The organism is Chondromyces apiculatus DSM 436 (assembly GCF_000601485.1).
Lineage (GTDB): Bacteria > Myxococcota_A > Polyangia > Polyangiales > Polyangiaceae > Chondromyces > Chondromyces apiculatus.
In genome coordinates this window covers 173,015-230,685 of record NZ_ASRX01000002.1, presented here as the reverse complement: position 1 = coordinate 230,685, position 57,671 = coordinate 173,015, and the positions used below count along the sequence as shown (strand labels likewise).

Annotated in this window: 47 protein-coding genes, 1 tRNA gene and 1 pseudogene (2 of these 49 running past the window's edge); 19 read left to right on the top strand and 30 right to left on the bottom strand. The window is 71.0% G+C overall.

What is annotated here, in order from left to right; genetic code table 11:
* The 3 genes in view from CAP_RS43460 to CAP_RS01235 are tightly spaced (at most 39 nt apart) and all read left to right on the top strand, a layout consistent with a single transcriptional unit that may run on beyond the window.
* Positions 1-414 carry the 3' portion of a protein kinase domain-containing protein gene (locus tag CAP_RS43460; protein ID WP_156040385.1) on the top strand. The gene continues 1,080 nt to the left of window position 1, outside the view, so 414 of the gene's 1,494 nt are visible here — the last part of the coding sequence; its start codon lies beyond the left edge, outside the window; the stop codon is at positions 412-414.
* Positions 411-1,346, top strand: coding sequence for a PEGA domain-containing protein (locus CAP_RS01240; RefSeq protein ID WP_044235037.1), 936 nt, complete (start codon positions 411-413; stop codon positions 1,344-1,346). Before CAP_RS43460 ends, CAP_RS01240 begins: the two co-directional genes overlap by 4 nt.
* Positions 1,347-1,385: 39 nt before the next feature.
* Positions 1,386-3,089 carry a hypothetical protein gene (locus CAP_RS01235; protein WP_156040384.1) on the top strand — a complete coding sequence of 568 codons (1,704 nt, stop codon included), beginning with the start codon at positions 1,386-1,388 and terminating at the stop codon, positions 3,087-3,089.
* A gap of 41 nt (positions 3,090-3,130) precedes the next feature.
* Here CAP_RS01235 and CAP_RS01230 read toward each other — a convergent pair whose 3' ends face one another.
* Positions 3,131-4,090, bottom strand: coding sequence for an NAD-dependent epimerase/dehydratase family protein (locus CAP_RS01230; RefSeq protein WP_044235033.1), 960 nt, complete (start codon positions 4,088-4,090; stop codon positions 3,131-3,133).
* 65 nt (positions 4,091-4,155) lie between these two features.
* Between CAP_RS01230 and CAP_RS01225 the strand changes: the two genes are divergently transcribed.
* Positions 4,156-5,070 (top strand): LysR family transcriptional regulator, encoded by a 915-nt coding sequence (locus tag CAP_RS01225; protein ID WP_044235030.1) that lies wholly within the window; start codon positions 4,156-4,158, stop codon positions 5,068-5,070.
* Positions 5,071-5,094: 24 nt separating this feature from the next.
* Here the strand turns inward: CAP_RS01225 and CAP_RS01220 are convergent, their stop codons facing one another.
* The 6 genes and pseudogenes from CAP_RS01220 to CAP_RS01200 form a co-directional block, all read right to left on the bottom strand.
* Positions 5,095-5,769 (bottom strand): DUF3093 family protein, encoded by a 675-nt coding sequence (locus CAP_RS01220; RefSeq protein ID WP_197040938.1) that lies wholly within the window; start codon positions 5,767-5,769, stop codon positions 5,095-5,097.
* Between the two features lie 114 nt (positions 5,770-5,883).
* Complete coding sequence (locus CAP_RS01215; RefSeq protein ID WP_370865963.1) at positions 5,884-7,167, bottom strand: glycoside hydrolase family 113; 1,284 nt, start codon at positions 7,165-7,167, stop codon at positions 5,884-5,886.
* Positions 7,097-7,246, bottom strand: a pseudogene (locus CAP_RS55615) (hypothetical protein); the annotation flags it as partial. The pseudogene CAP_RS55615 and the gene CAP_RS01215, both read right to left, overlap by 71 nt.
* Before the next feature lie 44 nt (positions 7,247-7,290).
* The gene (locus CAP_RS43455) at positions 7,291-9,129 is read right to left on the bottom strand and encodes a serine/threonine-protein kinase (protein WP_052373925.1); all 1,839 of its coding nucleotides are present in this window, start codon (positions 9,127-9,129) and stop codon (positions 7,291-7,293) included.
* Positions 9,130-9,214: 85 nt separating this feature from the next.
* Positions 9,215-9,535: a hypothetical protein gene (locus CAP_RS01205; RefSeq protein ID WP_044235026.1), complete on the bottom strand. Its 321-nt coding sequence runs from the start codon at positions 9,533-9,535 to the stop codon at positions 9,215-9,217.
* Between the two features lie 34 nt (positions 9,536-9,569).
* On the bottom strand, positions 9,570-11,198 hold the full coding sequence (locus CAP_RS01200; protein ID WP_044235025.1) for a L,D-transpeptidase: 1,629 nt from the start codon (positions 11,196-11,198) through the stop codon (positions 9,570-9,572).
* Positions 11,199-11,400: 202 nt separating this feature from the next.
* On the opposite strand from CAP_RS01200, the gene CAP_RS01195 reads away from it, so the two are divergent.
* Positions 11,401-11,474, top strand: a tRNA-Arg gene (locus tag CAP_RS01195).
* Positions 11,475-11,552: 78 nt separating this feature from the next.
* On the opposite strand, the gene CAP_RS43450 is transcribed toward CAP_RS01195, so the two are convergent.
* The 15 genes from CAP_RS43450 to CAP_RS01100 all read right to left on the bottom strand — a co-directional run bounded on the left by CAP_RS43450 (position 11,553) and on the right by CAP_RS01100 (position 31,855).
* Positions 11,553-12,254, bottom strand: coding sequence for a peptidoglycan-binding domain-containing protein (locus CAP_RS43450; protein WP_052373924.1), 702 nt, complete (start codon positions 12,252-12,254; stop codon positions 11,553-11,555).
* Between the two features lie 114 nt (positions 12,255-12,368).
* The gene (locus CAP_RS43445) at positions 12,369-13,094 is read right to left on the bottom strand and encodes a VldE C-terminal domain-containing protein (RefSeq protein WP_052373923.1); all 726 of its coding nucleotides are present in this window, start codon (positions 13,092-13,094) and stop codon (positions 12,369-12,371) included.
* Positions 13,095-13,140: 46 nt separating this feature from the next.
* On the bottom strand, positions 13,141-13,872 hold the full coding sequence (locus CAP_RS51815; protein WP_052373922.1) for a VldE C-terminal domain-containing protein: 732 nt from the start codon (positions 13,870-13,872) through the stop codon (positions 13,141-13,143).
* Between the two features lie 32 nt (positions 13,873-13,904).
* Entirely contained in the window at positions 13,905-14,312 is a 408-nt protein-coding gene (locus tag CAP_RS01170; RefSeq protein WP_197040937.1) for a DcrB-related protein, read from the bottom strand.
* A 26-nt stretch (positions 14,313-14,338) separates the two neighbouring features.
* Positions 14,339-15,256 (bottom strand): ATP-binding protein, encoded by a 918-nt coding sequence (locus CAP_RS01165; protein ID WP_044235020.1) that lies wholly within the window; start codon positions 15,254-15,256, stop codon positions 14,339-14,341.
* Positions 15,257-15,260: 4 nt separating this feature from the next.
* Entirely contained in the window at positions 15,261-17,234 is a 1,974-nt protein-coding gene (locus CAP_RS01160) for a type VI secretion system Vgr family protein (RefSeq protein WP_052373921.1), read from the bottom strand.
* A 281-nt stretch (positions 17,235-17,515) separates the two neighbouring features.
* Positions 17,516-20,266, bottom strand: a complete 2,751-nt coding sequence (locus tag CAP_RS54810) for a DUF2169 family type VI secretion system accessory protein (RefSeq protein WP_052373920.1) — start codon at positions 20,264-20,266, stop codon at positions 17,516-17,518.
* A gap of 15 nt (positions 20,267-20,281) precedes the next feature.
* Positions 20,282-21,484 (bottom strand): fatty acid desaturase family protein, encoded by a 1,203-nt coding sequence (locus tag CAP_RS01135; RefSeq protein ID WP_044235009.1) that lies wholly within the window; start codon positions 21,482-21,484, stop codon positions 20,282-20,284.
* 247 nt (positions 21,485-21,731) lie between these two features.
* Positions 21,732-22,778 carry a hypothetical protein gene (locus tag CAP_RS01130; protein WP_156040382.1) on the bottom strand — a complete coding sequence of 349 codons (1,047 nt, stop codon included), beginning with the start codon at positions 22,776-22,778 and terminating at the stop codon, positions 21,732-21,734.
* A 122-nt stretch (positions 22,779-22,900) separates the two neighbouring features.
* The gene (locus CAP_RS01125; RefSeq protein ID WP_044235262.1) at positions 22,901-23,911 is read right to left on the bottom strand and encodes a dipeptidase; all 1,011 of its coding nucleotides are present in this window, start codon (positions 23,909-23,911) and stop codon (positions 22,901-22,903) included.
* 71 nt (positions 23,912-23,982) lie between these two features.
* Positions 23,983-24,678 carry a sensor histidine kinase gene (locus CAP_RS55610; protein WP_370865962.1) on the bottom strand — a complete coding sequence of 232 codons (696 nt, stop codon included), beginning with the start codon at positions 24,676-24,678 and terminating at the stop codon, positions 23,983-23,985.
* A 683-nt stretch (positions 24,679-25,361) separates the two neighbouring features.
* Entirely contained in the window at positions 25,362-26,054 is a 693-nt protein-coding gene (locus CAP_RS01115; RefSeq protein ID WP_081864431.1) for a response regulator transcription factor, read from the bottom strand.
* Between the two features lie 145 nt (positions 26,055-26,199).
* Positions 26,200-29,346 carry an efflux RND transporter permease subunit gene (locus CAP_RS01110; RefSeq protein ID WP_044235002.1) on the bottom strand — a complete coding sequence of 1,049 codons (3,147 nt, stop codon included), beginning with the start codon at positions 29,344-29,346 and terminating at the stop codon, positions 26,200-26,202.
* Complete coding sequence (locus tag CAP_RS01105) at positions 29,343-30,503, bottom strand: efflux RND transporter periplasmic adaptor subunit (RefSeq protein WP_197040936.1); 1,161 nt, start codon at positions 30,501-30,503, stop codon at positions 29,343-29,345. Before CAP_RS01105 ends, CAP_RS01110 begins: the two co-directional genes overlap by 4 nt.
* Before the next feature lie 74 nt (positions 30,504-30,577).
* Positions 30,578-31,855, bottom strand: coding sequence for a TolC family protein (locus tag CAP_RS01100; protein WP_052373919.1), 1,278 nt, complete (start codon positions 31,853-31,855; stop codon positions 30,578-30,580).
* A 197-nt stretch (positions 31,856-32,052) separates the two neighbouring features.
* On the opposite strand from CAP_RS01100, the gene serA reads away from it, so the two are divergent.
* Entirely contained in the window at positions 32,053-33,306 is a 1,254-nt protein-coding gene (gene serA, locus CAP_RS01095; RefSeq protein ID WP_044234998.1) for a phosphoglycerate dehydrogenase, read from the top strand.
* 45 nt (positions 33,307-33,351) lie between these two features.
* On the opposite strand, the gene CAP_RS01090 is transcribed toward serA, so the two are convergent.
* From CAP_RS01090 to CAP_RS01080, 3 genes are read right to left on the bottom strand one after another with little or no spacing between them, the layout of a single operon-like run.
* Complete coding sequence (locus CAP_RS01090; RefSeq protein WP_156040380.1) at positions 33,352-34,803, bottom strand: hypothetical protein; 1,452 nt, start codon at positions 34,801-34,803, stop codon at positions 33,352-33,354.
* Positions 34,800-36,119 carry a KGGVGR-motif variant AAA ATPase gene (locus tag CAP_RS01085; RefSeq protein ID WP_197040935.1) on the bottom strand — a complete coding sequence of 440 codons (1,320 nt, stop codon included), beginning with the start codon at positions 36,117-36,119 and terminating at the stop codon, positions 34,800-34,802. The genes CAP_RS01090 and CAP_RS01085 overlap by 4 nt, the downstream gene beginning before the upstream one ends.
* 14 nt (positions 36,120-36,133) lie before the next feature.
* The gene (locus CAP_RS01080; protein ID WP_156040378.1) at positions 36,134-36,679 is read right to left on the bottom strand and encodes a hypothetical protein; all 546 of its coding nucleotides are present in this window, start codon (positions 36,677-36,679) and stop codon (positions 36,134-36,136) included.
* Between the two features lie 125 nt (positions 36,680-36,804).
* On the opposite strand from CAP_RS01080, the gene CAP_RS01075 reads away from it, so the two are divergent.
* Complete coding sequence (locus CAP_RS01075; protein WP_044234993.1) at positions 36,805-38,244, top strand: FAD-binding oxidoreductase; 1,440 nt, start codon at positions 36,805-36,807, stop codon at positions 38,242-38,244.
* Between the two features lie 30 nt (positions 38,245-38,274).
* On the opposite strand, the gene CAP_RS01070 is transcribed toward CAP_RS01075, so the two are convergent.
* On the bottom strand, positions 38,275-39,204 hold the full coding sequence (locus tag CAP_RS01070) for an AraC family transcriptional regulator (protein ID WP_052373917.1): 930 nt from the start codon (positions 39,202-39,204) through the stop codon (positions 38,275-38,277).
* A gap of 26 nt (positions 39,205-39,230) precedes the next feature.
* On the opposite strand from CAP_RS01070, the gene CAP_RS01065 reads away from it, so the two are divergent.
* Complete coding sequence (locus tag CAP_RS01065) at positions 39,231-39,617, top strand: VOC family protein (RefSeq protein WP_044234991.1); 387 nt, start codon at positions 39,231-39,233, stop codon at positions 39,615-39,617.
* 58 nt (positions 39,618-39,675) lie between these two features.
* On the opposite strand, the gene CAP_RS01060 is transcribed toward CAP_RS01065, so the two are convergent.
* The 3 genes from CAP_RS01060 to CAP_RS01050 all read right to left on the bottom strand — a co-directional run bounded on the left by CAP_RS01060 (position 39,676) and on the right by CAP_RS01050 (position 43,530).
* Positions 39,676-40,419 (bottom strand): pyridoxine 5'-phosphate synthase, encoded by a 744-nt coding sequence (locus CAP_RS01060; protein ID WP_044234989.1) that lies wholly within the window; start codon positions 40,417-40,419, stop codon positions 39,676-39,678.
* Between the two features lie 68 nt (positions 40,420-40,487).
* Positions 40,488-42,362, bottom strand: coding sequence for a bifunctional metallophosphatase/5'-nucleotidase (locus tag CAP_RS01055; RefSeq protein WP_052373916.1), 1,875 nt, complete (start codon positions 42,360-42,362; stop codon positions 40,488-40,490).
* A gap of 136 nt (positions 42,363-42,498) precedes the next feature.
* Complete coding sequence (locus tag CAP_RS01050; RefSeq protein WP_044234986.1) at positions 42,499-43,530, bottom strand: synaptic vesicle VAT-1 family membrane protein; 1,032 nt, start codon at positions 43,528-43,530, stop codon at positions 42,499-42,501.
* 107 nt (positions 43,531-43,637) lie between these two features.
* On the opposite strand from CAP_RS01050, the gene CAP_RS01045 reads away from it, so the two are divergent.
* The 6 genes from CAP_RS01045 to CAP_RS01020 all read left to right on the top strand — a co-directional run bounded on the left by CAP_RS01045 (position 43,638) and on the right by CAP_RS01020 (position 50,758).
* Positions 43,638-45,212 carry an ATP-binding protein gene (locus tag CAP_RS01045; RefSeq protein ID WP_044234984.1) on the top strand — a complete coding sequence of 525 codons (1,575 nt, stop codon included), beginning with the start codon at positions 43,638-43,640 and terminating at the stop codon, positions 45,210-45,212.
* 93 nt (positions 45,213-45,305) lie between these two features.
* The gene (locus CAP_RS01040) at positions 45,306-46,796 is read left to right on the top strand and encodes a hypothetical protein (RefSeq protein WP_044234983.1); all 1,491 of its coding nucleotides are present in this window, start codon (positions 45,306-45,308) and stop codon (positions 46,794-46,796) included.
* 93 nt (positions 46,797-46,889) lie between these two features.
* Complete coding sequence (locus CAP_RS47330; protein ID WP_052373915.1) at positions 46,890-47,843, top strand: DoxX family protein; 954 nt, start codon at positions 46,890-46,892, stop codon at positions 47,841-47,843.
* 181 nt (positions 47,844-48,024) lie between these two features.
* Positions 48,025-48,585 carry a hypothetical protein gene (locus CAP_RS01030; RefSeq protein ID WP_044234981.1) on the top strand — a complete coding sequence of 187 codons (561 nt, stop codon included), beginning with the start codon at positions 48,025-48,027 and terminating at the stop codon, positions 48,583-48,585.
* A 10-nt stretch (positions 48,586-48,595) separates the two neighbouring features.
* On the top strand, positions 48,596-49,141 hold the full coding sequence (locus CAP_RS01025) for a hypothetical protein (protein ID WP_156040377.1): 546 nt from the start codon (positions 48,596-48,598) through the stop codon (positions 49,139-49,141).
* A 594-nt stretch (positions 49,142-49,735) separates the two neighbouring features.
* Positions 49,736-50,758 carry a PAS domain-containing protein gene (locus CAP_RS01020; protein WP_044234977.1) on the top strand — a complete coding sequence of 341 codons (1,023 nt, stop codon included), beginning with the start codon at positions 49,736-49,738 and terminating at the stop codon, positions 50,756-50,758.
* Positions 50,759-50,879: 121 nt separating this feature from the next.
* Here the strand turns inward: CAP_RS01020 and CAP_RS01015 are convergent, their stop codons facing one another.
* On the bottom strand, positions 50,880-52,232 hold the full coding sequence (locus tag CAP_RS01015; protein ID WP_197040934.1) for an RCC1 domain-containing protein: 1,353 nt from the start codon (positions 52,230-52,232) through the stop codon (positions 50,880-50,882).
* A 161-nt stretch (positions 52,233-52,393) separates the two neighbouring features.
* Here CAP_RS01015 and CAP_RS01010 point away from each other — a divergent pair, with 161 nt between their 5' ends.
* The 5 genes in view from CAP_RS01010 to CAP_RS00990 are tightly spaced (at most 32 nt apart) and all read left to right on the top strand, a layout consistent with a single transcriptional unit that may run on beyond the window.
* Positions 52,394-52,849 carry a hypothetical protein gene (locus CAP_RS01010; protein ID WP_044234975.1) on the top strand — a complete coding sequence of 152 codons (456 nt, stop codon included), beginning with the start codon at positions 52,394-52,396 and terminating at the stop codon, positions 52,847-52,849.
* Positions 52,850-52,851: 2 nt separating this feature from the next.
* Positions 52,852-54,240: a hypothetical protein gene (locus CAP_RS01005; protein ID WP_052373913.1), complete on the top strand. Its 1,389-nt coding sequence runs from the start codon at positions 52,852-52,854 to the stop codon at positions 54,238-54,240.
* A 3-nt stretch (positions 54,241-54,243) separates the two neighbouring features.
* A complete protein-coding gene (locus tag CAP_RS01000) occupies positions 54,244-55,758 on the top strand; it encodes a VWA domain-containing protein (RefSeq protein ID WP_044234973.1) in 1,515 nt (504 codons plus the stop codon).
* A 32-nt stretch (positions 55,759-55,790) separates the two neighbouring features.
* Positions 55,791-56,936, top strand: coding sequence for an ATP-binding protein (locus CAP_RS00995; protein ID WP_044234971.1), 1,146 nt, complete (start codon positions 55,791-55,793; stop codon positions 56,934-56,936).
* 16 nt (positions 56,937-56,952) lie between these two features.
* A protein-coding gene (locus tag CAP_RS00990; RefSeq protein ID WP_052373912.1) for a DUF5682 family protein crosses the window boundary here: on the top strand, positions 56,953-57,671 show its beginning. It continues 2,437 nt past the right edge of the window; the window shows 719 of its 3,156 coding nt (coding positions 1-719); it begins with the start codon at positions 56,953-56,955; its stop codon lies beyond the right edge, outside the window.

The window sequence follows — 57,671 nt, the reverse complement described above, 5'->3', positions numbered from 1 at the left end:
GTCACGCCGCCGAGGTCCGGTCTCCGGCGGGGCGCGACCTCGCTGGCCATCCTCTTCGGAGCCGCCGCAGTCGTCGGCGCGGGGGCGGTGCTGCTGTTTGCCGGCGGCGAGCGGCGTGGCGAGCTGCCCGGCGACGCTGCGGGGAGCAGCGCGCGGGAGACGGTGACCACGGCGAGCACGGCGAGCGCTACACCACCTGCCCGAGCGCTCGGAGAGCCCACCGTAGCCACGCCACAGCCAGGGGGGCCTGCGACGTCGGGGAGCGGCGCCGCGCCTGCTGCACCGGCGCCCGGGCAGCTCCCCGACGGGGCGTCGAGCCAGCGCGCTGACCACCAGCGTCAGGAGGCCCCTCCCGCACCTCCACCTCGCCGCGCGGCGCCTTCCTCGCGCGGCGCGCAGCCGGACTTCCTGTGAGCGCGCGCGCCCGCCGGTTGCGCAGCATCGCCCTGACCGCTGCTCTGGTCGCGGGGGCGGCTCCCCTGGCGCACGCGGACACGGGCCCCGCCGCGGGCCCCGCCCGGAGCGCGGCGCAGCTCAAACAAGCCGGCGACGACCACATGCGCGGCAAGCGCTACGAGGACGCCCTCGGCGACTACGACGCGGCGTACGCGATCACGGCGGACCCGGTGCTCCTCTACAACCGCGGGCGCGCGCTCCAGTTCCTCGCGCGTCACCCCGAGGCGCTCGCCGCCCTGCGCCGCTTCGAGGCCGAGGCGCCGAGAGCGGTGCGCGCCCGCGTCCCTGGCCTCGCAGCGCTCGTCGCCGAGGTGCGCTCCAGGGTCGCGATGGTGCGCATCGACTGCGATGTCGCGGGGGCCCGGGTGCTGATCGCGAAGCGCCAGATCGGCGTCACCTCCCTCGGCGATCCCTTCCCGGTGAACGCTGGCAAGGTCTCGGTCGAGGTCCTCGCGGATGGCTACATGCCCTTCCAGCGCGAGGTGGAGCTGCGCGGCGACGAGGCGCTCAACGTCATCGAGGCCGACCTCACCCCGAAGAGCACCCAGGGGCGCCTGCTCGTCCGCAGCGACGTCGCGGGAGCCCGGGTCACCATCGACGGCCGCGCGGTGGGCGCCGCGCCGGCCGAAGCCTCCCTGCAGGCGGGCCGGCATGCGGTGGAGGTGGCGGCGGAGGGGCACGACACCGCGAGCACCCAGGTGGTGGTGGGCGCGGGCGAGCGCCGGGAGATCTCGGTGGACCCTGTGAAGAGGCCCCCGCTCTACGCGCGCTGGTGGTTCTGGACAGCCGTCGGCGTCGTCGCCGCTGGTACCGTGGTCACGTACGTGGTCACCACCACGGAGGGCCCTCCCCCCACGGGCTCCTTCTCACCCGGCGTCATCCGCTTCTGAAGATTGATGCGGACCCCCCTGCTCCCTACCCTGCCTCCGATGCCGGAGCGATCCCGCGAGGCGAAGCCAGATCGCCCTCTGACGGCCCCTGAGGTAGACCGCACGCGCCGCGCGCGCCGCGCCTTTCTCCAGCGCGCGTCGGCGGCAGCGTTGACGCCGCTGCTCGTCGCCGTGGTCGGTGCAGGATCGTGCGCCTCTCCCACCGCCATCCGGGTCGACATCTACACCGAGCTCGATTGCGCCATCGACGCCGAGGTCTCGCTCACGGTCTCCTCCGATCTGGCCGGGCTCCCGGAGCGTGCGCCGTCGGCCACGAGCCGCGGCTGCGTGTCGCCCGGGCGCGTGGGCGACGTGGTGATCGCGCCTGCCGAAGGCGACGACAAGCAGCTCGCCTATGCCGTCGCCACCCGGCAGGACGTGGCCCCCGTGGAGGAGTGCCTGCAGACGCCCATGCCCGCGGACTGCATCGTGTCGCGGCGGCAGCTCCGCTACTCGCCGAACGACGAGCTGAAGATGCGCATCGATCTGCGGCTCTCCTGCCTCGGCGTGGCGTGCCCCGCGGAGCAGACCTGCGTGAAGGGACGCTGCATCGACGCGGAGGTGAGCCCGGAGCAGTGCATGCAGGAGTGCGGCGAGGACACCCTGGAAGAGGGTCCCGGAGGCGATGGGCCGGACCCCGACGGAGGGACCACGGAGATCGAGGTCATCGACGCGGAGCTGATCGCGCGGCTGGCGAGCGACGCCCTGTCGGTGCCGCGGTTCGCTCCCCTGACCGACGGCTTCGCCGCCGCGTGGATCTCCCCGGACATGGCGAACCAGGCCGTGCGCGTGCAGAAGATCGATGCCCAGACTGGCCCCGTGGGCGCGCCCTCCCCGCCGCTCTCCTCCCGGCCGACCATCGCCAGGCACCTCCTCGGCTACGACGGCGTGAACCTCGGCTTGCTGGTCGCCGACGACGTCCTCTACTTCCACATCCTCGACACGCAGGGATCGGAGATCGCCGCGGGCATGGGGCAGGAGCCCGCGACGCTCGCCGGGCACGACATGCCCTGGAGCGGAAACCGGTACGCGGTGCTGGCGCAAATCGCCCAGTACATCCCCTCACACTCCGTCATGCTCCACGCGCTCGATGGGCAGAACACGGCGGCGGAGTACGCCCATTTTTGCCAGGACTGCGCCCCCATGGCCGTCGCCTGGAACGGCGCGCGCTTCGGAATCACCTGGCACAAAGAGAGCCAGGGCTCCTTCATCAGCGTCTCCGAGGCGGCCAACGGGACCGCCCCCGTGGTCGTCTGTGACGCGTGCGAAGGAGGACACGTGGCCGCGCTCCCCGGCGCCTTCGGCTTCGCGTACCAGGTGGGTACGCCAGCGCGCATCTACTACGCGCAGCTCGATGAGGCCGGCAACGTCGTGGCCGGCCCCCACCCCGTCTCGCCGGACGACGGGCAGGCCTACCGCCACGCGCGGACGATCACCACCGCCTCCGGGGTCCGGCTGGTCTTCTTCTCCCGACCCAGCGGCACCGTGAGCCCGCTGTTCGTGGCGCGCGTCGGCGCGGACGCGCAGGTCGTCACGCCGGTTGCGCGCATCGAGGGCGTCTTCGTCGCCGACGATCAGTACGAGGTCTCGGTGCACGAGGAGCGCGTCGCGGTCGGCTGGCGTGGGCGCGAAGACGCCCCCGACCCGAGCGCGCCGCCCGATGGCGCCCACATCGCCCTCGTGAGCGCGTCCGCCGTGCCCTGAGCGCGGGTCCTTTTGACACGCCGCCGCCTCACACCGCCGCCTCACGCCGCCGCCTGAAGCCCGTACTTCTGGCGCGCCCAGGCCGCGGTCTCCTCCACGGCCTCGGCGACTGGCGTCGCTCCGTGGCCGAATGCCGCGCGGAACTGGCTGTCGTCGACCACGAAGGGCACCTCCCACTGGTACGTCATCTCGACGACCTCGCGCATGAAGGGAGAGAAGAGCCCGAGGCCGCGCAGGACGAGCCTGGGGACGCGCTTCACCTCCGCCTTCACGCCGAGTGCGTCTCCCAGGCGCGCGACGAGGGCGCGGGTGCTCTCCGCGGGGGGCGTCGGCAGGTGCCAGACGCGGCCGAGGGACGTCTCCTCGGCGCCGAGGGTGACGAGGGCCCGGGCGACGTCGGGCACGTAGGTGTAGGCGTGGGGCTGGTCGGGGTCGCCCATGCACTCGGCGGGCTTGCCGGCGAGGACGCGCTCGTAGAAGCGGTCGCTCCACGACGAGTAGGGCAGGTCGGGTCCGAAGAAGTCGCTGGCGCGGCCGATCGCGACCCGCACGTCGCCCTTCCGGTGGGCGCCGAGGCGCAGGTCGGAGAGCTGCACGCGCAGCGCGCCCTTCTTGCTGCACGGGGCCATGGGCGTGTCCTCGCGCATGGGGCCCGAGGGGCGCCCGTACATGTAGAGGCAGTCGAGGGCGATGAGGGGCGCGCCGGCCTTGGCGGCGCCGTGGAGGGCGCCGCGGGCGATGGGGAGCAGGAGCGTCGGCCACTCGTGGTAGGCGGGGTTCATGCAGTCGTAGACCACGGCGGCACCGCGGGTGGCCTCCTCGGCGAAGGCGAGATCGGTGATGTCGCCCGAGAGGTGCTCGAGACGCTCGCGCGCGGGCAGGGCCTTGCCGCGGCGCACGTTGCGGACCCGGTGACCCGCGGCGAGGAGGAGGTCGACGACGCGGGCGCCGACCTGACCGGCACCGAGGACGACATGGAGGGGCGAGGTCGCGGTGTTCATGCACCGAACCTAGGACTTGCACCGCTGCAAGACAAACTGCATGACGGCAAAGAATGGCTGCAAGAATGCAAGACCCCGGGGGCGTCCGCTGGGACGACGTGCGCATCTTCCTGGCGGTGCACCGGCACGGCACGCTGGGCCAGGCGGGCGCGAAGCTCGGGCTGGACACCTCGACGGTGAGCCGGCGCCTGACGGCGCTGGAGGCGGCGCTCGGGGCGCGGCTGTTCGAGCGGGCGCGCGAGGGGCTCACGGCGACGCACGCGGGGGAGAGGCTCCTGCCCGCGGCGGAGGCGATGGAGACCGCCCACGGGCAGCTCGTGCGGGACGCGAGCGGCATCGAGGCCGAGCCCGAGGGCGTGGTGCGGGTGAGCGCGGCGCCGGGGATCACCGACCTCTTCGTGGCGCCGGCCCTGGTGCGCTTGCGGGCGAAGCACCCGAAGATCCGCATCGAGCTGGACGCCTCGGCGCGGGTGCTCGACCTGACCCGGCGCGAGGCGGACCTGGCGCTGCGCTCGGTGGCCCCCCGGGGCGCGGAGCTGGTGATGACCCGGCTGCTGACGGCGCGGTGGGTGCCGGTGGCGTCCGACGCGCTGTGCGCGGAGGTCGGGCGGGTGCGGTCGTGGGACGACCTGCCGTGGATCACCTGGGACACGGACCTGGCGAGCTTCGCGCCGGCGCGCTGGATCGCGCGGTACGCGGGGAAGGCCGAGGTGGTGCTGAGGACGAGCCACTTCGCCTCGCAGTTTTCGGCGGCGGAGTCCGGTCTCGGCGTGCTCCTCGCGCCCGAGCCTTACCTGAAGAACCGAGCCCTCACGCGGCTGCGGGCGGCGCGGGCGCTCGACGAGAGCGTGGCGGCGCTACCGACCGACGCGCTGTGGCTCCTCGGGCACCGGGCGCTGCGCGACGTGCCGCGGGTGGCCGCCGTGTGGGATTTCCTGGTCGAGACGCTGAGGCAGCCGGAGGAAGGGAAGGCTGTGTGAGGACCGTGGCCCGGGGGTGACCGCTCAACCAGGGCGGCCCTTCACCCGGCGCGTGCCGCTCTGCCGCGCGGTGTCCTCGGCAAGCTCGGCAAGCTCGGCCTCCAGCTCGGCCTCGGCCTCTCGTGCGAGCGCATCCGCGTCGTCGGTGTGCGCCTGCGCGCCCTCGATCGGAGCGGGGAGCGTGCCCGAGCGGGAGAGGCGCGCGCGCTGGATGGCGGCCGCGAGGGCCTCGGGGTTGGGCGAGGCGATCAGGTACACCTGCTCCTTGCCCCGGTCGTCGCGCCAGACGATGCGCACCGCGCGCCCGGCGTCGCCCATGATGTTGTAGGCCTTGGAGCCGTCGGCCCCGCGCCGGATGCCCCAGCCCCCGTAGCGCTTCCAGTCGTACGTGGCGGCCTCGCAGCGGGTGATGCGATCGAGGGGGATGTGCGGGCCGAAGAGGCCGTACTGGATGTAGACCGAGCGCGCCGTGACGGTGACCCGCAGGACCGAGAAGAGGATCCAGATCAGCGACATCAGCACGGAGATGGCGAGGGGCGCGATGTAGGCCGTGAGCGGGAGCGGCTGGCCGGTGGAGGCGGACGCCCAGAGGAGGCTGCCCAGCGCCGCGAGCGGGATGAGCAAGGCGAGGAAGAGCAGGAGGTGGAAGCCGAGGCCCACCTTGATCTTGTCCCGGTAGACGACCGGTTCGCCCGACATGTACCCGGCTTCGTAAGGGTCCGGCGGGCGCGGTGACGGGCGCGATGACAGGTCCGTGGTCATGAGGCTCCCCCGGGGGCGGGTTCCAGACCAGGGTACGCAGGACGCCCGCGGTTACCAGCCCTCCAGCGGCAGCTCCCAGCCGAGCACGCCAGGGGTCCAGGCCCGGTGGTGGCCGATGGCGTCGCCGGAGATCCACGCGCCGTCCGCGGCCCAGCGGGCGGAGAAGGCGTCGCGCAGGACCAGTTCGGCGAGCTTGCCGCGCGGGGAGAAGCCCCACTCGGCCTCCTGGGACACGTCCTCGGGGTCGGCGTAGTAGCGCCACACGAAGAAGCCCGCGCAGGAGCGGGCATCGAGGAAGGGGGCGATGATCCCGAGGTAGGCTTCGGCCTGGGCGCGCTGGTCGATGACCACATCCTTCATGCCGTCGGGCCACTCCCAGGGGCGCAGCGCCGGGTCGCGGCGGGTGGTGTAGCCGATCTCGGTGAGCACCACGGGCTTGCCCCAGGCACGGGCGACGTTCTCGACCTGCGTCGCCACGCGGCGGCCGCCGGCGAGGAGGTCGTCGAGGGAGGCGCCCTCGCGCTCGGCGAGCGGGTAGAAAGCGTTGATCCCGACGAGGTCGAGGCTGTCGAAGATGAGGGTGTGGTCGACGTCGTCCCAGTTGGCCGAGTAGGTGAGCAGGCCGGGGTAGACGCGGCGCACCTCCTCGATGATGGCGAGGAAGCTCTCGGCGCGCGGCGTGGTCACCCAGCTCCGCAGCTCGACGCCGACGCTGAGCATCTCGGCGCCGCCCTCGGCAGCGACGCGGGCCCAGGTGAGGAGGAAGCTCCGGTACGACGCAGCCCAGCGCGCCCAGCCCGCGTCGTCGCCGGGGTCGATGCGGGCGCGCCACTCGCCGTCCTCGACCCACAGGTGAGGGACGAGCAGGACCTTCATGCCGCGGGCGTGCGCCTGGGCGATGGCGGCGAGCACGGCGCGGCGGTTCTCCTGGAAAGGCGCCTCGAACACCAGGTCGATGCCGGTGCCCTTCAGGCTGGCGACGCGCCCGAAGGGGGTGAGGCTGACCCAGGTGGCGCCGAGGGCCGTCGCCTCGTCGAGGGCGCGGGCACTCGCGGGGGTGCCGTACCCACGGCCCGCGTGGCGGAGGCTCTCGATGGGCCCGAGGGTGATGCCGCGAATGCCACCAAGACGCGCGGCGGCCCAGCTCTCCGCGCCCGGCAGGAGGTGCGGGGAGGCCGGGGCGGCGGCGCGGGAGGGAGGCGCCGTCACCCGGCGGCTGCCCAGCGCCACGGAGGCGGGCGCGGCGGAGGCGGGCGCGGCGAAGGCGGGCGCGGCGAAGGCGGGCGCGGCGAAGGCGGGCGCGGCGAAGGTGGAGGGGTGCAGGGCTGCTGGCAGGAGGGCCAGGAGGATCGCGGCGCCGAGGAAGGCAGCGCAGCGGTGGAGGCTGCGGCGCAGGGGGGTGGGTCGCCTCGATGGCACGGGCGCCCTATAGCAGGGATCCCGCCCGTCAGCAGGCCGTCAGCGTTGCTTCCGTCGCGCTGCCTCTTCGAGCGCGCGCAGGCGGCGGCGCTCGCGCTCGACCTCGTCGTAGATGATCTCCGGCGGGTACTCCCAGCCACCGGGCGGCGGCGTGAGGCCGGGGGCAGTGGGCGCGGTGTCAGGAGGAGCCGGCTGTGAGGCGATGGCAGGCGCCGTCGGCACGGGGTCGGGTGCTGCCGGGAGACCCGCCGCAGAGGGGCTCGGCGTGGGCACGCTGGGGCCGGGTATCGTGGGTCTCGGGACGGTTCCGACGGAGCCGACGGCATCGCGCCGGGCGACCCACGCGCGCATGACCTCGATGGTATGGGTGGCGATGCCGGTCTTCGCGCTCGCGGAGGTGCCGCCGTCGTCGAAGGTGAGGATGCGCCCGCGCACGAGCCAGATGGAGAGGAGCGCCACCGCGAGGAGGGAGACGGAGGCGATCTCCAGCATGCGCCGTCTGCGATGCGCAGCGGGCGCGAGGGGGGGAGAGGGAGGGCGTGAGGGGGCGTCGTGCGTGCGTGGCTGCAGGACGGCAGGCCGCGCGGCAGGGGGCATGGAGCCGCGCGCCGAGGCGTGTGGCGGCTGCGAAGCCAGGTGTCCTGCGGGGGGAGGCGCGGCGTTGCGAGACGCGGGAGACCTCGACGGAGGCGGGATCGAGGGCGCACGCGGCATGGGGGGGATCACGGGGACGTGCGCGGCGTGCACGTCCTCTGAAGCCGGCGCGTGGCTCTGGCGGGGCGGCGCGGAGTTGCGGGGCGCGGGAGGGCGGCCGGTGATGCGCGCGGGATCGTCGACGCCCAGCTCGGAGGCGACGCTCGCGAGGAGGCTCGACGAGGGCGGGGGCTCGGAGCCGTCGTCGAGGTCGGGGATGATCGGCAGGCCGTCGGAGCCTGCCCCGGACGAGGGACCCGAGGGCGCCGAGCGGATCTCCCACACCTTCGCGGCAGCGCTCTGCGCCTTCTCACCACCGAAGCGCGAGAGGGCGAGGGCCAGCTCGGCGACGTTGGCGTGCCGCTGGTCGGGCTGCTTTTCGAGGCAGCGGCGGAGCACCTTCTCCAGGCCACCCGCCTTGAGATCGGCAGGGATGGGCGGGGGTTGCTTGTCGAGCACCCCGGCCATGATCTCGAGAGGCTCCTCGGCATCGAAGGGGCCTCTGGCGAGCAGGAGGAGGTAGCCGATGCCGCCGAGGGACCAGAGGTCGGCACGCTCGTCGACCTTCCCGCCGGAGCGAAGCTGCTCGGGGGCCATGTACAGGAGCGAGTCGTGCATGGAGCTCGACCCGAGCGCCCCTTCGCCCTCGGCGCCGCACGCGACGGCGTGGGTGCCGAAGTCGAGCACCTTGATCGAGGGCTGCCCGGCGTCGGAGAAGGTGAGGAACAGGTTCTGGGGCTTGAGGTCGCGGTGCACGATGCCCACGGCGTGCGCCGCGGCCACCGCCTCGCACGCTTGCAAGAGGTGCTTCACCGCCGCCTTGGGGCCCATGGGGCCGCGGCGCTCCACGTACGCGCCGAGGTGGCACCCTTCGAGGTACTCGGTGACCACGAAGGGGGCGCCGTCGGGCAGCTCGCCGCAGTCGAGCACGCGCGCGATGTGCTCTCCGGTGAGCGCCATGGCGGCGCGCGCGCTCCGGAGGAGGCGATCCGCGGCGCGGGTGCTCTGGAGGCGCGCGGGATCGAACTTCTTCACGGCCACGCGCGTGCTCGTCTCCAGGTCGGTGGCGAGCACGACCAGCCCGATCGCGCCCGCGCCGACGCGCCCTTCCACGCGGTAGCGCCCCGCGATCAGCTCCGGGGGCGGCTGCGATCTCCTCTGGCTCTGCGCGGGCGACCCCTGCATCGATCCATGAGATAGCCGATTCCGTGAGCGGCCGCCTCCACGTCCGTCACGACGGGATGGCCCGCCCGGAGCGAGGACCTCGTGGTCAGTCGGGGAGACCCAGGGCCGTGGCGATCAGCCAGTCGATGGCGGACACGAGCAGGACGGCCGCGGCGGTGAGCGCGAGGCCGAAGGCGATGCTGACGGCCACGCGGACCGCCGGACGATACGGCCAGATGCTCCGGGTGACCACGGCCCACCCCAGCAGGGAGAGGGGGCCGAAGGCGTAGAGCGCGGCGCCCCAGCTCGCCGTGTTCCAGGCGTCCTCGCGCTGGGCCGGGGTGAGCCTGCGCCGGTGCCAGCGCTGGAAGGCGAGCGGGATCAGGATCCCGAGCGCGAGGCCGAGCACGAAGCGCAGGATCTTCATGGGTGAGGTGGCGCGGGCGCGGGCCCCCCGCGGGTCAGGGGTGGATGTGCACGATGGTCCCCTCGCCCGTCGCGGCGCTGGCGTTCACGCCGTGCCAGTCGGCGGGGAGGGGCGGGTCGGTCCACATGAACACGCGGCGCGCGTCGATGGGCGACAGGTTGATGCAGCCGTGGCTGCGGGGGCGGCCGTAGTCGTCGTGCCAGGGAGAGGCGTGGATGGCGTAGCCGGCCTCGAAGTACTGCACCCACGGCACGTCGCGCAGCTCGAATTTGTTGCCGGACTCGTGCGAATCCATGGTGGTGGTCACGTGCTTCTCGCGGATGCGGAACGTGCCTCGCACCGTGGAGAACGTGGTCTTCGGGTCGCCGAGGCCGTCGCGCCCCGTGGCCGCGGCGGTGGCGTAGACGGGCTTCGGGCCCTCGTAGAGGATCACCACCTGGTTCAGGATGGAGATGTCCACCCAGCGCGTCGTGCCCTTGGCGTGCGGGGGAAGCTCGCTCGGCTTGACCGCGATGGCCACCTCGTCGTTGCGCACCCAGGAGCCGTCCTTCGCCTCCACGAGCCGCGTCTTGCCGATGAATTTCGAGCGACCGGTGAGCTGGATGGGCGAGTGCCAGGCGATCTTGCCGTCCTTGTCGAGCGCGCCCTTGGAGAGGTCGTACTTGTAGGCGCCCTCCTTGTGCACGAACGCCAGCGGCAGCTCCCAGCCCTTGGTCATGTCCACGCCGTGGAACGTGGAGCCGCGCGCCGGCTTGAGCTTGGAGGTGGGCACGAGGCGCGCGTCCGTGGTCAGGGCGAGGCGCCGGTCGTTGGGGCCCATGAACGAGTCGATGAGCGCGAGGCCGGCCTTGCGGGCGATGCGGTTGGTGATGACCGCGTACTGGGGCACCTTGAACGAGGCGATGTTCGGGATCTGCCGCCCGCCCTTGAAGAACCAGGGGATGGCGTCGTCGCCGCGGCCGCCGAAGATCTCGTTGTCGCTGAACGCCGGCGGCCCCTCGGGGGCCTCCCCCGCGGCGTTGCCGAGGGCGTCGAGCGGCACGTCGTTCGCGCCCACGTTGAGCTCGTCCCACTTCGTCCTGAGCTTCTTGTAGCTGCGCAGGTGGCGCTCCAGGCTCATCTCGTAGCGGAGCTGCTCGTCCTTGGTGGGGACCCGGTAGTAGTTGGGCGCGATGGCGCGCACGAAGGCGTAGGGGTACGGCATCGGCTTGCCGAGGTCTGGCCGCCGCGTCAGCGCCCGCAGGATGGGGTGCTTCATGTCGGTGGTGGCGTCGCCCTCGGCGCACATGTACCCGGCGGGGAGCACGCGGTACCAGCCGCCCTGGCAGTCGTCGAGGGCCACGGGCTTCTCGGCGCGCACCGTCGTCCCGCCCGCGCGCAGGTAGCCGAGCTTGGGGGCGCGGCGGTCGGGGCGCTCGAAGATGGGAGCCGCCATCTGCACCGCGCCGAGGCGGGGACCGTCGGGGCGGGGCATCTTCTGCGGATCGTCGTCCTGCTGGTTCGACGCGGCGGCCGAGAGGCTGACGATGCCCTCCGGGGCGGCCTGCGCGTTGCGGTCGCAGGCGGGCAGGGCGAGGGCCGAGACGCAGAGGGCCAGGGCCGTCAGGAGGCGCGACGGGCGCGAGGGAGGTGACGGGGGCGCGGGAGGCGACGGGCGCGGCACGTCGCGCGACGGCTCCGGTGCAGGGACGCTGGCACCGGTGGACGCGGTGGGCGCGGAGCTTCGCGGTCGGGCATGCATACCTCCCGATGCAGGACGGGGCGCAAAGAGGCCAAGTTTTGGGGTTGCCGAGACCCCGAGTTTTGGGGTTGCGCGGATCGAACAGGCCGGCTAGTTTCGCAGCCTTCCGCGGGAAACTGCGGGTGCGCCACTAGCTCAGCTGGATAGAGCGTCGGCCTCCGGAGCCGAAGGTCACACGTTCGAATCGTGTGTGGCGCGCAGACAGGCACCTCAGGGTGCCTTTTTTTTTGCCCTCGCGCGCCGCGTCCCCCCGCGCCGCGTCCCCCCCGTACCGCCTCACGCGAACAGCGCGCTCCAGGTCCTGGGGCCGACGACGCCGTCGTCGAGCAGGCCTTTGCGGCGCTGGAAAGACTTCACGTTGCGGTCGGTGATGGGGCCGAAGATCCCGTCGGCGGGGAGGTCCCAGCCGAGCGCGTCGAGCCGCGTTTGCACCCGCTTCACGTTCGGGCCGCGGGTGCCCTGACGGAGCGCCACGTTCGGGTAGGGCACGCTCTGCGGGCTCGGCTTCGGCCGCGGCGCGCCGGAGGTTGGGGGCGTGTCGCCGCCGCCACTCGCCTCCGCGGGCGGGGGCGGGGTGACCACCGGGGTGGCGGGGGCACCGTGGGCCGAGACCCACGCCCAGGCGCGCGTGTCGTTGCGCGACTTGGTGCTGATGCTGATGTGGCAGTGCTTGGTGTGGGGGTTCGAGCCGGTGTAGCGGCGCCAGCCCTCGGCGGCGCGGGCGCGGCTGTAGATCTTGTGGTTCCAGATCACGTACGTGACCCGGCTGTCCTTGATGGCGAGCGCCGAGATCACGTTGCCGTCACAGCCCGAGCTCGGGTCGTGGGTGATGTCGACGGCGTTGCCCAGGTTGTGATCGCTCTTGCGCGCCTGGTGGCGGGCGTCGCCCATGATTCCGTCGGACGCCTTCTTGCGGCTGGGCCAGCGCTTGTTGGCGTCCAGGATGGCTTGGCGGCATGCGGGAGCAGGGTTCGACATCGTGAGTTCTCTCCGGGGACAGTGAGGCAGAACGAGGACGCGAGGAAATCAGGGTTGCGGAGCAGGTGAGGGGGACCCGTGGAGCACGCCGTGCGCCACACGAGCCCTCCCGGGTCAGCCGATGAAGACGGTCTCTTTTCCGGTCACCACGTTGAGGTTGTCGGTGGTGGGGTCGCCGATCCGGGCGAACGCCAGCATCTTCTTGCCCACGAACACCGTGGGGCTGCCCTTGGCGATGCGGCCCCCGCCCGTATGAGGGCTCTCCACGTGCGCGGCCTGGTGCTGCGCCGAGCCGAGGACGACGGAGTGCTCGCCGACGATGATCTTGCGCCCGGCCACCTTGCCCTTCGCGCCCGGGTTGGCCTTGGGCGCGGCCTTCTTTTTCTTCTTCTTGGGAGGCGCCGGCGGGCGGTAGGCGTCCTCGAAGGTGGACTCGCCGGGGACGTTGATGGAGGGCGCAGGCTCGTCCTTCAGCCAGCCCCACGAGGTGGTCTCGGCGCGGGCGGCCTTCTTGACGCTGATGTGCACGTGCTTGTCGTGAGGCATCTTGTCGCGGTGCTTGTAGGGCACCCACCCGCCCGTGCCGGGGGTGTACATGCGCCGGTTCCAGATCACGTACTTCACCCGCGGGTCGCGGATGGCGATGGCCGCGATCTTGTCGCCGTCCGCGCCCGAGGCCGGGTCGTGGGTGATGTCGATCGCGTCGCCGGTATTGTGATCGCTCGCCCTCTCCTGATGCTTCTTGTCGCCCCAGGTCCCGTCGCTCTTCTTGTTCCGGTTCGGCCACTTGGTGTTGGCGTCGGTCCGGGCTTGCTGAATCGCGGGGGCTTCTCCTGCCACGACGTCTCTCCTGAGGTGCGGGCGATACGGCCGGCGCGGGCGGCGCTCAGCCGCCCATGAAGATGCTCAGGATTCCCGTGATCACGTTGTAATTGTCGGTGGTGGGATCGGCGATCCGGGCGGCCTGCTTCCTCTTCTTGCCCACGAAGATGGTGGAGCTACCCTTGCGGATGCGGCCGCCGCCGGTGTGCGGGCTGTCGACGTGCGCCGCCTGGAGGTGGGTCGACCCGTAGACCACCGAGTGCTCCCCGCGGATGATGCGGCGCCCTCCAGCCTTGGAGCCGCCGGAGCCACCGCCGGCGGCCCTCTTCGGGGGGGCCTTCTTCGGGGGGGCCTTCTTCGGAGGCGCCTTCCCACCCCCAGTCCCGCCTCCCTTGCTCTGGGGGATCTCCAGCGACGGCGCTGGCTTGCCCGACACCCAGCCCCACGAGCTCGTGTCGGCGCGGCCGGCCGGCTTGACGCTGATGTGCACGTGCTTGTCGTGCTTGTTCTTGCCGTTGTACTTGCGCCAGCCGGGCTTCGAGGTGTTGTAGATGCGGCCGTTCCAGATCACGTACTTCACCCGCGGATCGCGGATGGCGGCGGCCGCGATCTTGTCACCGTCCGCGCCCGAGGCCGGGTCGTGGGTGATGTCGATCGCGTCTCCGTGGTTGTGATCGCTCTTGCGCGCCTGGTGCGCCTTGTCGCCCCAGGTACCGTCGCTCGCCTTCTTCCGGTTGGGCCATGCCCGGTTCGCGTCTCTCCGGGCTGCTTGAATTGCGGGGGCTTCTCCTGCCACGGCTACTCTCCTGGATCGGGGTGGGTGTCGGGTCAGTCGCGGAGCCGCAGCGACGCCAGCACGTGATCGACGTAGGTGTCGCAGTACTCCCGTTCCTCGAACGGGGTCTCGCCAGCGACGATGGTGTGGGTCCGGTCCAGCACCAGGTGGACCTGACGGGTGTAGACCATCCCCTTTTCGTCGCGCCAGCGCACGCCGAGATCGATGGCCGGAACCTCGGAGACCTGCACCTCGCGCTCGAAGAGCACGGTGTATGCGCGGAGGCGCTTCTTCGCGTCGTTCACGTGCGCGGTGGTGGCCTGGCGCAGGGTCTTGCCCTCGGGGAAGGGCTCGCGCTGCACGAGGAGGGCGACGGGGGTGCCCTGGGGGGACCTGCCCTCCAGGTAGTTCACCGTGCGGTCGACGAAGCCCTCGGGCAGGTCGAACGCGGCTTCGTTCATGTAATAGATGCTCATCAGGGTTTACGTCACGCCTCGAGGTTGATGACGGCGCCGGGCTCCATGCTGGCGAGGAGGGCCGGGCTCGTGCTGGCGACGATGATCTGCACGTCGTCGGCGAGCCCGCGGACGGCCTCCATCCAGGCGACGATCCCGCGCTCGCCCACGAACAGCTCGGGGCGGTCGATGAACACCACGGACTTCTCGTGCCGCACGTGGACCGAGGTGGCGGCGAAGACCACGGCGTCCTGCTCCGAGGTCGACAGCTCCGAGGGCGTCGCGGCGTAGCCGCCCCGGCTGGAGAAGCACCGCAGCGGGTCGGTGCCCGGGGGCCCGACGTAGCGCAGGGTGGGCGAGAGGCGCTCGATGGCCGTCCGGAACCGGGCCTGCTTCTCCGCGTCGTTCACGATCTCGGCGAGGAGGCGGGGGACGAAGCTGTACTTGCGCGCGTCGCGGCCGAGCCGGTAGAGCCGCTGCTCGATCGCCCCGAGACCGTGCATCGGCCCCGGCGGCGGGAGCCAGCGGTTCGCGGCGAAGTAGTCGAGCTTGCCGTGGCGAGGGTCGTGCCCGTAGCGCTCGACGAGCGCGACCAGGCCCTCGTCGGCGTCGGCGTTGGCGCCCCTCATGTTGAAGAGCGCCTCGGCCTCCATCACGGCCGGGATGCCGCCGATGCGGCGCTGCTCTTCCTCGTCGAACAGGAAGGTCAGCGCGACCTTCGCCGCGTCGTCGCCGGGGCGGATCCAGGGGTCGGAGTGGATCGGCGGCCCGTAGGGCGCGATCACCTCCTTCGCCGCGAGGATCGCTTCGATCACCCGGGTCTTGCCCGAGGCGGGGGCGCCGGTGATCACCACGACGTCCCGTGCCGACTCCTGCATGGTGCGGGAGAAGTCGCAGGTGACGTCGCGAAGGCCGTTGACCGAGAGGAACGTGGCGCGGAGCAGCTTCACAGGGTCATGCCTCGGATTCGGTGCTGGGCGCCTCACCCGTGAGCTGGGTCTGCTGCGCCGTGTCCGCACCCGGGTTCAGGAGGAGCTTCGGGGTCTGGATGGTGATCGAGTCGGGGCCGATGTGGATCATCGAGCTGCCCACGGAGATGGTGGTCCCCTCCTCGCTGGAGATGTTGTGGGAGAGGGCGTTGGAGACGTAGGAGCCGATGGTCTGAAGCACCCGCTGGCCGCCGGTCATCGAGAGGAAGTCGCCGACCACGCTGGCGAGCTTGTCGACGCCCACCGCGCTCTTCATGGTGCCGAAGACCGAGTTGGTCTGGTTGCCCTCGACCTTCTCCTTGTCGTTGCCGACGACGTCCATCTTGCGGTGGCGGCCGACGGAGAGGGTCTTGTCGTTGTTGACCCGGGTGTTCTGGTCCTTCTCGGCGCGGATGCGGATCTCCTCGGAGCCCTGCTTGTCCTCGAACATCATCATGTTGAAGCCGCCGCTCGCGGTCCCGCCGTTTGCGGGTACCGAGGCGCTGCGGAAGCCGTTCTGGGTCTTGTTGGCCGGCAGCGGGAAGGGCGGGCGGAGGAGGTTCGTGAAGATGCGGCCGACGATGGCCGGCTCCTCGGGGTTGCCCGCGAGGAAGCTGACCAGCACCTCCTGGCCGATGCGGGGGATGTTCAGGGCGCCGAGGCCCTCGCCTGCCCAGGCCTGGTTCACCGGCACCCAGCAGGAGCTGTTCTCGTCCATCTTGCCGTAGCGGTCCCAGTGGAACTGCACGCGGACGCGGCCGAACTCGTCGCAGTGGATCGTCTCGCCGGCGGGGCCGACCACGATTGCGGACTCCACGCCGTGGATGACCGGCGTCGGCGTCACCGCCTCGGGGCGGTAGGGGGTGCTGGCGGCCGCGGCGTTGCACAGCACGTGGGCCTCGCTGTCGAAGGTGCCCGTGAAGGTGGTGCGGGTGACCAGCATCTGCCCGACGCGCTCGGCGAGGGGATGCTGCCCGATCGAGAAGCGCAGGCCGGGCGCGAGGTCGAGGGCGTTCGAGTCGAAGATGAAGCGCTTGGCGCGGGCCACGGAGGCGGCGCCCACCTGGTCGGCGATGCGCTGGCCCTCCTTGGGATCGGTGCGGGTGCGGCCCCTGTCGTCCGCGGTCGGGGTGTCCTTCGGGCCGGGGTTGCCGAAGCGGAAGGAGCCCGGGGTGTAGGCGTAGTTTTCGAGCTGGGACTCGACGGGGTGTGCGCTCGGCGAGGCCTGCGCGGTGAGCGGGGTGTTCGGCAGCCGGTGGTCGTGGTCGGCGAGGGTCACCTTGCCCGAGGTGAGGGCGCGCGAGGCGCGGAGCTGGGTCGCGAAGGTCGCGCCCTCCATGGGCTCGTCGAGGTAGTCGAGGTTGCCCTCGCGCTCGGGGCCGTGCTCGGGGGTGTCGGCCAGGACGAGCTGCGACTCGCCGTCGGCGGCGCGGAAGTAGAAGGTGATGCCCGCGGCCTCGAGCATGCGGCAGATGAAGGTGAAGTCGCTCTCCTGATACTGGACGCGGTACTTGCGCGTCTTGTAGGAGCGCGTGCACTCGACGACGGGCTCGATGCCCCACTCGCCGAGGATGGCCTTGACGATGTCGAGGTCGGTGAGCTGCTGGAACACCCGGCAGTTGGTGCGCAGCGTGAGGAGCCACAGCCGGGGGGCGAGCGAGATGCGGTAGGTCGACAGGCCGGTGGACTCCGAGCGGAGCAGGTGCAGCTCGGAGATCACGCCCGACCAGGAGCGCTTGCTCTGGCCAGGGTAGGCCAGCGCGTCGAGTTCGATGTGGAAGGACGCCGGCTGCCCCACCAGCTCCAGATCGAGCGCGGGGTTCGGACAGGCGATCTCCAGATCGACGGTGAAGAGCGTCGAGAGGCCGTCGTCGACGGTGAACTCCCGGACGTCGAAGGACTCTTGAACGGGTACGTCGAGGTGCAGGTTGGGGCGCGAAAGGCCCGATGCGTCGGCCATCGTCCTGCCAGGGCTGCACGCCACATGCCACGGCAGGCGCTTTCCCTTCACGTGCTGCCCTCGTCGTCCTCCTCCACCGCGTCATTCCCCGAGGACGGGCCCGCGATTCCTCACCGCATTCACCACGAGCGCTGCCGGTGTGCGCTGCGCAGCGTCATGGACTACGCACGATCCACATGATGGATGAACCGACCACCACCCCCCCCCGTGACCTACCCGTGCAGCCGGCTGGATGCGCGACGTCCGGAGGCGCGCCGTCCGGAGGCGCGACGTCCGGACGCTCAACCTTCGGCGCGGCCGTGCAGCACCCGGCCCAGGGCCGCGGCGAACAGCGCTTCGGGGTGCGTCTCGGCCACGTCCTCGCGGGGCCTGACCTCGCAGAGCGCGATCACCGGGAAGGTCAGGAGCAGCGGCAGCGAGGCGGCGGCGGCATCGGGCACGTAAAGGAGCCAGGGCTCACCCCCGCCGGGGAGCGCCAGCTCGGCGCGTACCCGCGAGGCCCCGAGGAGGGTGCGGCGCTTGTACTTCCGTTCCTCGAGGAGGAGGCGCTCCACCTGCGCCGCCACGTAGCGGGGCGGGAAGGCCGGTGTCGACGCGGCTTGCTCGATCTGCCGGCAGAGGCCCGTGGCGATCTCCGGGCGAGGAAGGAGCGAAGCGGCGAGCGCCTCCTGACCCAGGGCGACGGCGGAGAGGATCCGCTTGTCGGTGCCGGCGATGGACTGGGTGACCGACACGGTGGCGCGCAGCATCTCCACCTCGTCGAAGGAGGGCCGCAGCTCCCCCGCCACGAGCAGCAGCGGCAGGTCGAAGTCGTCGACGTCGTCGAGCCCCTCGGCGAGGGCGCGGCGGAGCGCGGAGGCCTCGGACGGGCGCGCGCACGACAGGACCCGCAGGACGTCGGTGCGGTCGCGCGGGGGTGGCTCGTTCCGGGCCTCGTCCACGCCCTGGACCGCGCGCGCCCGGGTCCTCGGCGCAAAGACCTCGGCGAAGCGCGGCATGCTCCGCAGGCGCGGGACGACGGCCGGCTCGAAGGAGAGCAGGTCCACCACGGCCAGCCTGCGCAGGGTCGGCTTCGCGGGCTGGAGGGCGCCGCCGTGGAGGGTGCCCTGCTGGGAGCGATCCTGCTGCGCGGCGGCATCCGAGGCAGACTTCGCGCTGAACGCCGCGTCGGTGGACTTCCTCGTGCCGGGGGCCAGGTCGCCGGGCGCTCCGCCCCTGGAGACGACCTCGGCCTGCTTGCCATTGCCCACTGCCGGCTCGATGGCCTTGGCGCTCCCGAACGCGGCGTCGAAGCTGCTCCGCGACGTGGACGCCGCGGGTCTGGACACAGGGGGAGGAGGCGCCACCGGCGAAGGGGACCAGGAGGGCGACGCGGAGGCCGAGACGGGCGCTGGAGGGAGGACAGGGCCGGGGGGCGCGATGGGGGCGGGTGACATCCCGCCAGGCGCGCTCGGTGCCGGGGCAGGGCTGCCCGGCACCGACGCGGGAGGCATCGGCACCGCAGCGGGAGGCATCGGCACCGCAGCGGGAGGCATCGGCACCGCAGCGGGAGGCTGCGGAGGCGCGGGGGGAATCATCGGCGCCCCGACCATCATGCCGAGCCCCGGCTGCACGGGCACGGAAGGTGGCCGCGGCGGAGCCGGCGTCCCCGGGCTGGAGGGGACGGGAAGAGGCGGAGGCCGCATCGTCGACGGCGACGCGGACGCGGGCGGTACAGGGATGGCCGCATGCCGCGGCGGTGGCACCGAAGGCGAGGCGCGCCGGAAGGGCAGCGCGCTGTCTTCCGGAGGCGACGAGGTGCTCCGCGCTGGGGTCGAGGGCGCCGTGAACGGCAGGGCCTGCGCGGTGAACGGCAAGGCCTGCGCGGTGGACATCGGAACGTGCTCGCCGGTCTGCTCACCCGAGAAGGCGGGAGGCCGGTTCACCGGGACCATGGTGACCTTCAGGGAGGGTGCTCCGAGGCGGAAGCTCCCCTCGGCGTCGAGCATCTGGCGCACGGCCTCGGGGCGCAGCTCCGCGCCCATGGCCGCATCCACCACGATCGCCCGCAGCACACCCCCGGCGAGCGCCACCTGACCGCGGAAGGTGAGCGTCGCCAGGCTGCGGTCGGTGTCGATGACCAGGAGGTCGGCCTGGAGCCGCAGCGGCTCGGCGCCACCGTCGGCGAGGAGAACCCGCGGCTCGACGGCGGGAAAATTGGTGACGAGGCGCGGGATCTCCGGGTGCAGGCCTTCCAGGATGAGGCGCTCGTTCGGGGCGAAGGGCCGGTCGAGCCACTGGTCCACGGGCGCCGCCTGGAAGAACTGCGCCGGGAAGTCGCGGGGCAGCGGGCTGTCGGCCGCGCGCCGGATCCAGGCGCGGCCATGCTCGGTGAGGCTCGCTTCCCGCGAGCGCCAGCTCGACGCGATGGGGCCGAAGCCCACGGTGGGGATGTAGTCGCTCGGGGACACCAGCTCGTGCAGGTGCGGGACCACCTCGGGGATGCGGCGCCTGCCCATCTCGTCGGGGACGCCGACGTCGATGCCCACCGGGTTGTCGCTGTCCCTGCCGCCCGCGGCGTGCTCGTAACGCAGGGGGAAGCGCGCCTTGCGCGTGGCTCCCTCGACAGAGCCGTCGGCGCGGAACCACCGCGGTCCCCACACCTCGATCCCCTTGTCGATCGACCCCACCACCACCCGCGCCACGACCCGCTGGACAGCGCGCTCCGCGGGCGCGAACGCCGAGCCGACCACCACGACCTCCGCCGCCTTCTTGAACGGCGCGAGATCGCTCGGCACCTGGACGCTCGCCCCCGGGTCGCGGTCCCAGTGCGCGTCGTCGTGCTGGATGGGCAGGGGATCCTTGAGCAGCGTGCACTCGCCAGGCGCGAGCTCGTACGTCGCCTTGGCCACCACGGTGCACACCAGGGCACCCAGCGCGTCGCGCCAGACGACGGAGCCGACGGCGAACGACCCGCGCGAGCGCACCTGCACCCGGTCGGCCGTCCCGCGGCCGAGCCTCCCGAGTTGGGTGTGACGCTTCGAGAGGGCCACCGGCGAGCGCCCCGCTCAGATCCCGGCAGCGGCCGGCGCCGCGACGGCGTGGGCCTCCGGCTTGCTGTTGGACGCCCGCACGCCCGCGGTCGGAGCCGCTCCCCGGGCCGTGCGCGCCTCTCCGCCCGTCACGTTCCGGCGCATCTCGGTGTTGCCCACCGCGATGTCCACCATCTTTTTCACCCGCGCGAAGACGCCCTCCTGCACGTACGGGATGCCGTACTTCTCGCAGAGCGCCTTCACCCTGGGCTGCACCCGCTGGTACTGAAGCATCGGGACGTCGGGCCAGAGGTGGTGCTCGATCTGGTAGTTGAGCCAAAGGTGCGCGAAGTCGATCCGATCGGTCCCGGTCGCGTAGTTCGTCGAGCCCAGCACCTGCCTCAGGGCATGCTCCGCCCGTGAGGCGGGGCGATCGTCGAACCGGTACAGGTCGTCGCCGGTGTGGTTCGGCCCCACCACGCAGAAGGTGTGGAGGTTCGTCACCAGCTCGGCCATCAGCGAGTTGCAGAAGGCGCTCATCACGCCCCACGGCCCGAGCGGCAGGTAGCAGAGGGGCATCAGCCCGAAGTGCAGGCCCACGTAGGGCAGGTAGCAGCGCAGCCACAGCGCGCGCGTCCGGTCCTCCTTCGGCGCAGCATCGTCGCCGGCCGCAGGCACCGGACGCTCGCGCCAGGCGTCCAGCGTGCTCGGCGCGTAGTACGACGCGCGCCACGTCGCCGCGAGCACGCCCAGGAGCCCGTAGCGCGCGGCCTTCGGGTAGCTGCGCAGCTCCTCGGTGTTGCGCTCGATGAGGTCCGGGTCGCGCTCCTCGCCGGTGTGCGAGTGGTGGAGGACGTTGTGCTCGTAGATCCACGCCTCGGGGATCATCCAGTCCGGCCAGTCCAGGAAGCGCCGGCGCCCGCGCGCGAAGACCTTGCTCGTGTACTTCGCGGGCACCCCCGGCACCTTGTCGTAGCCCCGGTGCCCGATGTGGTGCATCAGCATCCACCGCGTCGACCGCCCGATCCCCAGCAGCGCCGCGCTCACAGGGTTCGGCGCGAGGCCCGCCGTGAGCAGCCCGAGCCCGGAGCAGACGTGCCCCCAGCGCTCCAGCTTCTCGAGATGGCGCAGGTCCTCCTCGCCGAGCGAGGCGTCGATTTCGCGACGGAGGGCCTTGAGGTCAGCGAAGAAGGCGTCGAGGTCGACGGCGTCGAGATCGAAGGGAGGATGTTCGGCCATTGAGGGGGTACTGCGGGGGAAAGACGGCGCGGACCCTATCAAGGATTCCGTCCGCCGACCAGCGCGCCTCCGGGCCGCGAACCGCGTCGAACCGCGTCGAACCGCGCCGAACCGCGGCGATCGGCGTGACGATTCCGGGTCTGTCACGTTCTTCCGCTTCTGGCGCACCGCGCTGACGATGCGCTTCCGCAGACGCGCTTCCGCGGACGTCCTCACGCCCTCATGCGAGGGTGCATGGGCCACGCCGTCAGGATCCGGGCGGCGTGAGGAAGCGCCCACCGGCGAAGACTTTTCGCGCCTCGGCGACGGGCATCCGCTGCCACGACGCATAGGCATCCACGACCCGCGCGCGCAGGCCTGCGAGCGGCGCGTTCTCACCGAGCGCACGCGCCATCGCCTCGACCACGTACCCCTCCGGCGCCATCAGCACCCGCGTCGTCAGCAGCGGCGCGGATCCGGCCGCGCTGAGCGGCGCCGCGAAGTACGCCTCCGAGGAGCACGCCATCACGAACGCGGGCACCGGCGCCTGGAGCGCGGGCGTGAGCGGCACCGCGCTCCGGTCCATGAGCCGGTTGTGCCCCGCGTACCCGGCCACCTGGATGCGCTCCACGCGCTCCTTGCCGCCGTCCTGGAAGCGCACCTCGCCGCCTCCCGTCGCCGTCGACCAGAACATCGCCACCGCCTGGTCGATGGACTTGCCGTGCACCGCCTGGATGACCAGGAGCTGTTCGAGGGGGGCCTCCGCGCTCCCACCCCACGGGGCCTGGCTGCCGGTGCGCCGGTAGATCGCGCGCTCCAGGAGGGGACCTTCCCCCGCCTTCACCTCCACCTGCTCCCAGCCGCTCTTCGGCCGGTCGAGAAAGCGCCGCTGCCCGAAGATCGCTCCCCAGTACAGGTTGCGCCCCAGATCTCCCGCGAGCCCGGCAGGCTTGCTGCCGCAGTCGAGCATGGCGCCATCGCAGAGGGGCACGATCACCGAGATCACCAGCGGCTTGCCGGCCTTCACCTCGGCGGCGATGCGCGGGTCCGCCGCGCTCCATGGGGGAGGCGCGGTGGACGCGGCAGGCGCGATGGACGCGGCAGGCGCGGTAGGCGCGGTGGGCGGGAAGCGCTGGGCGACCGCGCTCGCCGCTGCGGCAGGCTCGGCGCTTGCGCCTGAGGGGTCGAGGGCGCCAGACGCACCGAGCGCGAGCATCGCCCCGAGCAGCCGGGCGGAGAACGCCCGCAAGGCGCGCGACGACGAAGACAGCGACAAGGCGCGCGGCGATGAAGACAGCGATGAGCGAGCCACCATGGTGTTCCTGCGCGGAAGCCCGGCTGGAAGGTGGGCCCGCACAGGTCCATCGCAGCCGGGGCCCGGAACGTGACACGGCCCCACGCTTCGGGAAAATTCGGCGCCGGAACGGCTCACGCCCTTCATGCCGGGACCGGGTTGTCGCGGATCACGCGCAGCGCGTTGTCGCGCAGGAGCTTCCGGATCTGCACTTCACTGAAGCCTCCCTTCAGGAGCGCATCCGTGAGCAGCGGGAGCCGGGCGGCGTCGCACAGGTCGCGCGTGGGCACGATGAACCCATCCCAGTCCGACCCGAGCGCCGGAGCGTCTTCCCCCACCACGTCCACGATGTGCTTGAGGTGCCGCACCACCGGTTCGAGCCCATCACCGCCGAGGAACTGCGGGCAGAAGATGACCCCCACGCAGCCGCCCAGGTCCGCCACGGCGCGGAGCTGCTCGTCGTCGATGTTGCGCCAGTGGGCGAAGGCGCCGAGCACCCCGGTGTGGCTCACCATCGGCGGCCGCGTGGCCATGGCGCAGGCGTCCAGGAACCCGCGCCGGTTGATGTGCGCCAGATCCACGATCACCCCCAGCTCCTCGCAGCGCCGCACCACCTCGCGCCCGAAGGCCGTGAGGCCATCCACGTCGCGCCTGCCCTGCCCGTAGGCCGGGAAGCAGGCCTCGTTGGCGCTGAAGTGGCACAGGCCCAGGTACCGCACGCCCCGCCGCGCGAAGTGATCGAGCTGCGCGATCTCCCCCTCCAGCGCGTGCGCCCCCTCGATCCCCAGGAGCGCCGCCACCGCGCCCCGCCTTGCCGCGGCCTCCACCTCCGCCGCCGTCCGCACCTTCACCAGGCGGTCCGGCGCCACCCGTACGGCCTTGTCCAGCTCGTCGATCTGCTCGTGGATCACCGCCGCGAGCCCGCGCCGCTGCCCGATCGGGAGGGAGACCAGGCCGAAGAACTGCGCCCCCACGCCGCCCTCGCGCAGCCGCGGCACGTCGACGTGCCCGCCGATCGCCGCGAGCGGGAGCGGCGGGTCGTGCCGCGTGTGCAGGTCGTACCCCACCCAGCGCGACCACATCAGGCTATCCGCGTGCAGATCGATGGCAGGCGAACGGGCGTGGAGGGCGCGGGCCTCGGGGGATCCGTACATGGCCCCTGAAGGGTAGCCAGGGCCGCAGGGTGAGGCCATGGGCAGTTCCCCCGTGCCGGAACGCGAGGACCTCAGCCGCGCGGGATCTCCAGCACGAACGTCGCCCCCCGCCCCGCCTCTCCCGGCGCGAGGAAGGCCTGACCACCGTGCTTGCGGGCGATCTCCCGGGCGATGGCGAGCCCGAGCCCGGCGCCCCCCTGACCAGCCTCCCGCGAGCCTGCGCCGCGGTAGAAGGGCTCGAAGATCTTCTCCTCCTCGCCTTCGGGCACCCCCGGACCGGCATCGCGGACGCGGATCCGGTGGCGCGCCTCGTCGGTGTCGAGGGAGAGCGTCACGGTCGACCCCTGGGGCGCGAAGCGGAGCGCGTTGGCGAGCAGGTTGTCCACGGCCTGCCGCAGCGTCAGCGCCTCCACCTGGGCCTGCGCCTCGTCGGGCACCTCGACCGCGAGCCGCACCCTGCGCCGCGTGGCCTCGGCCTCCGCCACCTCCGCGGCCTCCCGCACCAGGAGCGCGAGGTCCGCGTGCGCTGGCACCCAGGCCACCCCGCCGAGGGCCGCCAGGTCGAGCAGCCGCGAGGCCAGCGCCGCGAGCCGGTCCACCTCGCGCCGCGCCTCAAGGAGCGCCTCCCGCAGCTCCGAAGCTGGCCGCTCCTTGCGGAGGGCGAGGTCCATCTCGGTGCGCATCAGGCCGAGGGGTGTCTTCAGCTCGTGCGCCGCGTTGGCGATGAGCCGCTCCTGAGCCGCCCGCGCGGCGCGCAGCCGCCCCATGGCCTCTTCGAGCGCCCGGCGCAGCGCCGCGATCTCGTCCCCCGTCGTATCCGGAGGCAGGCGCCAGACCAGGTCGCCGCCCTTCAGCTCCGGCAGGTACGCCGCCATCTCTCCGAGCCGGCCGCTCATCCGCGAGGCCTGCCACGCCTGGATGCCCAGCAGCGCCAGCGCCACCGCCGCGCAGACCGCGAGGGTGGTCTGGTGGTAGGTCCGCAGCGTGGCATCGATCTCCACGAGCGAACTCGCGAGCTTGAGGGTGTACTCCTTCCCCTTCGGCGACCGCACCCGGACGGTCAGCTCGCGCATCAGGTGCCCGTCCACGCCGGGCCTGGTGCGCAGCCTGGGAGGCTCGCCGAGCGCCCCGGCCTCGCCCCCGGAAGGCGGCGCTGGCGCGGGCCCCTTCCCGTAGCTCGCCAGCAGCTCGCCGCCCGGCCCGAACAGGCCCGCCGTGGGCGCGAACGCGCGCACCTCGACCGCGAGGGGCGAGGTGGTGAGGTGCAGGTGGGGCTCGCCGGCCGGACCGTCGAAGAGGCTCACGCTCTCCACGGCCGCCTGCGCGAGCAGCGCCCGGTCCAGCGCGCGCAGCAGGCTGAGGCGAAAGGCTTGTCCCGCGATCAGCACCGTCACCAGCAGGGCCACCGTGGGGAACGCCGCGCCGAACAGGAGAAGTCGCGTGCGGACCTTCAACGCTTCCCCTCGACCTTGTCGGCGATCACCAGGCGGAAGCCGACGCCGCGCACCGCCTGGATGGTGACCGCCTCGTCCGCGAGCTCCCGGAGCTTGCTGCGGAGGTAGCCCACGTACACGTCGACCACGTTGGGCGCGCCGTCGAAGCCCGTCCCCCACACCGTGCTGAGCAGCTCGCTCCGGGTGAGCACGTCGCCCGCGTGTCCCGACAGCTCCTGCAGGAGCGCGAACTCGCGCCCCGTGAGCGTGCGCTCCTCGCTGCCTCGCGAAAGCGTGCGCCGCCGCGCGTCGAGCGTGAGCGGCCCGAGGCGCCGCTCCACGTCGTGCCCTCCCGAGCGGCGGTGCAGCGCCTCGATCCTGGCCACCAGCTCCTCGAAGTCGAACGGCTTCACCAGGTAGTCGTCCGCCCCCGCGCGCAGCCCGGTCACCCTCTCCCCCACGGTGCCGCGCGCGGTCAGGAGCAGCACCGGGGTGCGCAGGTTGCGCTCGCGCCAGCGCCGCAGCACCGCGAGGCCGTCCAGCTCGGGCAGCGACCAGTCGAGGAGGATGACGTCGTACGCCACCGCCTCGGCCTGCTCCACGGCCACGGCCCCGCTCGTGCACACGTCCACCTGGTGCCCCTCCTCGCGCAGGCCGCGCTCGAGCAGGCGCACCATCTTCGGCTCATCCTCCACCACGAGGAGCTTCACGGTACTGCGTCCCCTGGAGCAGGGGCCTTTCGGCCCCCACGCTCCCGTTGGTCGCTCCCCCCGTCGCCAGCAGGAAGCGTTGCGCCCAGGGCCCCAAAGGGGTTCGAGGAGCCGCAGAGGCGCCGTGTTCGCGAGGGGTCTCGTCTCATGCTCGCCGTCTCCACCGCCACAGGGTCCGCAGCGTAAGCCACGGATAGAGGGTGGGCACGATGATCAGCGTGAGCAGGGTGGAGGTCGCGAGGCCCCCCACCACCACCGTCGCGAGCGGACGCTGCACCTCGGCCCCGACCCCGGTGTTCAGCATCATCGGGATGAACCCGAGCGCCGCCACGAGCGCCGTCATCAGCACCGGCCGCGCCCGCGAGCGCGCCGCAAGGAGCGCCGCCTGCCCCGCGGGGTGCCCCTCTGCCTCGTTGGCGATCACCCGCGACAAGAGCACCACCCCGTTCAGCACGGCCACGCCGCTCAGGGCGATGAAGCCCACCGCCGCCGACATGGATACCGGCATACCCCGCGACGCGAGCGCGATCATTCCCCCCACGCAGGCGAACGGCACGTTGGTGAAGATGATCAGGGTCGGGCGCACCTTCCGGAACGCCGCGTAGAGCGCCGCCAGGATGAGCGCCACCACCGCCGGCAGCACCAGCGTCAACCGCGCTGTCGCCTCGCGAAGCGTCTCGTACTGGCCACCCCAGACCAGCCGGTAACCGCGCGGCACCTCCCCGAGCCTCCCCACCGCCGCCTGAGCCCGCGTCACCAGCTCGCCGAGGTCCACCCCCCGGACATTGAACCCGATCACCAGGCGCCGCTCGCCGTTCTGGTGGTTCACCAGGCTGGGCGAGGGAATGGTCTCCACCGTGGCCACCCGGTCGAGCGGCGCGGCCCCGCCCGTGGAGGTCGGCAGCGCGACCCGCCCCACCTCGAACGCGCTCGCCGCGCCCCCGAGGCGCAGCACGATCGGCACCCGGACCGGCCCGTCCCACGTCTCCCCCACGTGCACCCCCTGCCGGAGGGCGCGCACCGCGTCGAGGATCTCGCCCACCGACAGGCCCGCCTGGGAGGCGTCCAGCGCCCTCGGGCGCACCTCCACGAGCGACACGTCCGGGGGCGCCATGATCCGCACGTCTGCCGCGCCCTGCACCTTGCCGAGCTCCCCCGCGATCCCCTCGGCGAGGCGGCGCAGCTCGCCGAGGTCCTCCCCGTACACGCTCACCGTCACGTCGGCGACCGAGCCTCCGAGCAGCTCGTTGAAGCGCATCTGGATGGGCTGCGTGAACGACGGCTCGGCGCCCGGCGACCCCTCATCGATGGCCGCCTGGATCTCGGCGATGAGCGCATCCCGCGTCAGCCCCTCCCGCCACTCGCCGCGCGGGCGCACCGCCACGAACACGTCGGCCTGTTCCAGCCCCATCAGGTCGGTGGCCACCGCCGGGCTGCCCACCCGCGACACCACCTGCAGCACCTCCGGCACGCGCCCCACCGCGGCCTCCAGCCGGCCCGCGTCGCGCACCGCCGAGGCGAGCGAGATGTCCGGCGCGCGCGTCGTCTGCACCACCAGGTCCCCCTCGTCGAGCTGCGGCGTCAGCTCGCTGCCGGCGCGCGCGAACAGGAGCGCCCCCGAGGCGAGCAGCAGCAGCGCGCTCACCGTCACCACCAGCGGGTGGCGCGAGGCCACGCCCAGCGTGGGCTCATAGGCCCAGGTGATCAGCCTGACCAGCAGCGGAGCGCGCGCCGGTACGTCGCGCGCCCGGAGGAGCAAGCTCGCCGCCGCGGGCACGAACGTCAGCGACAGGACGAGCGCGGTCACCAGCGCGAACACCACGGTCAGCGCCATGGGCCGGAACATCTTCCCGTCGACGCCGGTCAGGGTCAGCACCGGCACGTAGACGAGGAGGATGATCAGCACCGAGTAGAACACCGGCGACGCCACCTCCCCGCAGACGCGGCTCATCCAGCTCCGCCTCTCCTCCACGCCCCCGCCCCCGCCCCCGCCCCCGCCCACGCCCACGCCCGCGCTCGCCCCAGGCGCCCCGTGCTCGTGCTGGGCGTGGAAGACGTGCTCCACCATCACCACCGCCCCGTCCACCACCAGGCCGAAGTCGATGGCCCCGAGGCTCATCAGGTTGCCTGCGATCCCCGTGGACACCATCCCCGCCGCCGCCCCGATCATCGAGAGCGGGATCACCGAGGCCACCAGGAGCCCCGCCCGCAGGCTCCCCAGCATCGCGAACAGCACCGCCACCACGAGCAGCCCGCCCTCCACGAGCGTCCTCCCCACCGTGCGCAGGGTGCTCTTCACGAGCATGCTCCGGTCGTAGACCACGTGGAACGCCACGTCCTCCGGCAGCGCCGCGCGCACCTCCGGCAGCCGCGCGTGGATGCGGTCCATCACCTCCAGCGCGTTGTCCCCCCGGAGCATCTGCGCCATCACGTAGACCACCTCGCCGCGCCCGTCCGCGGTGGCGGCCCCGAGCCGCGGCAGCGCGCCCACCCGCACCTCCGCCACGTCCGCCACCCGCACCGGCGCGCCCCGCTCCCCGGACCCGCGCGCCACGATGGCCTGCGCAAGCTCCGACGGATCCCTCGGACGCGCCACCGCGCGCAGCAGCGCCTGCCCGGAGCCTGCCGGCAAGCTCGCCCCGGACGCGCTCCCCGTGGCCCGCGTCAGCGCCTCCCGCAGCGCCTCCAGCGGGATCTCCCGCTGGGCGAGGCGCGCCGGATCGGCCACCACCTCCAGCGTGCGCCGCTCCCCGCCCCAGGTGTTCACCTCCACCACCCCCGGCAGCCCGCGCAGGAGCGGCGCCACGCGCAGCACCGCGATCTCGTACAGCTCCGCCGCCGTGCGCGACGGCGAGCTGAGCGTGAAATGAAACACCTCCCCGAGCCCCCCGGTCACCGGCCCCAGCTCCGGCGGCCCCACCCCGGGCGGCAGGTCCTCCGCCACCGACGCGAGGCGCTCCGCCACCATCTGCCGCGCCAGGTACGGGTCCACCTCGTCCTCGAAGACCGCGGTGACCGACGAGATGCCGTAGCGCGAGATGCTCCGGTGCTCCACGAGCCCCGGCAGACCGCCCATGGCCAGCTCCACGGGCCGCGTCACCTGCCGCTCCACCTCCTCCGGCGTCAGCCCCGGAGCGCCCGACATGACCACCACCTGGTTGCTGGTGATGTCGGGCAGCGCGTCGAGCTTGAGCCGCAGCGCCATCAACAGCCCCAGCCCCGCGAGCGCCACCGTCACCGCGAGCACCCACCCGCGCCAGGCGATGGCGCCGCGCACCAGCCTCTCGATCAAGGCGCCCCCTCCCCGCCCCCCTGCACCTCCACCATCGCCCGCATGGCCTCCGCTGCCACCTCGTCTCCCGCCGCGAGCGCCCCCCGGACCAGCGCGTCGGCGCCCGCCGTGGCCAGCACCTCCACCTGGAGCGGCTGCCCCGTCTTGCGCGCCACCACCACGGCCCCACCTCCCTGCATGGCCAGCGCGGCGGTCGGCACCACCACTGCCCCGCTCCCCGGATCCACGCGCACGCGCACCTTGCCGAGCGCCCCGTGCGGCGCAGAGAACGTGCCCTCCGCCTCCAGCCAGATCCGGAGGGTCCCATCGCGCCCATCCACGGCCGGAGCCTCCGCCACCTTGCGCAGCAGCGTCGGCGCGGCAGCCCCGATCACCAGGTCGTACCGCGCTCCCTCCGGCGGGCGTGACGGCAGCCGTGCCTCCACCCGCGCCGCGCCACCACCGACCACCCGCGCCAGCGGCTCCCCCGCGGGATCCCGCATCTCTCCGAGCGCCGCGCGCACCTCCGTGACCACCCCTGCCACCGGGCTCCGCAAGGTCACCCCGCCCCCCGACCCGAGCACCCTCCCCGCCTCTCCGGGCCCCATCCCGGCGCTCCGCAGCGTCGCCGCGGCGATCTGCTGATCGGCCTCCGCGTCGGCGATCTGCGCCTCCACCTCGGCCATCTCCGAGAGCTTCACCAGTCCATCCGCGCGCAGACCATCGAGCTGCGCCTTCCGCCGCCGGTGCGCCGCGAGCCTCGTCCCGGCCGCCGCGTAGGCACCCGACGCCCCGATCAGCTCCGGCATCAGCACGTCCACCACCGGCGCCCCCTTCTCCACCGCCTGCCCGGGCTGCACGTGGATCCGCGTCACCCGCGCCGCGAACGGCGCCGCCACCGCGCCCGCCGCCTCCGGAGGCGCCAGCACCACAGCCGGCGCTTCGAGCAGCGCCGTGTCCCCCGCCGCGCGCGCCTTGACCCAGGGCGTCGGCGCGCTCCCTCGCCCGGAGCCCCCCTCCACCCCCTGCGCTGGAGGCTGCGCCTGCACCTTGCTCTCGGCCGCCGCCGTCGCCTCCGTGCCCTTCCCGCACCCGGACCCTGCCAGGGCGACCATCAGCGCCGCCAGCGAGCCCCCCCACGACGCCCAGCGAGCCTCTCTGACCTCACGACGCCTCACCGCATCTCCTCGCCTCATCGCCGGCCTCATCGCCGGCCTCATCGCCGGCCTCATCGCCCGCCTCATCGCCCGCCTCATCGCCCGCCTCCCGCCGCGCCCTGCCCCGACGACGCCGCGGACCCTTCCTCCAGCGCCGCCAGGAGGATCCACGCCTTCACCCGCGCCCACGCCTCTGCCGCACGCGCCTGCGTCAACCGCGCCCGCGTCCCGAGCGCCTGCCGCCGCCCCAGCAGCACCTCCAGGAGCGTCGCGTTCTCTGCCCGGAAAAGTTTGTCCCGCGCTGCCAGCCCGTCCTCCACCGCGGGCACCAGCACGTCCCGGATCACCTTCAGCACCTCCCCCGTGTGCTCCACCTCGTGCAGCGACATGCGCATCTCCGCACGCGCATCGAGCACCGCCCGGGCCGCCTCCCCCTCCGCCACCGCCACCCGCGCGGCCACCGCGCTCCGCTCCCGCTCCCCCTGGTCGAACACCGGCAGCGTCACCGCGGCCACCCCGTAGAGCACCAGGCCATCCGGCTGATCCCGCTGCACCTGCACCCCGAGCGAGAGCTGCGTCCCGCGCGCGGCCCGCGCCTCCACCAGCCTTGCCCGCTCCGCACGCGCCTCCAGCGCCCGCGCCTCCGCCGTGTGCAGCCGCCCCGCGCGCTGGATCACCGAGACCCAGCTCCCCGGAGGCGGCAGCGCAGGCTCCGGCAGCGTCCCCGCCGCCACCACCCCCTCGCCGCCCGGAACCGCCATCTCCCGCGCGAGCGCGAGCCCTCGCTCCACCGCCACCCCCTCGGCCGCGATCACCGCGAGCCGCGCCTCGGCCTGGTACGTACGCGCATCCGCCACGTCGGCCCGCGTCGCCGCCTCCGCCGCTGCGGCGCGCTCCACGAGCGCCAGAAGCTCCGCGGCCACCGCCACCTCTCGCTGCGCCACCTGCAGCAGCTCCTGCGCCTCCCACAGCGCGATCCACGCCTGCGCCGCCGCGAGCCGCTGCCCGAGCGCCCGCGATCGCGCCGCCGCATCGAGCGCCTGTCCCTCGGCCCGGGCCGCATCGCGCCGCGCCCCCGCGAGCCCCGCGAGGTTCCACGACTGCGTGAGGCTCGCCTGGATCTCGAACCCCCGGTTCTCCGGCTGCGCCACCCGCATCCCCGGCTGCACCAGGATCTGCGGGTTCGCGTCGAGCGACGGGATCGCCCCCGCCAGCGCCCGCTGCGCGCCCACCGCACGCCGCGCCCCCTGCACATCGGGCGCCTGCTCCGCGAGCCCGATCGCCTGATCGAACGACACCGCCTGCCCTGCAGGAACGGCCGCCGCGATGGTGAGCCCGAACCAGGACAGCGGAACCATGAGCCAGGAAGCCATGGCCCGCACCCTAGTGACGCCCTACCGACGGTTCCTGAGACGCGCCTGAGAGGATTCTTAATCAACCAGGCTCGTCGAAGCGTCCTCTGCCGTCCGGGACCTCCGCGCGCGTGTTCACCCAGCGCACCCGGCATCGGCCGGACGTCGTCAGCGCGCACAGCAGCAGGGAGATGCGCTAAGAAGCGCCCTTCGAACTCATGAGCACCGCCGAGAGCCCCAGCACCGCCCCCCAGACCCACCCTGCTCAGGAGCCCGTGAAGGTGCTCCTGCTGGAGAACATCCACAAGAGCGCCCTCAAGCGCTTCGACGAGGAAGGCTTCCAGGTGGAGATGCGCAGCGGCGCTCTCGGCGAGGACGACCTCATCAAGGCCCTGCCCGGCGTGCATCTCCTCGGCATCCGCAGCAAGACCCGCGTCACCGCCCGCGTCCTGGAGAACGCCCCCGACCTCCTCTCCGTCGGCTGCTTCTGCATCGGCACCAACCAGGTCGACCTCGTCGCCGCCAACCGCCGCGGCGTCCCGGTGTTCAACGCCCCCTTCAGCAACACCCGCAGCGTGGCCGAGCTGATGATCGCCGAGATCATCCTCCTCGCCCGCCAGATCGGCGACCGCTCCCGCGAGGTGCACACCGGCGTCTGGAAGAAGACCGCCACCCACTGCCACGAGGTGCGCGGCAAGACCCTCGGCGTCGTCGGCTACGGCCACATCGGCCAGCAGCTCGGCGTCATCGCCGAGGCCCTCGGCATGCGCGTGCTCTACCACGACATCATGGCCAAGCTCCCGATGGGCAACAACCGCGCCCTCCCCACCCTGAACGCCCTCCTCGAGCAGGCCGACTTCATCTCCCTCCACGTCCCCGAGACCCCCGAGACCCGCGACCTCATCGGCCCCGACCAGATCGCCCACATGAAGAAGGGCGCCTGCCTCCTCAACGCGAGCCGCGGCACCGTCGTCGTGATCTCCGCCCTCGCCGAGGCCCTGCGCACCGGCCACCTCGGCGGCGCCGCCATCGACGTCTACCCCGAGGAGCCCGAGTCGAACGACCAGCAGTTCCACACCGAGCTGCAGAACCTCCCCAACGTCATCCTCACCCCGCACATCGGCGGCTCCACCGAGGAAGCGCAGGAGGCCATCGGCTACGAGGTCTCCCACACCATCGCCCACTTCGAGACCAGCGGCGCCACCACCGGCGCCGTGAACTTCCCCCGCGTCGACCTCCCGCCCCGCCGCGGCACCCACCGCGTCCTCAACGTGCACCGCAACGTGCCCGGCGTGCTCCGCGACGTGAACCAGATCGTCTCGGACCTCGACGCCAACATCAACAGCCAGGTCCTCGCGACCGACGCCCACATCGGCTACCTGATCATCGACATGGAGCAGAACGTGGCCATGGAAGTCAGCCGCCGCATCGCCGCGCTGAAGACCAACATCCGCACCCGCGTGCTGTACTGAGCACGACGCAGGGCCGGGGAGACAGCTCGCCAGCCACGTCGGGCCTCAGCGCACGGGGCGCACCCCGCCCTTGCGACGCAGCCCGAACGCCACGCGATACACGTCGGGCATGTTGACCCGACCATCGCTCATCCGTTCGAAGAAGCCCAGTTCCTCCAGATCGCGCCGCACACCCTCTTCACCTTGGTCGAGGTGCTGCGGTCGGCTCTTGCTCTGCTGAAGCGCCTCCAGCAGCCCCTGTCCCTTCCAGCGCTGCTTCACCTCGGAGAACTTGCAAGGCAGAACCATGTCCTCAAGGCACTTCATGGCCTCACGCACCCACGGAAAGTCTTCCGCGACTTCCTCGACCCGGATCTTGGATGCAGCTTGGACTCCGGCCTTGATGCCGTCGTACGACAAAGCCGTTCCTACATGCCCTGTGGCGTCGTTGGCAGCGCGCCGGAGCGCCGCGAGAAAACTGCGCGGGCTCACCTGAGCGAGTGTGTCCGCCAGGTGGCCTGGGAGCCATTTGTATGGGAATCCCCGCCTCGCGTCGCGACCCATATAGGGGCCGGTGATGGCGTGGAAAACCTGTTGCTGAAGCTCGGTATCGATCTTCAACCGTTCGGGGACACGCCAGGTGTCGCCCACCCTCTCGAACACGACGCCCAATTGCCGGCTACATACGTCGCGAAAAACGTCTCCGCCCTCGTCTGCGTTGGCGAGATGCTGCCAGAACAATCCGAACAGGTCTGCGCGCGACCACGACAACCGCACGTCGTTCGTGACGACTTTTGATGCATCGGGGAAGTTCACCACCTCCGCGGAATCGAGCATGTCGGGACGCACAAATGCCTTGGCCCGAATGTGTTTATAAGAGCGCACTTCCAGCAACACGAGGAGGAGCCCGCGGAGAAGCCGTCGCCGCTCACCCCAGTCCGAGGAAGTCCGGTCGAGCGCGTCGAAGACGACCAGCTTGCGATGCCCTGCTTGCCCTAGTGCCTCATCACACTGGTAGAGCGCCCGTTCAAATTGTTCCGGATGAGACGCTACCCAAGCCAGCCGCTCCACCCAGAGTCCGTCGATCAACCACGGGCGCCCGAGACTCTCTCGCGCTGGTCCACTCAGAGCATGATGCAAGAGGATCGCACGCCAGAGATTCGATGGATCGTGGTCGGCCACGAGCTGCGTCAAACCGCGGCTCGGATACGCGTCTGGCTTCGACGAAGCTCCGAAACCAGACACGACCTCTGTCGTTGGGTCCACAACACGAGAGCCCATGACCTGGGCGATCATCTCCCGATGTGGCGCCGACTGCAGCGCAGCCCACCAGAGACTCTTGCCCGCACCGCGGATCCCCTGCACGAGCATGGTATCGAAGCTAAGCGCTCGACTGTGGGCTGCTGGGAAGTACAGGAAACGGATCTCGGGCGGACGCTCTTCGAACTGGCTCGTGTTTTCCGGAATGGATGAGAGGATGGCGCGACGCATTGGCTCTGCCGGAAAGACGAGCTTCACGGCTTCACCTCTCGGTCCAAGAGCTCGCCGACGCGATGACAGAACGCGCCAGACGCTACGAGGATCTGATCATCCGGTACGGCTTCCGGGCGAGACACGGGATCGAACTCTTGCAGCGCGCGGTTCCAGAAGATGGTCAGCGGGTGGTGCGGCGCGGTCTCATCGTGGACATCGAAGTTGAAGGGCTCCACGTCATCTGAGTCCCTCTCGGAAGCCTCCTCGTAGAGCGTCTCCAGGAAGATCTCGTGACTCGATTCGACGAACCGCTTCATGTACTCCGGGCGGCCTGTCTCGGGAACGAGCGCCGCCACCATGCGAAGGTTGTCACGAAACGAGGCGAGTTGCGGGTGGCTCCGCCAGTCCTCGAAGAGGAGCCGGTAGCCGTGAAACGTCTGCTCCGTGGCCACCCCGAAGAGGAGTGATTGGGCCCGAAGGCGTGTCACTGCAAATGCTGCGAGATCGTGCAGACCTGCACGGCTGTCTATCAGCACCACGTCCGCATGTTCCCGGCGTGCCAGGCCTGTGATCAGCGCGTCAATCCTCTCTGCAAGCTCGTGCACGCCGTCCTTCGATGCGCTGGGCTGGTACGCGCGACCCAGCTTTGCGAGGTAATGGCCTTCAGCCCCGCCAGCAGGGACCACGAGCACTTCGCCGGCAGCGTCCAGCACCAGCGGGCTTGTAGCCACCATGTTCGCGAGCAGCTCTTCATCGTCCTGGCCGACGGCTTCTTCGACGAGGTAGTCCACGATCCCGAACCTCGGAGCACGAGCCCTCGGCAAGAGCAAAGGCCCGAGGCCCGGCGATTCGAGATCGAGATCAAAGACCAGGACACGAGATCCGGCACGCGCCAGTGCACGCGCCACGAGCGTGAGCGCCGTCGACCGACCCACCCCTCCTTTCAAGCCGAAGAAGGTCATCCTCGGCGCCTCTCCCTCAGAAGAATCCGGAACCGGCAGCGGCGCACGCATCCAGTCGAGCCCCGTGATCTCCCGCTCCAGCAGCAGCACGTTGTCGGGCCCGGTCTCGAGGAGACGGGCCGGGAAGAGGGGACGCGCATCCGAGGACTGGAAGATGCGCTCCGCGTCGAAGAGGTCCTCCGGGAAGAGCAAGACCTCGCTCGCATCACCTCCGAAAGCACCCAGTTGCTCCGACAGTTCGCGTGCCAGCTCCTCGGTGCGTGGTCCCTTGGGAGACTCGGTCAGCACCGAGATGCCTCCCTGCACGTCACGTATCAAGACGGTGCGACCCTCCAGATCTCTGGCTCGCGCCTTGAGGATCCTGCGGGCGCGCTCGAAAGCCTCATCGAAGCGCACCACCGACGCCGCTCGGCTCATTGTGGTGCCCCTGCCGAGCGCGCAGGTCGCAGTTCGTCGAGCAGCGTCAAACAACGCTTCGCCGCTGCCCTGTGCTTCTCCAAGATCTCGTCGGTCACCTCAGTGGCCATCGCCGCTTCGGAGAGATACCTCTGCTCCACGCTCCACCCCTGAAACGGGTTCGCGGGACCGGGCTGTCCTGCGCGGTACTGTGACTTGCTGGGCTGTGCTTTGGCCGGATAAGCCTCCTTGAGCCGGCCCACTGCCGTGCCCAGCCGGAATCCTGCCGCCTCCTTGCAGAACTGGGTCCACAGCACGTCGATGTGTTTGCGCCGTTCTCTATCTTTCAAGGCGCCATCAGCGTTGAACAGCCCTGCTGCCGTGGGGCTGGTTCTCAGGATGCCCAGCAGCGCACACTCCGCCGCGATCCCGTACAGGTGGTCCGCGTTGCCGCGCCGTCCCGCCGTGAACAACATCTCGGCGTCGTGATGATGTCTCCGCGCGGCTTCACCGTAGTCCACCCGTGGTGTCGACGGCGGTGAAGGAGGGCTGATCTGACTCACGCCGGCAAGCTACCACCGCGGCCCCACCCCCGCGAAGTACCGTCCCGCTCCCTGCTCTCCTCGCACATTCCTCGCCTCTTCCCCCGCACCTTGCTCCGCCCCGCCCGCCACGCTACCGAGGCGGCATGGCGGGTCTCCCCGAAGCGTTCCTCGCGGCAATCCAGGCCGACTTCCCCCCGGATTTCCTCTCCCTCGACGCTGGCGACCTCGCCACCTTCGGCCGTGACTGGACCAAGGTCCACGCCCCGAGCCCGGGCGCCATTGCCTTCCCCCGCACCACCGACGAAGTCTCGCGCCTGCTCCGCCTCTGCAGCGCCCACGCTGTCCCCGTCGTCCCCTCGGGGGGGCGTACCGGGCTCGCGGGGGGCGCGGTCGCGGCGCGCGGGGAGCTGGTCGTCTCGCTGGACCGCATGCGCCACATGGGGCCTGTCGACATGCTCGGCGGCACCGTGCGCGTCCAGGCGGGCGCCGTCACCGAGGCCGTCCACCAGCACTGCGCCGCGCAGGGCCTCACCTGGCCCGTCGACTTCGCCTCCAAGGGGTCGAGCCAGGTGGGGGGCAACATCGCCACCAACGCCGGGGGCGTGAAGGTCATCCGTTACGGCCTCACCCGCCAGTGGGTCCTCGGCCTCCAGGTCGTGCTCGCGAACGGCGACGTCCTGGAGGTCGGCGGCGCCCTGGAGAAGAACAACACCGGCCTCGACCTGCGCCAGCTCTTCATCGGCAGCGAGGGCACCCTCGGCATCATCACCGAGGCCACCCTCAAGCTCACCCGCCTCCCCGGCCACCTCGACGTGCTGCTCTTCGCCGTCGCGGATCTCGCCGGGGTCCTCGCCCTCTTCCGCGAGGCCCGCATGGGCGGCGCCCTCGCGCCTGGCGCCGGGCTCGAACCTGGGCACGGCCCCTTCACCGTCACCGCCTACGAGTTCTTCACCGAGCGCTGCCTCGACCGGGTGAAGCGCCACCGCAAGGTCCGCAACCCCCTCTCGGCGCCCTCGGACTACTACGTGCTGATGGAGGTCGAGAACGCCCACCGCGACGCCCTGGAGGCGTGGGTCGCCTCGCTCTTCGAGCGGGAGCTGGTCACCGACGGCACCCTGGCCCAGCACTCCTCGCAGGCGGCGGAGCTGTGGACCTTGCGCGAGGGCATCAGCGAGAGCCTCTCGGCCACGGGCCTGCCCCACAAGAACGACGTCGCCCTGCCCATCTCCGAGCTGTCGGGCTTCTGCGCCGGCCTCGACGACCTCTTCGCGCGCCGCTACCCCGGCTGGGAGATCTGCCTGTTCGGCCACATCGGCGACGGCAACCTCCACATCAACGTCATGAAGCCCGACGACCTCACCCGCGAGCAGTTCCTCGCCCGCACCCACGAGGCGGACCACGACATCTTCGCGCTGGTGAAGGCCCACCACGGCAGCATCTCCGCCGAGCACGGCATCGGGCTGCTGAAGAAGGACTTCCTCGGCTACACCCGCGCCCCCGCGGAACTCGCGCTGATGCGCGCCGTCAAGCGCACCCTCGACCCGCAGGGCCTCCTGAACCCCGGCAAGATCCTCGACGCGTAGCTCCCTGCTCCCCGTCCCCGCCTGCGGGCGTCACAGCGACGTCGCGGCGTCGACGATCGGGATCTGGACGCGGAGCTCGAAGTGCTCCGATCCATGCGCGAACGGCTCGCCGAGGAACGCCTCGAAGCCGGGCTGGTGATCAGGCACGTAGCCGCTCGTCGGCAGCCATGTCTTGTAGAGCCAGTCGAGCGCGCGCATCTCGAGCTCGATCCCCCCGCTGAGGTCGAGCTCGACGACCTCCATCGGTGGGAACGTCGTCACGTTGATGCCGGGAGCGTCGACCGGCGTCGCGGGCGGGATCTCGAGCCCGACGTCATAACGGCACTGTTCGAGCGCGACGACCTCTGGATCCTCCCACTGATAGCCGAGCCACTGGCCACCGGCGAGGCCGCGCGGTCGCGCCCAGGCCGTCAGCCGCGCGACGGCATCGGGTACGCCCTGCGACGTGTACGGCTCGAGCGCGCGGATGTACGCGACGCGGCGCTTCGGCAGGTCGCGGATGCGCGGCGTGAAGTGGTCGGGGTTCGCGCCGGCGGGCAGCCTCGCGAGGCGATGGCGCGCGTCGGGCACGAGCGTATCGATCATCTGATCGCGGCGCCTGCGGCGGTAGGCCTCGACATCGAACACGCTCGGCGGGACACCGAAGTGCGCGCGGAACGAGCGCGAGAAGTCGGAGCTCGACGCGAAGCCGACAGCCAGCGCGATCTCCGTGAGCGACGCCGATGGCCGATACCACATCCACTGCACCGCGCGCTCGAGGCGCAGACGCTTGACGAACACGTGCAAGGTCTCGCCAACGAGGGCTCGGAAGACCCTGTGGAAGTGAAACGGCGAGAAGCACGCGATGCGCGCGAGTTCCTCGAGAGGCAACGGGTCCGCGAGGTTGCGCGTGATGTGATCGATCGCGCGGTTGACGCGATGGACGTAGTCGAGGTTCGCAAGATTTGGCAAGTCGGCCACCGGTGCGTCTGAGTATGGTTGCAGCCATGACGACCATCCAGTCCAGCCTCGGCGCGTTCTCGGTCAGCCTCGCGGTCAAGGATCTCGCGGCGTCCCGCGCGTTCTACCAGAAGCTCGGTTTCGAGCCGATCGGCGTCGGCGACGGCAAGAACTTCTTGATCCTCCGCAATGGGATCACGACCATCGGCCTGTTCCAGGGCATGTTCGAGAAGAACATGCTGACGTTCAATCCCGGATGGGATGCGACGTGCAACCAGCTCCCCCAGTTCACCGACGTGCGCGAGCTACAACGCCGGCTGCGCGCCGAGGGAATCGAGCCCGCGACGCTCGCTGATGAGAACGGGACCGGGCCGGGCAGCCTCGTGATCGTGGATCCCGACGGCAATCCCATCCTGCTCGACCAGCACGTCTGACGCATCTGCGCGATCCCGACGAAACCGCCGGACAACCTGCAGCACCAGCCGCTCCTGGCTAGGCGCCTCTGGTGCCGTGCGCAGCACCCGCGACGGCCCGCAGGTAGTCCTTCACCGACTGCTCCATGCCCACCTCCAGCGCGTGCACGGTCAGGTGGTGGCCGATGGACACCTCGAGGATCTCCGGGGCCTCGCGCACCAGCGGGGCCAGGTTCGCGACGGTCAGGTCGTGACCCGCGTTCACGCCGACGCCGGCGGCTTGCGCGGCCTTCACCGTGGCCACGATGCGGTCGAGCTCCGCGCGGTGGTCTCCGGCGTCGAAGGCGTGCGCGTAGGGGCCGGTGTAGATCTCGACCCGGTCGGCGCCGATGGCGGCGGCGAGCGGGATCACGGCAGGGTCGGCCTCGACGAAGAGGCTGCTGCGCACCCCGATCTCCCGGAGCTTGCGCAGCACCGGCTCCAGCAGGAAGCCCCACCGGGCCACGTCCCAGCCGCGGTGCGAGGTGATCTCCCCGGGGGTCACCGGCACCAGCGTGCACTGGGTGGGCCGGTGGGTGAGCACGAGGTCCAGGAATTCCTCGCGGAGATCGCCCTCGAAGTTTGTCTCCACGGTGGTGATCTGCTCGGCCACGGCGCGCGCGTCGGCCGGGGTGATGTGGCGCCGGTCGGCGCGGGGGTGCACGGTGATCCCGTGGGCGCCCCAGCCCACGATCCGACGGGCGAAATCGAGCACGTCGGGCGCGTTGCCCCCCCGGGAATTGCGGACGACGGCGAGCTTGTTGACGTTGACGCTGAGCTTCATCGGCGAGCCTGGCGCACTACACCTGCCGGGCGCGCCGCGCCACCCCCTCCCTCACGCCGTGAGCCGCCTCAGGGCAGGAGGGTGATCCGGTCGAGCGCCGGCGGCGACACGGGCGCGTGGGCGGTGATGTAGGCCCGCGTCGCGTCCAGGTCGAGCGCCCCACCCACGCGATCGGTCCCCTGCAGGAGCACGGTGGTGCCGTCACCCCCGCTCGCGTTGAAGCTGTTCACGGTGACCCGGTAGGACTGCGCGGGGTCGATGGGCGTGCCCTCGAGCCGCAGGCTGCTCGCGTCGATCCGGGCGCCGAGCGGCGCGCTCGCGCTGAAGCTGTAGGTGAACCCGGCCGAGGGGTGGAGGATGCTCACCTCGAAGCCGCCGTTGCCATCGGGAATGAACTGCTGCTCGAGGAGCGCCTTGAGCTGCGCGCCCGTGAGCGTGAGGACCACCAGGTTGTTGCCGAAGGGCTGCACGGTGAACACCTCGCCGTAGGTGACGATCCCGCTCGTCTCCTCGCCCTGGGCTGCCGCGTAGAGGAGGGACGCGCGCACGCCGCCGGGGTTCATGAAGGCGATCTGGGCGCCGCCGAGCAGCGGGCCCTCGGTGGCCTCCAGCATGGCGTCGGCGATCACGAAGCCGAGGGTGGTCTGGCCAGCCGCATCGGGGATGATGGTGAGGTCGGCCGAGATGTTCCCCACCGGCAAGGTGGCGAGCGGCGCGGCGAGGTCCTTGTACAGAGACACGAAGTCTTCGAGGACCACGTCGGGCTGCTCGCGCCGGACGATCACGTTCTCGGCCTGCGCTTCGACGACGTCACCCGTGGCGCGGTCGAGGGTCAGGTCGATGTCGGTGACGAGGCGCCCGTAGGAGGCGGCGCTGGTGACCAGCTTCCCGTTGATGACGCAGGTGTAGGCCTGGTGGGTGTGGCCGGAGACGACCACGTCGACGGCCGGATCCATGGCTTCCACGATCTGGACCACCGGGCCGGAGATGCCCGGGCACTCGTTGTACGAGCCGGTGGGCTGCCCGCCCTCGTGGAGCAGGACGACGATGGCTTCGATGCCCTGCGCCCGCAGCTCGGGGACCAGGGCGTTCACGGTCTCCGCCTCGTCGTGGAAGGAGAGCCCCGAGACGCCGAGGGGCGAGACGATGGTCGCGGTGCCTTCGAGGGTCATCCCCACGAACGCGACGTTCACGCCGTCGACCTCGCGCACCCCGTACGGAGGGAACAGCGTCTTGTTCGTGGCCTCGTCGACGAAGACGTTGGCCGAGAGGAACTTGAAGCTCGCGCCGGGGAACGGGTTGCCGTCGGAGCAGCCGTCCACGGGGCTGCAGCCCCCGGTCTGCATGCGGACCAGCTCCGAGGAGCCCTGGTCGAACTCGTGGTTGCCGACGCCGTTGAAGTCGAGCCCGACCAGGTTCATGGCCTCGATGGTGGGCTCATCGTGGAAGAGCGCCGAGGTGAGCGGGGAAGCGCCGATGAGATCTCCCGCCGAGACCACCACGGTGTTGGGGTTCTGCGCCCGCAGCGCATCGATGCGGCTCGCGAGGAAGGCGACGCCGCCTGCGAGGACGTTGGTGCCGTCGGGCTCCTGGATCCGGCCGCTGCTCCCGCCGGGGGGCTCCAGGTTCCCGTGGAGATCGTTGAACGCGAGGATCTGGAGCTGCGCCATTCCCCCGGCGCCCCCTTGACCCCCTTCGCCACGGCCGCCTTCGCCGCCATGGCCGCCGGCGTTCTCGCCCCCGTGCCCGCCCTCGCCGCCCTCGCCGCCCTCGCCGCTCGAGGTCGTGGTGGTGGTCGTCATCGTCGACGAGGGACCTGTCCCATCATCGCCGCAACCGGGCTGCGTGAGCATGCAGGTCCAGAGGAAGAGCCCACCCGCGACGACCCCGATCCTGAAGGCTCGGGAAGCCGAGGGCTCCGTCGCGATCGACGGTGTTCGCACGGCGCTGCTCCTCGCTGTCATCTCCGCTCCCCTCGCCTCGCCTCGCCTTGCCTTGCCTTTGGATTTGCAGGGCTCGGGCCAACGGCCGTCTGGCCCGCCCTGGCGCAGAGCACCATCCGGGAAAGACGCTCTGGCGTCAAACGGTCAGGACGAGCTTGCCGACCGTGGTGCCGGACTCGATCGCCAGGTGCGCCTCACCCACCTCCGCGAGCGGGTATGTGCGCAGTTGCGGTGGCTGCAGTTTCCCCTGCTCCACCCAGCCGAGGAGCTGGTCCATCGCCTCCTTGAGGAGGTCCGCCCGCGGGAACAGGTACGACAGGTTGAAGGAGAGCACGCTCTTGTTGTCGTTACAAAGATCCAGGGGGTTGAAGCGGGGTGTGCGCACGAAGTCGACAGCGAGCTTGAGGTAGTCGGGGCGCCCGCCGCGGCGGGGCATCATGGTGTGAAAGCCGTAGATGATCAGCCGACCGCCGGGGCCGAGGTGGCGGTAGCTGTGCTTCAGCGTCTCGGCGCCGTTCGCGTCGAGCACGATGTCGTAGCCCTCCGGTGCGTGGCGCGCGGCAGTCTCCCAGAGATTCTCGGCGCGCTTGTCGATGACCACGTCGGCGCCGAGCTGACGCGCCGCCTCGATCTTGTGGCTCCCGCCCACCACGCCGACCACGAAGCACCCGGCGATGCGCGCGACCTGGAGCAGCGCGCCCCCCACGCCACCCGCCGCCGAGTGCACGAGGATCTTCATCCCGGGCCGGAGCCGCGTGAGCTCATGGAGCGCGTACCAGGCCGTGAGGTGCACGGAGGGAAAGGCCGCGGCCTGGTAGGTGTCGAGGCGCGCGGGCGCGGGAAAGACCTGGTGGCGCGGCACCACCACGTGGCTCGCGTACCCACCGAAGCGGGTGACGGCGATGACGCGCGCGCCCACCTCGAGATCCGTCACCCCTTCCCCCAGCGCGCTCACGGTGCCCGCGACCTCGAAGCCGGGGGTGATCGGCCAGCCCACGTACTTCTTGGCCGACTCGTAGAGTCCCATCCGCACCACGCAGTCGGCGTAGTTCACGCCGATGGCCTCGACCGCCACGAGGACCTCACCGGGGCCCGCGACCGGATCGGGGTGCTCCTCCAGGCGGAGGACGTCGTAGCTACCAGCGTTGGGGATGACGATCTTCTTCACGCGCTCTCTCCTACTGCATCCAGCATCCTGCAGGACACCCTGAGACGCGGTCGGGCGTGCCTTGGGTCAGGGTGACATTCGATCTGCGGTATGGAAAACTCGGTCGCATGGACGCGAGCGTGGAGGAGATACTCAAGGAGCACCTGAGGCGCTTCGCCGGCCAGTTCAGACATGCAGGGGAGATGGTTGGGCTACTCCAGGCCGACGGCATCGAGATCACGCATGCTCGGGAGGTGGCACCATCGACCTGGTTTCTTCGTGCCAAACCGCCGCAACACCTGCAAGAAGGGTTCGGGCTGGCCCCCGAGATCCTCCTCATCGTGATCACCCAGGGTGGAGTCCAGGCGCGGGACATCCAGCGAGCAAACAGTGAGGTCATGCTGTCGGGACTACGCCTCGACAGCAATCTGGTCATCGTGACCGACACGCACTTCGATCTCCAGGACAGGCTCGATCGCATCCCGGGGACTGGACAGCGCGTGGCCTGGGTCTGGGACGACAAGGACCACTGGGCACCGCTGTCAGAGGTTCTTCGGCAGCAGCTCCCGACCTACGATGCGTTCGAGGAGCGCGATCCCGTTCGAGGAGATCAGCTCATGGGCCGTGACGCGGAAGTCGCCACGCTACGTACCCGTGTCGTGCGTGGGGACGCCGTCGGCGTGTTCGGTCTGCGCAAGATGGGCAAGACCTCCCTGGTCCGGGCCGTCACCGATTCACTCGACCCGGCGAGCGCGCTGCGTAACGAGGCCGGTGGAAACGACGTCACGTCCAGAACCTGTGTGGTCTGGGTCGACGCAGAGATGCTGGATCCTGATGCGCAGGTCGATGACGTCGCGCGTGAGATGCTGGTCTCCTTGCGAAGGCGCATGCGCGCTGCCCAGATGCCGTATGCCGCCCCGGAGCGGCAAGGCTTCGCAGGTCTCAAGGACGCCGGCGAGGCATTGCTCGATGAAAACTGGAGGTTGTGCTTCGTCATCGACGAGTACGATTTTCTCTTCGAGCGGGAGGCGGACGCCGGGCCCGTTCCCGGGCTATCGCGGCTGCTCCGGTTGCTGCGCGCCTGGTCGCAGACCCGGCAAGGCACGGTGTCCCTCATCCTGATCGGACGCGACCCGGAGCACCTCTCGGTGCCGCTCCTCGACGGGGTCAGCAATCCTCTGCTCGCGTGGTTCATACCAATGTGGCTCGGACCTCTGGCCGCTCCGCGGGACACGGCCATGTTGCGGAGGCTCGGACGCCGGACTGGTCTCGACATCGGGCCCGAGAGCGCGGAGCGCGCCCGCCACTGGACCGGAGGACACCCGCTCCTTCATCGCCAGTTCGGCTCTGCGCTGCGCCAGGCCACCCTGAACCACCATCCGGCCCTGGCCTGGAAAGCCAAGACCGACGCCCACTGCAACGAGGCGGTCGAGCGATTCCTGGAGAGAGACACGGTGCATACGGTGGCCCGTGAGGTTCTCGCTCTCCTCGACAAGAGGTATCGCCCTGCGCACGATTTGCTGCTGACGCTCGCGGAGCAGGAGGGTCCTCCCGGGACATTGAAGAATCAGAAGCTTCACACGGATGGATCGCAGACGCTGCGAAACTTCGGGATCCTCGATGAGAGGACGCAATCGCTGCCAGCCTACCTCTCGTGGTACGTACGGAAGCTGCTTCCACCCATGCGTCGCATGGCCGTGTGAACCGAAATGCGCGGGAATCCCTATTCCTGGCAGCACGATCAGCCACTTCGGTGTGTCGCACGCGATGTATCCGTCAGACGCATCGCGGAGTTCGTGCACCGAGGCATTGCGGTCAAGATCGTCGGTGGCCGCGGGATGGGCAAGAGCGTGCTGCTCCAGCAGCTCGAACAACACCTTCAGGAGACACAGGGGACCCGGGTGGTGCGACTTCCAGGTCCACCCGAGGAGGCTACGGTGGCCGGGGCGGTTGGCGATCTGGCAGCGCGGCTCCGCATCCAGGATCTCGCAGCACCTCGCATGGACGACCTTCTCGACCGTGTTCTCCAGGGCAGCGTGGCGCGTCTTGTCGCTCTCTTCGACGAGACCGACCAGTACGTCACGCTCGGTGGAGGCGCCGGGGGAGCCACATTCGCGCGGAACTGGTTCAACAAACTCGAGGCCATCCGCAAGCAGTACGCACCCCGCTTCAGTGTCGTCTTCGCCGGTGGACTCGGCCTGTTCTATCTGGAGCGAGAGCTGGGCTCGGCCATCGTGAGCCGCGCGGAGTCCTTCCTGCTCGAGCCATTCGGTCCTGCGGAGATCAGCGACCTCGCGACGCCTTTCCAGGAAGACGGTCGTCCCCTGGACGAGAATTGCCTGGAAGCGCTGCGGGTGCTCTCCGGAGGCAGCCCAGCGCTCGTGACGTTCGGCCTGGAGCGCCTCTGGGATGAGAGCGCACCTGCCACCCAGGCGCTGGAACGCATCTTCGGCGTCTTCCGGGAGCAGCACGACAGCTTCATCCGTTCGGTCCACGCGTCCATTTCACAGCGCGGCCGACTCGACGCGCCCTGGCGGGTACTGGAAGAGGTGCGCCGCAGCGCAGGCGCGGTGCCCCTGCAGCGTCTGCGCGAGGCATGCGCTGCTCCCGACGAGAGCATCACCATCGACCCCAAGCAGGCGCTGGATCTCCTGAGGGCCGCCTGCTTCGTTCGGGTCGACGGTTCCACCCTGGCCGACCCCGTGAGGGCGTGGCCCGTCGCCTCCATCCTGAACTTTCCGGAGACCCCCGCCGCAGCAGATGCCCCCCCGGAGCGGCTGGTTCGTGACGTGTGCGCGGTGCTCGCGAACCTGCGTCGTTTCGGGCGCGACTTCCACCAGAAGGATGGTCTGCTCCACGAGGAAGTGTTCAGCTCGGTGCTCTCTGTCGGGCTCCGTCTACTGGGTTGGGAGACAGAGCGAGAGCCGATGCAGGCGGCAGGTTTCCCCGACATCAAGGTGCTCTCAAGCCCTCGGACAGACCCTCCCGAACACACGCTCATCGAGGTCAAACTCTGGCGTGGCAAAGAGTACAACGCCGGGCTTCAACAGCAGCTCGACGAATATCGTCTCGATGACACGCGACACGGAATCACCGTGACGCTGGGCGATCGAGGAACCGAAGGCTGGCCGGAGGCCTACGAGCATGCTTGCCTTGCCGGGCGTGACGCTGCGCGCCTCGCCACACCACCAAACCTGGTCGGTCGATGGCAGGTTCGAGAACGAGCTTCGAAGGGTTCTGAACGCCTCACAGACCATCTCCTGGTGCAGCTCCCGAAGCGTCGTTGAGCGACATACCTGTAGTCCCGGGGTCACCGCGCGCGAGCCCGCTTGATTCCATGCCGCGCGCCGCGCAGGGTGGTCTGCTGGAGGTCGTCAGGGATGCAGCGGGTCCGCTTCGAGCGTCACGAGGGCAGCGGCTTCCCCTTGCGGGTGGTGTTTCCGGACGGCTCCTGGCTGGGGGTCAACCGCGAGCACCAGGGTCTGCACACCGGCGACGCGCACGGGCGGATCACCCAGCTCCTCGGGGCCGACCAGTTCAAGGCGGTGAGCCCCCGGCAGTTCGCGGCGGCCTACCGGAAAGCCTTCGGACACTCCATCCGGATGCACGCCACCACGGCGACGGTGCCGCGCGAGAGCGCCGTGCCCACCGCGCGCGAGCACCACACGCCCGAGGACCGCGAGAGCGCCGTGCCCGGGAAATACAGCGCCTTGCCGGTGCGGCTCGGCCCCGTGCACGCCCGCGATCACGACAGGCACGCGCACGACGGCAGCGCCCCTCAGGGCTTCAGGCCTGCGGGCAGCGCGCGCCACCACGCCGAGCCGCACCTGCGGGATCCCTTCGCGGACCACGCCACCGTGCCCGCGTACGCCCCGGCCCCCGCGCAGAGCCCCCTGCGCGCGCTGTTCTACCCGGACCCGGCGCGGAGCGGCTCTCTCGGCCTCCTGCTGATGCGCGTCGGCGCGGGCATGCTGCTCGTCCCCCACGGCATGCACAAGCTGGTGGACGGCGCCCGGAGCATGGCCGAGGGGCTCGCGGTGCGCGGCATGCCAGCGCCGTTCGTGCTTGCCGTGTGCGCGACGCTGGCCGAGTCCGTGGGCGGGGTGCTCATCGTGCTGGGCCTCCTCACCCGACCCGCCGCGGCCTCGGCCTGCATCACCATGCTCGTCGCCTGGTCAACCATGCACCTCGGCGAGGCGCAGTTCCTCGGCACCGGGAAGGGCACACCCTTCGAGTACCCGGTGCTGCTGTCGGTGCTCTTCCTGGCGCTCGCCGTGGCTGGACCGGGGAAGTACTCGCTCGACGCGCTCATCTTCGGGCGGCGACAGCGCTGATCGCTGCAGCCGGGATGGGCGCCTGTGCCCGGTGCGTTTCAGGATCATGAGCCATCCGACGAGGTGCCGCTTCTTTGCCCTGTCTCTGCGGCGCGCCGTACGCTCTGCGCGAACGATTCCACCGCACGAGGCGTGTCCGGGCTCCGGTGAGCGGGCAGGATGCGCGGGAGCCCGTCCATCCATGAAGTTTGCGAGCCTCTCGGCCACGCTGGCCACGATGCTCTTCGCCGTGGTGTCTCTGCCGGCCTGCTCGGAGATGAGCGGCGTGCAGGAGGAGATCCTCAGTGAGCGCGGCGGCTTCACCGAGCCCGAGGTCCGGCTGGCCGGCGCGGACGAGGGGGACTACTGCGCGGCCGAGGTGCTGCGCCTCCGGTACGACGGCGCGTTCGACACGCTGCGGGTGGCCGACGCGCGCGCGCTGATGAACTGCTGCGGGCAGCGGAGCCTGCGGGTGGAGCGCGCGGGGGGGCCCATTGGCGGGTCGGTGGAGATCACCGTGCGGGATGAGCCGGATCCTGCCCTGGGGCGGTGCGAGCCGGGATGCGCGTACGACGCGGCGGTGGGGGTGATCGCGGCGCCGATGGGGCCGGTCATGGTGCGGGTGCTGCGGGATGTCACGGATGTGCAGGGGGGGCCGAAGCTCCTCTGGCAGGGGGAGTATGATCCCGCGACGACGGGGCCGCTCTCGGTGGTGCTCGATGAACAGCCTGCCGCGGCGAGCTGCGGCGCGGCTGCGCTCTGAAGGACGCGGCGTGCCCGACACGGATCTCTTCTACCTTCCCGGCTCGCGTGCCCGTGGGTGGACGCTCGTGGCCGGATGCGTGCTCGCGGGGTGGCTCGCGCCAGGTGTCGCGGCGGCCGACGTGCTGCCGCCGCTGACGCCGGAGTGCCCGCAAGGATCTGTCGCCCGGAAGGATCACACCGGGACTTACTGCGAGCCGACCACCTGCGATCCGGACCAGGGATGCGGCAAGGAGCAGAGCTGCCGCCGGGTCGCGATGTGCGTGGAGACGGAGCGCTACCACCCGCTGCGCGCAGGCGCGGGCGAGCAGCTCCGCCGGATCGCGCGCGGGCCGTGCGAGGCTGACGGGAGCTGCACGCGGCCGGCGGTGTGCGAGTCGACGCCGCGGTGCGTGCCCGGCGCGTCGGCGACAGGGTGGCGCTCGAAGGTGGGCTGCGCGGTGGCGCCGGTCGGCGCGGTCGATGCCGACGGATGCGGGGGGCTCGCCCTGGGAGGCGTGCTCGCCCTGATGGCGGCAGCACGAAAACGACGGCGCCAGCAAGACGCTGGGATGTGAGGCGAGGTGGCCGGCATCACGCTGGCCCGCGCCTTTGAGCCACAAGGCTAGGTCGCCTGACCTGCCCGAGTGAGTCAGCCGACCTATCGGACGGGGTCACTCGACCTATCGAGCAGGGTCGATCGACCCATCGGACAAGGTCGATCGACCTATCGGACAGGGTCCCTCGACCTATCCCACAGGGTCGATCGACCCATCGGACAAGGTCGATCGACCCATCGAGCAGGGTCCCCTCACCTATCGGGCAGGGTCCCTCGACCTATCGGGCAGGGTCCCTCGACCCATCGAGCGCGGTCCCCTCACCTATCGGGCAGGGTCACTCGACCTATCGGGCAGGGTCACTCGACCTATCGGGCAGGGTCCCTCGACCCATCGCACGGGGTCGATCGACCTATCGGGCAGGGTCACTCGACCCATCGGGCAGGGTCACTCGACCCATCGGGCAGGGTCACTCGACCCATCGCGCGGGGTCCTCCTACCCACCGGAGGGGGTCCTCTCTCCCATCGGACGAGATCCTCCTACCTCTCTGGGTCTGTGTCCTCCCACACGGTCAAGCGCAGGTACGGTGCGCGGGCGTGATACTCACAGGAGTCGTGAGCGACGAGAGGGAGATCGCTGCGCTGCGCGCGGAGAACCTGCAGTTGCGCGAACGGCTGGCGCAGCGCGAGCGAGATCTCGATGAGGCGCGGCGCTCCAGCGAGTGCCACGGGCAGCGCGCGGACACGCTGGAGGAGGTTCTCCGGGCGGTGCCGGACCTGTTCTTCCAGGTGGCGCGCGACGGCACCATCCTCCGCTGCATCATCCGGCCCTCGGATGACTTCTACATGCCGCCCGAGGAGTTCATGGGCAAGCCGATGCAGGACATCCTGCCGCCGCACCTCGGCAAGCAGTTCGTCGAGGCGCTGACGAAGGTGAACGCCTCGGGGGAGGCCGGGAAGGTCGAGTACGAGCTGCCCATGCAGGGCGTGCCCCGCTGGTATGAAGGCCGCTTCATCCCCATCGAGCGCGGGGAGGTCGTGGTGGTGGTCCGGGACATCACCGAGCAGCGGCAGGATCGGGAAGCGCTGCGCCTCCTGAACACCGAGCTGGAAGCGCGGGTCGAGGAGCGCACCGTGGCGCTGGAGGCCGCGTCCGAGCAGCGCCTCGCGCTCCAGCGGCAGGTCATCGACGCCCAGCGGGCCTCGCTCCATGCGCTCTCCACGCCCCTCGTGCCCATCGCGCGCCGGGTGGTCGCGGTGCCGCTCATCGGAGACATCGGGCCGGAGCGCGCAGCGCAGCTTCTCGAGACCATCCTCGCGGGGGTGCAAGCGCGGGGCGTCGCCGTGGTGCTGCTCGACGTCACGGGGGTGCCGAGCCTCGACGCGGCGGCGGCCGAGGGGGTGGTGCGGGTCTCGCGGGCGGTGGCGCTGCTCGGCGCGGAGCTCATCCTCACCGGGATCGGGCCCGAGGTGGCGCGGATGCTCGTGAGCATGGGCGCTGCGCTCGGGGGGCTCCGCACGATGAGCAGCCTTGAACAAGGCATCGCCCACGCCCTGGGGCGCGTGGACCTGGGAGCCACGGACGTTTCGAGAGGAGAGCGCGATCGACAGCGGGTCGGAGGGCGCGCGAGGACGTAGGGCCTGGAGTGCCGGACGCCACCGGACGCCACCGGACGCCACCGGACGCCACTGGACGCCACCGGACGCCACTGGACCGGCGACGGGAGGTTCTGGAGGCACGCCCAAGGCCGGGTGGCCTTCACCAGCGCAGGGGTGTGGGGGTCGGGCGGGCGAGCTTGCTGCCGTCGCCGAGCTGGCCCGAGGTGTTGGAGCCCCAGCAGCGCACGTCACCGGCGGTGGTGAGGAAGCAGGCGTGGCCTTCGCCCGAGGCGATGTGGGCGACGCCGCTCTCCTCCACCACCTCGATCCCGTCGCCGCGCTTGCAGCTCACGGCGCCCTCGGTCCCGCGCATGCAGTGGCCGTCGATCTCCGCGACGCTGCTGCCGCCGGACAGGGGCTTCGGAGAGGGTCCGAGCACCTGCTCGCCGAGCCTGCCCCAGCACACCACGCGGGCGTCGCGGAGGAGCGCGCAGGTGGAGGTGGGGCCGGCGTCGATGGCGACGGCGGTGGAGATGCCCTTCACGGGGACGGGGCGCGGGCGCGCCTCGGTGGTGCCGTCGCCGAGCTGGCCCGCGGCGTTGGCGCCCCAGCAGGCCACCTTGCCTTCCTTGCCGAGCGCGCAGGCGTGCGTGCCGCCCACGGTGACCGCGGTGATGCCCGCGAGGCCAGGGACTGCGGAGGCCGTGCGACCTTGACCGACGGGCGCGGCGTCGGCGACGGCTGCCGCGGAGGACGTGGGCTGCGCGGATGCTGTCGGCTGCGCGGTCCCTGTCGGCTGCGCGGATGCTGTCGGCTGCGCGGTCCCTGTCGGCTGCGCGGTCCCTGTCGGCTGCGCGGACGGCGAGGGTGGTGCGGATGCTGTCGGCTGCGCGGAGGGCGTCGAGGGCTCGGCGAGCGCGCCCCAGCAGCGCACCGAGCCGTCCTTCAGGGCGGCGCACGTGGCCGAGGCGCCAGCGGCGATGGTGGTGGCGCCGGCGAGGCCCTGCACGGCGACGGGGTGGTAACGGTCCTCGGTGGTGCCGTCGCCGAGCTGCCCGCCTTCGTTCGCGCCCCAGCAGCGCGCGGTGCCGTCCTTCAGGCGTGCGCAGGAGTGCTCGGCGCCGAGCGCGAGGTCCTCGGCGTCGGTGAGGTCGAGGACGCGGGTGGGCAGGGTGCGGGTGGGCATGTTGAGCGTGGGCTCGCCCCACCCGAGCTGACCGTGGTCGTTGTTGCCCCAGCACCACACGGTCCCCGCGGCGAGCCGCGCGCACGTGTGATGGCCGCCGGCGGCGAGGCGGTCGACGCGGTGGTCCGCGGGGGGAGGTGGGGTCAGGCGGTCGGCGATGCCGGAGCCGGGGGGAGGTGGGGTGCCGGGGGGGCCGGCTGACGGAGGTGCGCCGGAGGGCAGCGCGGTCGGTGTGGCCTCCGACGGCCCCGCCCCGCTCCCGCACGCGGCCTGCGCGAGCAATGCCAGGGTGATGCAGCAGCCTCGCCACCTTGCAATGGACGTCACGGTCGCTGATTGACCGCGGTTCGGACCGCGCCGCAAGAGGAACATTCCAGCGGTGGTGCGGGACGAAATGCGTCCTAGTCAGCGGTGAGGGGCATTGAACTCATCAGTCGCGACCGATAACGTCGCCGTCCATGACTGCTGCCGCCACGTCGCGCAGGAGCGTGATCAGACCGCCGTCCCTCGCCCGCCCCCGCAAGGTCGACAAGGTGCCCTTCGTCGAGCTCTATGCCGGCCGGCTCCAGGGTGTCGTCTCCAGCGGCTCTGACGAGGACCGGGTGTACGTGTCCTACTTCGAGAGCGGCAGCGGGAACTTCTTCTGCAGCACCAACAACAACCGCCCTTGCGGAGGCCTGCGGGGCAGCCCGTGCAAGCATCTGCAGGCGCTCATGACCGAGGCGGTGCTGCAGTACGGGGCGCCGCGGCTCATCAACTACCTGAGCCTCGGCGCGGATCCGGCGACTGCCAGGGCAGCGTACGACCTGCTTCGCTTCATCAAGGGTGGGCCGCACAAGGTGGAGGCTGGAATGGTCTTCAGCCGGTTCCTCACCTACCTGCACCACGTCGGCTTGCCGTCGACGACCTTGCCCATCCCCGAAATGAACTGGTTCGTTCGGTAGCCATGCCCCTCACCGACCTCACCACCCCGCCGGCCGCCGCTGCCGAAGCTGCGGCGCTCCTCGATCGGCTCGATCAGTCCTTTTCGGGGGGCTTCGCGCGCCTCCACGGAGAGCACCTCGACGCGCTCGCCTCGCTCGGGCGTGCCTTCTCGGGCACCCCGCTCGCGGGCGCGCTCGGCGAGGCGCTCGAAGGCATCAGCCGCAGCGAGTTTCTGGACCGGCACTTCCTGGTGCTTGCCGCGGCGCGCGCGGCCTTGCAGGGCGCGCAGCACGATGCGCTCGCGGCGCAGGCGGCGGGGGCGCTCGGGCGCGCGGTGGCGAAGCCGGAGGAGATCCCGGCGAGCGCCGTGCAGGCGGTGCCGCCCCAGATCGAGGTGTGGCTGGAGAGCGTGCGCCACTGGCTGATGGAGCTGGGGCTCGCGGGCTTTGCGAACCTCGACGTGAACACCTTGCTGCCGTTCCAGGCGACGCTCGATCAGGTCGAGTCGGAGCCGCGGCTCGGCAGGCACGCGGCGCTGCTCGGGGGGTTCCTCGACGAGCTGCTCACGGTCTTTCCCGCGCGAGGGACCCCGGAGTTCCCGCTCTTCCGCTGGGCCGACCTGTGGTCACGCGCGATGGTGCTCTCGGCCCGCGCGCCTGCGCCTGCCCATACCTACACCGTGAGCGGTGAGCTGCGCATCCTCGGGGCCGACCTTCGCCAGCACGAGACCTTTGCGACCCTCGTCGCCTTTGGTTCCTTGCGCGAGAAGGGGAAGCCTGCGCGCCTCGTGCGCGCCACCATCAGCGCCTTCAAGGTCGACGTCATCCAGGGCGAGGAGCTCGGGCCCCTGCTCGCGGACGCGGGTGCGACGCTGCTCGATGGGCTCGCGCAGTCGAAGGCCCTGCAGCTCAGCGACATGGCCCTCACGGCCACCGGGGACCTGCTCTGGAGCGACAAGGCTGCCAAGCTCGGGGCGGCGTTCGATCCGCTCGCCGAGGCCGCCGAGGTGCTGAAGGCGGCGCCGGCGGCGCGCCCCTCGCTTGCCGCGGCGGATCGCCACCCTGCCCTGCTGGAGGAGCTGGTCTACCTCGCGGGCTACAAGGTGGGCGGCAAGGAGGAAGCGCTGACGATCACCGTCGATGGGGCCACGCTCCCGCTCGATCACGACCGCTTCCCCGAGACTGACGATCTGGCGCTGATCGAGGTCAAGGCCTGCTCCGAGATGGTGGCGCTGCTCCGCTTCGATGCGGATCGCTGGACCCTGCAGCCCCTGCTCGTGGGGGGTGGCGCCAAGAAGAAGCCGAAGTTCATTGGCGCGAGCCTTGGCGGAGGCAAGGGGAAGAAGTCGAAGCTCGGCGCCCTCTCCACCCTCAAGGAGCGCTCCAGCAAGCTGCTCCGCAAGAAGAGCTGACCGATGAGCGACGACGCCTCCGATCCGCTCGTCCAGAAAGCGCGCCAGGCTCTCTACTGGCGCCTCCTGGGTGGCATCTTCAACCAGGGTGAGGTGGCGCCCAACCTGGAGGGCATTGCCGAGGGGCTCGCTGACCAGGCGAGTTTGCCGCGCGTGCTCCTCGACTCCGAGACGAGCATCGAGAGCATCGTGCAGCGCTTCCCCGAGCTGCGTCCCGACTTCGAGCGTCCCCTCCCCGGCTTCGAGCCCCCGGCCGAAGACACCAGCACCGACGACGACGCTGACGACGCTGACGACGCTGACGACGACGCCGATAGCGGCACCTCCGCCGCAGCCCCGCCACCACCTGCCCGCAGGGTAGCGACCACCGGGAGCGTAGGGGGCGGAGCCCCCTCACCCGCACCGGCCGTGCCGGAGGTCGTGAGGAGGACGCTGGTCACGTCGAAGTTGCTGCTCAATGCTTTCGGGCCGACCACGCAGGCGCCCAAGGTGTCGGCGACGCAGTACAACCAGTGGACGAAGGATGTCGGCTGGCTTGAGCGGTCGCTCGGGCTTGCGCCGGGGGCGCTGCGGGGACAGGCGCGGGGTGGGGGTGGGGCGGGCACGGGGGAGGCGACGCGGCCGCCCATCGGGGATGACGAGCTGCGGGCGGGGCTGCAGAGCATTGAAGCGGACATGATCCATCGCATGGATCTGCGCGAGGTGCTTCAGGACCGCGCGCTGGCGGAGAAGCTCACGCCGTCCATGGCGCTTGTCGAGCAGCTCCTCTGGGACAAGGACAACCTCTCCAAGGAGGCGCTCGCCAATGCCAAGCGCCTCATCAAGAAGTTTGTCGACGAGCTGGCCAAGGTGCTCAAGCTCCAGGTGCGCAAGGCGATTACCAAGACCAAGGACGACTCGGTCCCGCCGCGGCGCATCTTCAGGAACCTCGACCTCAAGCGCACGGTCTGGAAGAACCTCACCAACTGGGATCCTGAGCGGCGCAAGCTCTACGTCGATCGCCTCTACTACAACAGCACGTCCAAGAAGAGCCTCCCGACCCGGCTCATTGTCCTCGTCGACCAGTCGGGGTCGATGACGGCGGCCATGGTGCAGACCACCATCCTCGCGTCCATTTTTGCGGGGCTGCCGAATGTCATCGTCCACCTCTTCGCGTATGACACCCGCGTCATCGACCTGACGCCGTGGGTGGATGACCCGGTGGAGACCTTGCTCCGCACCAAGCTTGGAGGGGGCACGGACATGCGGGTTGCGCTCGACGCGGCGGAGCCCTTCATCGACTCGCCGGCGCACACTGCGATCGTGGTGATCAGCGATTACTACGACAGCAGCGACTTCTTCAGCGTCCTCAAGCGCTGGAAGGAGTCGGGGTGCCGGCTCATCCCGGTCGGGTCGCTCCAGACGGGCGGCTACTTCTCCGTGGATGCGGACTATCGCGAACGTTTCAAGGAGCTTGGCACGCCGATCTTGAATGGCAGCCCCAAGAAGCTCATCGAGCAGATCAAGAAAATGCTGTAGCCCCGGCGCGCCGGGATGATGCGGGAGAGACGATGGCAACCAGCACGGTAGCGGCGACCAGCGACGACAAGCTCCGCCTTCCAGCGGAAGAGAAGTACGCCGAAGAGCTCAAGTACCTCGCGTCTGTGGACAAGGGGCAAAAGCCTTTTTCCTGGCGCCTCAGCCCGCGGATGATCCGCACCTTCATCCTCGGCGCGACGCCTGCCGACAAGCTCGACAGGCCCATCGCCCAGAAGTTCTTCGGCGACACCTCGCTTGTCGAGAGGGCCATCGTCACCCTCGCCTCGGACCGGGGGTTGCTGCTCATTGGCGACCCGGGCACGGGCAAGAGCTGGCTTGCGGAGCTGCTGGCTGCGGCGCTCTGTGGCAACTCCACCCACGTCGTCCAGGGCACGGCGGGCACCACCGAGGATCACATCAAGTACTCCTGGAACGTGGCGATGGTCATCGCCTCGGGCCAGTCGCATGACTCGCTGATCCCCTCGCCGATCATGACGGCGATGAAGCGTGGCGAGATTGGCCGCTTCGAGGAGCTGACCCGGTGCGGCTCCGACGTGCAGGACGCGCTCATCTCCATCCTCTCGGAGAAGTACGTCTCCATCCCCGAGCTGCGCACCGGGGACAACGTGGTCTTCGCCAAGCCTGGCTTCAGCATGATCGCCACTGCGAACAGCCGGGATCGGGGGGTCAATGACCTCTCCACGGCGCTCAAGCGCCGCTTCAACTTCGTCACCATTCCCATCGTCACGAACAAGAAGTCGGAGAAGGAGATCGTCCTCTTCCGTACCCGTGAGCTGATGGCGCGCAACCAGATCCAGCTCGACGTTCCCCCGACGCTGCTCGACATCCTCTTGCAGACCTTCGCGGATCTCCGGGAGACGGCGGCGAATGCGTCGAACGAGGATCAGAAGCTGGAGTCGTCGCTCTCCACGGCCGAGCAGATTGGCGTCCTGGAGGATGCCATCCTGCACAGCCGCTTCTTCGGCTCGCAGGAGCTGGGCGCCGACACCCTGGCGCGCTCGGTGGTGGGCACCCTGGTCCGGCGCGTTCCGGAGGACGTCTCGATCATGAACAAGTTCTGGCACGCGGTGGTCGAGCCGGGGGCCAAGAAGAAGAAGGACAAGTCCTGGGAGTCCTTCACCGACGGCGGCAAGAACGCCCTCGCGAGCTTCAAGTAGCGGCCGGCGGCGTCCCATGGCCAAGAAGATCGAGCAGCTCACTGCGGACCCCTCGCTGAGCGCGCTGCGCGACCAGCTCGTCGCGGCGGCCCAGGCCTTCACCGACAGCGCGCAGTCGGTCGGTGACCTCTTGCGGGCGATGGTGGACGACGTCGAGCGCGCCGCTGCCGAGCCGCTGGAGATCTTCCCGGTCAAGCACCACTCGCCGGCGTCGGCGCTGCACATGAGCCAGCGGCTCAGGGCGCGGCCGCCGAAGGTCATCTTCATGGAGGGGTGTGAGGATCTCACCGCTGCGCTGAAGGGCCTGGAGCACTGCAAGTTCCCGGTGGCGCTCCAGGCGTTTGCGCCGGAGGCTCCGGAGTTCCCGCCCGACTGGACGCCGCTCAACCTGGTCCTGCCGCTCACGGAGTTCTCCGCGGAGTACCAGGCCATCGCGTTCTGCATGGAGCACCCGGAGACCAAGCTGGTCTTCGTGGATCGCTCGGCGGATCACGTCTTCCAGTGGAGCCCCCGTGACAAGCTGCCTGGGGCGGAGGATGCGGAGACGGACGACGGTGGCGCGGACGCGGACTCGAACTCCGAGGACGAGGGCGCGGAGGCCAAGGACACCCAGAACCTCCACGGTGGCGCGGTGGGGCTCCGCATTGGCGCGATGGAGCCGACCTTCGGCGACTTCCTGGAGGTGCTGCTGAGGAATGCGCGGGTGAGCCACTACAGCGAGTGGTGGAGCCAGTA

Excerpts from the sequence above, each read along its gene's own strand:
- CAP_RS01075 (WP_044234993.1), top strand. The coding sequence starts at position 36,805 with ATGGCGGGTCTCCCCGAAGCGTTCCTCGCGGCAATCCAGGCCGACTTC.
- CAP_RS01205 (WP_044235026.1), bottom strand. The coding sequence starts at position 9,535 with ATGAAGATCCTGCGCTTCGTGCTCGGCCTCGCGCTCGGGATCCTGATC.
- CAP_RS43455 (WP_052373925.1), bottom strand. The coding sequence starts at position 9,129 with ATGCAGGGGTCGCCCGCGCAGAGCCAGAGGAGATCGCAGCCGCCCCCG.
- CAP_RS01235 (WP_156040384.1), top strand. The coding sequence starts at position 1,386 with ATGCCGGAGCGATCCCGCGAGGCGAAGCCAGATCGCCCTCTGACGGCC.
- CAP_RS01045 (WP_044234984.1), top strand. The coding sequence starts at position 43,638 with ATGGACGCGAGCGTGGAGGAGATACTCAAGGAGCACCTGAGGCGCTTC.
- CAP_RS01230 (WP_044235033.1), bottom strand. The coding sequence starts at position 4,090 with ATGAACACCGCGACCTCGCCCCTCCATGTCGTCCTCGGTGCCGGTCAG.
- CAP_RS01160 (WP_052373921.1), bottom strand. The coding sequence starts at position 17,234 with ATGGCCGACGCATCGGGCCTTTCGCGCCCCAACCTGCACCTCGACGTA.
- CAP_RS47330 (WP_052373915.1), top strand. The coding sequence starts at position 46,890 with ATGCAGCGGGTCCGCTTCGAGCGTCACGAGGGCAGCGGCTTCCCCTTG.
- serA (WP_044234998.1), top strand. The coding sequence starts at position 32,053 with ATGAGCACCGCCGAGAGCCCCAGCACCGCCCCCCAGACCCACCCTGCT.
- CAP_RS01130 (WP_156040382.1), bottom strand. The coding sequence starts at position 22,778 with ATGGTGGCTCGCTCATCGCTGTCTTCATCGCCGCGCGCCTTGTCGCTG.
- CAP_RS01100 (WP_052373919.1), bottom strand. The coding sequence starts at position 31,855 with ATGGCTTCCTGGCTCATGGTTCCGCTGTCCTGGTTCGGGCTCACCATC.
- CAP_RS01135 (WP_044235009.1), bottom strand. The coding sequence starts at position 21,484 with ATGGCCGAACATCCTCCCTTCGATCTCGACGCCGTCGACCTCGACGCC.
- CAP_RS00995 (WP_044234971.1), top strand. The coding sequence starts at position 55,791 with ATGGCAACCAGCACGGTAGCGGCGACCAGCGACGACAAGCTCCGCCTT.
- CAP_RS01065 (WP_044234991.1), top strand. The coding sequence starts at position 39,231 with ATGACGACCATCCAGTCCAGCCTCGGCGCGTTCTCGGTCAGCCTCGCG.
- CAP_RS01225 (WP_044235030.1), top strand. The coding sequence starts at position 4,156 with ATGCAAGACCCCGGGGGCGTCCGCTGGGACGACGTGCGCATCTTCCTG.
- CAP_RS01170 (WP_197040937.1), bottom strand. The coding sequence starts at position 14,312 with ATGAACGAAGCCGCGTTCGACCTGCCCGAGGGCTTCGTCGACCGCACG.
- CAP_RS55610 (WP_370865962.1), bottom strand. The coding sequence starts at position 24,678 with ATGGGGCGGCTGCGCGCCGCGCGGGCGGCTCAGGAGCGGCTCATCGCC.
- CAP_RS01060 (WP_044234989.1), bottom strand. The coding sequence starts at position 40,419 with ATGAAGCTCAGCGTCAACGTCAACAAGCTCGCCGTCGTCCGCAATTCC.
- CAP_RS01005 (WP_052373913.1), top strand. The coding sequence starts at position 52,852 with ATGCCCCTCACCGACCTCACCACCCCGCCGGCCGCCGCTGCCGAAGCT.
- CAP_RS01000 (WP_044234973.1), top strand. The coding sequence starts at position 54,244 with ATGAGCGACGACGCCTCCGATCCGCTCGTCCAGAAAGCGCGCCAGGCT.
- CAP_RS01125 (WP_044235262.1), bottom strand. The coding sequence starts at position 23,911 with ATGTACGGATCCCCCGAGGCCCGCGCCCTCCACGCCCGTTCGCCTGCC.
- CAP_RS01220 (WP_197040938.1), bottom strand. The coding sequence starts at position 5,769 with ATGTCGGGCGAACCGGTCGTCTACCGGGACAAGATCAAGGTGGGCCTC.
- CAP_RS01030 (WP_044234981.1), top strand. The coding sequence starts at position 48,025 with ATGAAGTTTGCGAGCCTCTCGGCCACGCTGGCCACGATGCTCTTCGCC.
- CAP_RS43450 (WP_052373924.1), bottom strand. The coding sequence starts at position 12,254 with ATGTCGAACCCTGCTCCCGCATGCCGCCAAGCCATCCTGGACGCCAAC.